This window comes from uncultured Halopseudomonas sp. (assembly GCF_963977355.1).
Taxonomy (GTDB): Bacteria; Pseudomonadota; Gammaproteobacteria; order Pseudomonadales; family Pseudomonadaceae; genus Halopseudomonas.
The window spans coordinates 1-57,287 of sequence record NZ_CAXBOV010000028.1 but is presented as its reverse complement, the minus strand read 5'-3'; the positions used below and the strand labels follow the sequence as shown (position 1 = coordinate 57,287).

Below are 57,287 nucleotides of genomic sequence, written 5' to 3'. Positions count from 1 at the left end.
GCATCCTGATCAACAAAGACACCAAGGTCATCTGCCAGGGCTTTACTGGCGCACAGGGTACTTTCCACTCTGAGCAAGCCATTGAGTACGGCACCAAGATGGTTGGCGGCGTGACACCTGGCAAGGGTGGTACTACACACCTGGGCCTGCCCGTGTTCAACACCGTCCGCGAAGCTGTCGAGCAGACTGGCGCCACCGCCAGCGTTATCTACGTACCGGCTCCTTTCTGCAAGGACTCGATCCTGGAAGCTGCCAACGGCGGCATCAAGCTGATCGTATGTATCACCGAAGGCATCCCGACCCTGGACATGCTCGATTGCAAAGTCGTCTGTGACCAGCTGGGCGTGCGCCTGATCGGCCCCAACTGCCCGGGTGTTATCACTCCTGGCGAATGCAAGATCGGTATCATGCCCGGTCACATTCACCAGCCCGGCAAGGTAGGTATCGTTTCCCGCTCCGGCACCCTGACCTATGAAGCGGTCAAGCAAACTACTGATTCCGGTTTCGGCCAGTCTACCTGTGTAGGTATTGGTGGTGACCCGATCCCGGGTTCGAACTTCATCGATATCCTGCAGATGTTCCAGGATGATCCGAAGACCGAAGCGATCGTCATGATCGGTGAAATTGGTGGTAGCGCCGAGGAAGAAGCGGCCGCTTACATCAAGGCCAATGTGACCAAGCCAGTCGTTTCCTATATTGCTGGTGTTACAGCGCCTGCTGGCAAGCGTATGGGCCACGCTGGTGCGATCATTTCCGGTGGTAAGGGCACTGCTGACGAGAAGTTTGCTGCTCTGGAAGACGCTGGTGTTAAAACTGTGCGTTCCCTGGCAGACATCGGTTCGGCTCTGGCCGAGCTGACCGGTTGGCCGCTGAAGTAACACTTCGCTGGCTTTCAGAAAAACCCTGCTTCGGCAGGGTTTTTTTATGTCTGATGCTGGAAACCCGGATGCTGGCTATACTGATGTACGCGGTCTGCGGCTTGCTGCACCGTCCTCTATTACTGGTTCTACAAGGTGCCCGAATGCTGTCGCAACTTTCCCTGCCTGATGCCGGCTCTACATGGCTCAACCTGCTCGCTTTTGTCTGGTTTTTGCTGTGCTGGGTGGGGTACACCCACTACGCCCGCCACAGAGCTAGAGATACCGCATGTCTTGCCAGTGTGCTGCATTTATACAGACAAGACTGGATGTCGCGTTTGTTAATGCGCGAGCAACGCATTGCCGATGCCAGCGTGATCGGTAATCTCGAACGCAACACTGCTTTTTTTGCCTCCAGCACGCTGTTGATCCTTGCTGGCATTATTACCGTAATGGGTGCTACTGATAGGGCCCAGAATCTGCTGCATGACATACCCTTTGTCGCCAACGTCAGCCGGCAAATGTCGGAAATGAAACTGCTGGTTATGCTGGGGATCTTCGTTTATGCCTTTTTCACCTTTTCCTGGGGGATGCGCCAGTACAACTTCGCCTCGGTCCTGCTCGGTTCTGCGCCCCTGGTCGGTGAGAAACAGGTTTCCGAGATAGAGCGCAAGGCTTACGCGGCGAGGGCGGCCACAGTTCTTTCGATGGCAGGAAACGAGTTCAACCTTGGTCTGCGGGCCTACTATTTTGCCTTGGCCGGACTTACCTGGTTCATTAATCCACTCTTTTTCATGATTACCAGTGCGGGGGTTGTCTGGGTACTCTACAAGCGTGAATTCCACTCACGCATACTCTCGGCGATGATGTACAGCCCAACGGGTGGTCTTCTGCAACAGGATAAGGTGGATTAGATCAAGAGGGCGTTAGGTACCCAACAGGTCGGCTTTCAGAGGGGTCGGCTTTCAGAGGAGCATTGAGCGGGAAGATCGTTAGACAAGCAGCGCCCCCGAGTGGGCGCGCCGCTTACAACGTCAGTAAGATCAGTTCACTGCGTCATCGTAGGCTTCGCCCATTTCTTCGCCAGCATCTTCCATGCCGTCTTCCATTTTCTCGCCCATGGTGCGCTCGTTACCTGTGGCTTCGCGTGCTTTCAGCTCGATGGCTTCACCCGTTTCCTCAGCGGCATCGCTCATTGATTCCATAGCCGATTCCATCTTGTCTTCAGGTTCCTGCTCGCATGCTGCCAGCAAACCCAGACTCGCCAGTAACACTGCTGTTAGGCCAATTTTCTTCATTACATTCTCCTTGGTTTGAGTGCGTAATACTGAGTCACGACTCTTGTGGGTAGCACATTTGATAAAACCGGGTGTTCCTGTCTTCGCTCGGAAAGACTAAGCAGTCCTGTCATTTTCGAGTTGTCACAGTAGTTGCACTGTAACTGTTAACAAATATTCCTGATATTAGTCCTGGTTAAGGAGCAATAGTTCCGCGGCCTGTAAGTACCTTCAGAGTTTTCCTCGTGCTGGAGTCTCCGCTGCGTTATGGGTACTATGCCGCCCATTCCCTCTGCTCTGATTGAGAATCCGGATGAGTGATATCAAGAAACGTTGCGAGAACTTCCTGTCAGTCCTGCGGCACTGCCAGGTGCTGGGCATGAGCGTCGATCATGCTGATGAGAAAGGTCTCGTGCTGAGGCTGCCGTATAGTGATTCAATCATAGGCAACCCTGTCACTGGCGTAGTGCACGGGGGTGCCATCACCACCCTGATGGACACCTGCTGCGGGATTTCAACTGTCTGTTTTTTACCCGACTTCGAGATCTGCCCGACGCTTGATCTGCGTATTGATTACATGCATCCGGCGGAGCCGGGGAAGGATATTTTCGGCTTTGCCGAGTGTTATCGACTCAGCCCGACCGTTATCTTTACACGGGGGATCGCCTATCAGGATGACCGCAACGAACCTATTGCACATGTGGTCGGTACCTTTATGCGTATGGGCAAACCGGCATCAGACGGCACGCTTGCCCGTAGTATCGATGGGAGCAAGGTATGATCGAAGAACCGATCCACATTGAGCAGTTGATGCGTAACGGGCACGACTCCGGCGACTATGCGCCTTTGATCGAGGCCATTCCCTATGCGCGGATGATTGGCCTGGAGTTGAAGCACCTCGGTGAGGAAGTGATTTTCCATCTGCCAATCAGCAAGGATAATATCGGTAATCCGGTATTGCCCGCACTTCACGGTGGTGTGATTGCAGGGTTCATGGAGCAATCTGCCATGTTGCACCTGATGATTGCGATGAACAGCTCCGATTTCCCGAAGATTATTGATTTTTCAATTGATTATCTGCGTGCGGGCCTTTTCAAGGATACTTACGCCACCTGTCAGGTCTGGCGTCAGGGGCGGCGAGTGGGTAATGTGGCCATAACGGCTTGGCAAACCCGCTCAAGTGAGCCAATAGCGACTGCTAGGGCGCACTTCAAACTGGGTTGACCGGGTAGCTGGTTCTCGAATTTTTTGGTCCGGAGCATCACATATTCATGCCAGCCTTGTTGATCATCAGCGGTGTCTTTTTGATAGTGCTTGGCTGGCTTTGGTTGGCGGTCGCCGCCAGAAAGCTGCCTATCAGGCGCTTTTTGCTGGCGATATTGGCAGCCCCACTAACGCTTGTCCTGCGTGGCCTCGGATATGCCCGTTTTCCCAGACTGCTCATGGTCACTGGTCTGTTGCTTGCGCTTGCAGGTGCTGCATTGTTGCAGCGCGAGCAACCTGAGCGCTTTGTTCAGTTGCTGGCAGGTGAATGGGCGGCGCCTTCGAACAGCGGTATAGGTATTGATGGGGAACTGATGGGCCAGCCCTTCAACCCTGAGCGAATTTTCTGGCGTGGTAATGACCTTGTGATCGAGGAGGGCCCGCCGCAACGAGTTCGGCGTGCGCTGACAGTGCGCTTTGATCCCGCGAGCCTGCAGGCCGGAACGCGTACAATCGATCGCCTGCCCGGAGACTCTGGCGCCTGGCCTGAACTGTTGCTGCAGTGGCATACCGGCGCGCTGACCCAGCCCGGACTACTCCGGGTGGCCAAGGACTACACTCTGAGCCTGGATTTTGTACCTTCCTCTGGTACGACAATGTTATTGCGACTACGTCTGCATCTGCCTACCAGTCCGGCCACGCTGCTTTATGGCGAGGCCAGCATTAAGACAACACCCGATTGGCTGGCAGGAATGCCGCAGCCTGCTGTAGCTCCCGCAGCGTCACCTCCTCCTGAGTCATCGATTGCACCAGCGGTCGACAGGGCGCAGAGCCGTCCCCAGTGGCAAAATGTAAGTATCTTGGCGGTGCTGAGTGAGCCAGAGCTATTCATTGGTCAACAGCTGCGGTTTACAAACCAGGCAGGACGTCGCTACGAGGGACGATTGAAAGCGATCAGCGATGACCGCCGGATTGTGCTGGCTCAGAACAATGGCGCCAACCAGGTGGATTATCATTTCCGCCCCACCGACGTAGTTGATTTGCAGGTCAGATACAGATCTTCCCGGTAGCTGTCCCGGCCTTGAAATCCTCATCAATGTCCCCATTAAAGGCTCATCGGCGCGACCGCAATGTCGCGCGTTTTGCCTGAAACCTTGCAATCAAGGTTTCTAACCGAACTATAGGGAGACAACCAGAGATGACCGTGGAAGCCCAGAAGGAAACACTCGGATTTCAGACCGAGGTCAAGCAGCTGCTGCATCTGATGATCCATTCGATGTATTCGAACAAGGAGATCTTTCTCCGAGAGCTGATTTCCAACGCGTCCGATGCGTCGGATAAGCTGCGCTTTGAAGCCATTGCCAAGCCAGAGTTGCTCGAAGAGCAGCCGGACACGGTTATCCGGATCAGCTCCGATGAAACAGCCAACACCCTGACGATCGAGGACAACGGTATCGGCATGTCCCGGGACGAGGTGATTGAGAACCTGGGTACCATTGCCAAGTCGGGCACTGCCGCCTTCATGCAACAACTCACGGGTGACCAGAAGAAAGACGCGAGCTTGATCGGTCAGTTCGGTGTGGGCTTCTACAGCGCATTTATTGTGGCCGACAAGGTTGAGGTATTCACCCGTCGGGCAGGTGCTGACAAGGCTCAGGGCGTGCGTTGGGAATCAGCGGGCGAGGGCGAGTTCACCATTGAAACAGTGGAAAAAGCTGAGCGCGGCACACGTATCGTGCTGCACCTCAAGTCTGCTGAGTCCGAGTTTGCCGACGGTTGGCGCCTGCGCAATGTGGTTAAAAAGTACTCAGACCATATCTCCCTGCCCATTGAGTTGCCCAAGCAGAAGCAGGGTGAGGACGAGAGCCAGCCAGCCGAGTTGGAGTGGGAAACTGTCAACCGTGCGAGCGCCCTTTGGACCCGCCCACGCGCCGAGGTCAAGGACGATGAGTATCAGGAGTTCTACAAGCATGTTGCCCATGACTTCGAGAACCCGCTGAGCTGGAGCCATAACAAGGTTGAAGGCAAGCTGGAATACACGAGTCTTCTGTATGTGCCTGCCCGTGCGCCGTTCGATTTGTACCAGCGTGAAGCGCCCCGCGGTCTGAAGCTGTATGTACAACGTGTATTCATCATGGATGAGGCCGAGCAGTTTCTGCCGCTCTATCTGCGCTTCATCAAGGGCGTGGTCGATTCAAACGATCTGTCTTTGAACGTATCGCGGGAGATTCTGCAAAAGGATCCGGCGATCGACAGCATGAAGTCTGCCCTGACCAAACGTGTCCTGGACATGCTTGAGAAGCTTGCGAAGAAGGAACCCGAGCAGTACGCCACGTTCTGGAAGAACTTCGGCAGCGTGATGAAGGAAGGTCCGGCGGAGGACTATGCCAACCGCGAGAAAGTCGCCGGGCTCCTGCGTTTTGCTTCGACTCAACAGAGCGATGACTCCGAAGTCGTCAGTCTGGACGCCTACATTGAGCGGATGCAGGAAGGTCAGGACAAGATCTATTACCTGACCGGTGAGCGTTACAACCAGGTGAAGAACAGCCCGCACCTGGAGATTTTCCGCAAGAAGGGTATTGAAGTACTGCTGCTGACCGATCGTATTGATGAGTGGCTGATGAGCCATCTCAACGAATACAGCGGCAAGGAATTTGTCGATATCGCCCGTGGCGATCTGGATCTGGGCAAACTGGATGCCGAAGAGGACAAGCAGGCACAGGAAGAGGCTGCAAAGGCCAAGGCCGACCTGGTCCAGCGTATCAAGGATGTACTCAAGGATAGCGTCGATGATGTGAAAGTCTCCCATCGCCTGACCGATTCCCCTGCGGTGCTTGTAGTGACTGAAGACGGCATGGGTCTGCAGATGCGCAAGATTCTCGAGGCGACGGGCCAGAAAGCGCCGGAAAGCAAGCCGATCATGGAGATCAATCCAGCACACCCATTACTGGAGAAGCTGGACCAGGAACAGGATGAGGCGCGCTTCGGTGACCTCAGTCATATCCTGTTTGATCAGGCGGCCCTGGCTGCCGGTGAGAGCTTGCAGGATCCTGGCGCCTACGTACGCCGATTGAATGCACTGCTGGTTGAACTCAGCAAATAGTATTTGGCAGTCATAAAAACCCCGTCTGACATTCTCAGGCGGGGTTTTTTACTGTCTGAAAGACAGATAAATAGTTTTCGACATTATGTGAAAACCCCCACCAGCCCCCTCCCAAGGGCTATCCTCTGTCCATTCAAATGCACGTCCAAGGAACTGAAAGATGAAAAAGACGCTAACGACGCTGATGATCGCCTCTGCCGCAGGTATGGCAAGTCAGGCCAATGCCGATATGGTCTCAACGCCAGTTGCCTATGAAGTTGCTGGGCAGGCCTACGAGGGTGTGCTGGTGTACGACGACTCGGTCACAGACATACGTCCAGGCCTTCTGATGGTACCGAACTGGATGGGCGTGACTGAAGGAGCGGTGCAGAAGGCCCAGAATGTCGGGGGCAGTGAGTACGTAGTCTTCGTTGCTGACATGTACGGCAAGGACATCCGACCGCAGAACGCCGACGAGGCGAGCAAGGCTGCCACCACGGTGCGGGGTGATCGGGCCATGATGCGTGACCGTGTCAATGCAGCTCTTGAAGTATTCAAGGCGCAGGCTGGCGGTATTCCTCTGGATGTGAGCAATATCGGTGCAATTGGTTTCTGCTTTGGCGGCGGGACGGTATTGGAATTGGCGCGCTCCGGCACACCAGTGCAGGGCGTGGTGTCGTTTCACGGTAACCTGGATACCCCGGATCCTGATGATGCCAAGGCTATTCGCACTCCGGTACTGGTGCTGCATGGCGCCGATGATCCCTATGTGCCGGAGGAACAGGTACAGGCGTTCAAGGAAGAAATGCGCACCGCGGGAGTAGACTGGCAATTGAATAGCTACGGGGGTGCTGTGCACTCCTTTACAGATCCCACGGCCAAGATGCCTGGTCAGGCCGAGTACAATCCGGTTGTCGCCGAGCGCGCTTTCGGGGCGATGCATCGTTTTCTCGCTGAGAGCATGAGCAAATAGCTCGGGCGTAAACGAGTAACTTCAGGCAACCATTTCAAGACAGGAAATACAGGATGTTGATTCTCAGACAGGCGGTGCTGGTTCTTCTGACCAGCGTCTGGTCTCTGGTCGGATTTGCCCAGCAGCCGCCGTTACCGGTGATTGCTGTCGCGGCAGAAACCCGGCAGATCGCTAATCCCATTGAAGCACTGGGTACGCTGTACGCGAATGAGACGGCTGTGGTGAGCGCCAATATTACCGCCACCATCTCACGGATTCGTTTTGAAGATGGCCAGCGGGTCAAGGAAGACGACGTACTGGTCGAGCTGACCAACCGCGAACAGCTCGCCCAGTTGCAGGAGGCCGAGGTCAGCCTTGCTGACGCAGAGCGTCAACTGGCACGGGCCAGACAGTTGGTTGAAAGCCGCGTGCTGTCCCGACAGGAGCTGGATGATCGCAGGCGCACCGTGGATATAGCCCGGGCCCAGCTGCAAGCGGTTCAGGCACGTCTGGCGGACAGGTTGATTCGTGCACCCTTTGACAGTGTGGTCGGTTTGCGGCAGGTCAGTGTGGGGACGCTAGTGGCACCTGGCATGGCGGTAGCAACATTGCATGATGACTCTGTCATGAAGCTCGACTTCAGCGTTCCTGAGACCCTGATGGCCCAGATCGCGCCTGGTCAGCAGCTTGTCGCAACCAGTCGCGCCTACGGTGATGAATTATTCAAGGGCGAAGTAGCGAATCTGGATAACGAGGTTGATCCGGTCACCCGGTCTATTCGTGTTAGGGCCTTGATCGACAATCCAGATGGTCGGCTCAAGCCGGGCATGCTGATGACCGTTGACCTGCGCAGCGAGCCGCGCAATGCGGTCATCATTCCCGAGGAAGCTTTGTTGCCCCTGGGCCGTGATCAATTCGTGATGGTTGTCGAAACTCAGGATGATGGTTTCGTGGCGCGTCGCCAGCAAGTACAGACAGGGCTTCGGCAACCGGGTCTGGTGGAAATTACAGAGGGTCTCGATTCTGGAGAGAGGGTGGTCACGCACGGTAATTTTCGGCTGCAGCCTGGACAAGCTATCAGCATAAAAGCCGAGCTCGATCCTGGCGAATCTCCCCGGGCCGTGATTTCGGCCGCCCCCTGATCCTTCCCGGAGTCCTGCAATGATTCTTTCAGATACCTCGGTCAAAAGGCCGGTATTCGCCAGCGTTCTCGCGCTATTGCTGGTGATTTTTGGCCTCGTGGCATTCAGCATGCTGCCACTGCGTGAGTATCCCGATATCGATCCGCCGGTAGTCACCGTAGAAACCAACTACCGGGGCGCCGCAGCCAGCGTAGTGGATTCCCAGATCACCCAGATCGTGGAAGAGCGCATCGCTGGCGTGGAGGGCGTCGAATATATCGAATCCCAGAGCCAGGACGGGCGTTCACAGATCACTATCCGCTTTGCCATCAACAAGGATGTTAACGAAGCAGCGAACGATATACGTGACCGGGTATCGGGCATTCTGGATGATTTGCCCGCCGAGGCAGACCCACCCGAAGTTCAGAAGCTGGACGCCAATCAGGAAGTCATCATCTGGTGGAACCTCACCAGCGAACGCTTGACCCTACCGGAGCTGACCGATTACGCAGAGCGCTATCTGGTGGACCGGTTCTCGACGCTGGAAGGCGTTGCCCGTGTGCGTGTGGGCGGCTCCCAACGCTATGCAATGCGTGTATGGCTGGATCGACAGGCTCTGGCAGCCAGGGACCTGACTGCCTCTGATGTTGAGGCGGCATTACGTGCCGAGAACGTCGAGTTGCCCGCAGGGTCAATCGAGTCGCGCAGCAGGCAGTTCACCGCCAGGGTCGCGCGATCATTCGAGACGGCCGAGGATTTTGGCAGGCTGGTGATTGCCCGTGGGCCAGATAACTATCTGGTGCGCCTGGGAGACGTGGCGCGGGTTGAGCGCGGTACCGAAGAAGATCGCAACCTGTTTAGAGGTAATACCGTGCCGATGGTCGGCATCGGTCTGGAGCGTCAGTCCACCGCTAACACCCTTGAGGTGTCACGTGTGTCGACGGCTCTGGTCGAAGAGCTCAATGGCACTTTGCCTGAAGGCATGCAGATCCTGGCCAGTTTTGACAGTTCTGTCTTCATTGAAGGCGCTGTGAAAGAGGTCTACACAACCCTTGGCATTGCATTGGTGTTGGTGGTTTTGTCTATCTTTCTGTTTCTCGGCAGCCCGAGGGCCATTCTGATACCCGCCGTAACGGTGCCGGTGTCGATGACAGCTACATTCATCGCGCTACTTCTGTTTGGCTTTACGGTCAACCTGCTGACGTTGCTGGCTTTGGTGCTGGCTATCGGGCTGGTGGTCGACGACGCCATCATCGTATTGGAGAACGTTCGACGCCGCATCGATGAAGAGGGCGAGACACCTCTGGTAGCCGCTTACAGGGGCTCGCGGCAGGTGGCTTTTGCGGTGGTATCTACCACCCTGGTGCTGGTCGCGGTATTTGTACCTATTGCGTTCCTGCAGGGTGATATAGGCCGGCTTTTCTCCGAGTTCGCCCTGACCATGGCAGCCGCTGTGGCCTTTTCCAGTTTTGTAGCGCTGACCCTCTCGCCGATGCTCGCATCCAAAGTGCTGAAGTCGCGTGGGGACGAGAACCGGCTGAGCCGCTGGGTGGATAGCACTCTGCTGACCAGCAGGCGTATCTATGCTCGCATGCTGGTGGTGGTGTTGCGCTGGCGCTGGGTTTCGCTGCTGGGTGTGATTGCACTATTCGGCTTCAGTGGCTGGCTGTTCAGTCAGCTGCCGTCCGAATATACGCCGCGGGAGGACCGTGGAGCCTTTTTCATCATCGTCAACGGTCCTGAGGGTGCGACCTACGAATACATGACCGATTACATGGACGAAATCGAATCGCGGATGATGAAGTATGTCGACGCGGGAGAGGTCACACGTTTGCTGGTTCGCGCACCACGTTCGTTTGGAACCGTGACTACCTTCAACACGGGCATCGTCATCGTTGTGCTTGAAGACTGGGCGCAGCGACGGGGCGGCTGGGAGATAATGGGGGACGTGCAGAAGGATCTCTCGGATCTGTCCGGCGTCAGGGCGTTTCCGGTGATGCGTCAGGGCTTTGCCGGCGGCCAGACACAGGCGTTCCAGTTGGTCATAGGCGGCGCTGGAGACTATCAGCAGCTAGCAGAATGGCGCGCCACGCTTCTGGAAAAGATTGAAGAAGACAACCCCGGCCTGGTCAACATCGATTCTGATTACAAGGAAACCCAGCCCCAGCTGGAGATCGCTATCGACTATAACAGCGCCGCCGATATGGGCGTGAATATCAGCAACATCGGTCGCACCCTGGAAACCATGCTTGGTTCGCGGCGAGTAACGACCTATATCGATGATGGTGAAGAGTACGACGTGATACTCGAGGGCGAGCGCTCTGAGCAGCGTAGCGTCAGTTCCTTGAGTAATATCTATGTCCGGTCCGATACTACCGGCGAGCTGATTCCGCTTTCCAACCTGGTGAGCATTGAGGAGTACGCGGGCTCTACCACTCTTAACCGATACAACCGCAATCGGGCGATTACCATCGAAGCGTCCCTGGCCGACGGAGTAGCCTTGGGTGATGCGCTGGATCACGTGGAGGCGTTGGCCCGGGAGCACCTGCCCGAAACCCTGGTTATTGATTACAAGGGCCAGTCGCTCGATTTGCGCAAGGCTGGCGGTTCGCTTTTGTTCGTCTTTCTGCTTGGGCTGCTGGTGGTTTTCCTGGTGCTGGCAGCCCAGTTCGAGAGCTTTGTTCATCCTCTGATCATTATGCTGGGTGTGCCAGTGGCCATTGGTGGCGCGCTCTTTGGCCTTTGGATTACCGATAACAGCCTGAACCTGTATAGCCAGATTGGTCTGGTGATGCTTATCGGGCTGGCAGCCAAGAACGGTATCCTGATTGTCGAGTTTGCCAACCAGCTGCGTGATGCCGGTCGTTCCTTTGACGATGCCCTGGTGGAGGCCAGCACCCTGCGCCTGCGTCCGATCCTTATGACAGGTGCAACCACAGTGGCGGGTGCAATTCCGCTGGTGATCGCCTTTGGCGCTGGCGCGGAGACCCGTTCGGTCATCGGGATAGTGGTAGTGTCGGGGGTCAGTGTTTCCACGATCCTCACCCTGTTCGTGATTCCGCTGCTATACAGTCTGTTGGCCCGCGGGACCAGCTCACCGGATGCGGTACGTCAGCGACTTGAAGAGGAAGAGGCGCAGGCCGATGCAGCTGCCGAAAATAGCCGTTCTTGAGCCTGTCACATGTGGATATTCATACCCGTGATGATGCATGAACAGGCCATTGCAGTCCCTTGTATTATGGCCCAAGCAAATAGTCTCAAGCTGCAGCCACCATTTCGCGGGCCTTCCGCCTGAGGCTGCAGCGGCAGGTAACCGGTACTGTCGTGAAGAGATCGTTCTTAATGTAGTGACTGAAGCTATGCCCATTTTGCAGCAGTGACTGCATAATGGGCGCGATACTGATGCCGTCCAGGGTGGCGGTGAAAACAATAAAATTTCGAGCCATGGAGTCTGCAATGTCAAAACCCGAACAGCCAGGTTGGCACTGGGGTCCGTTTACCTTCCGCTTGCCGTTCTATCACACGCGTTTTTACTGGCAGGAAGCCATGCAGGGGCTCTTCGTTGCTGCTGCTACAGGCCTGGCACTCGTCCCGCTGATGATGGAGTTTTTCGGCCTTGGTTTTGAAGAAGCCGTGGCTGTCTCGATGATCCATTCCGCGATCATTGCTTCGGCAATCATTGTGTTTGGCGAACCCTATGCCCCTGGATGGATCACGCCGGCATTGCCTCTGGTGCTGGCCTATGTACTGGGTGGTTACGACGATCCGGCCTCGCGTTGGCAGGCAATGACTGCACTGTCGCTCAATTTTGCAGCGCTGTTGTTCTTCCTGGGGATAACCGGTCTGGGCAAGAAGTTCGTGTTGTGGCTACCCGATACGCTCAAAGCGGGCATTATCCTTGGCGCGGCTATCGCCGCGCTCAAGAGGGTGTTCATCGACGATGCCGAGCGTTTTCTGCTTCAGCAACCTATTGCCATTACCCTGGCCTGTGCCGTTTGCCTGATCTTCGCATTCTCACTGCCGATGCAGAGACTCAAGGTCAAATATAAGGTATTTGCGATTATAGGTGCGCTGGGTCTGCTTCCCGGCTTCATGATCGCCGCGATAGTCGGACCAATAGTCGGTGAAGTCTCCTACGATATTCAGTGGGGTATCCTGATTCCGCCGGTTGGTGATGCCTGGGCGCAAATGTCGCCTTTCGCAATAGGTTGGCCCAGTCTGGAAATGTTCCTGCAAGGCATCCCGCTGGCGATCATCACCTACGTCATTCTGTTTGGCGATATGGTGACCGGTAACGAAGTGATTCGCGACGGCATGACCGCCCGGCATGACGAGCATATTGATATCAACCCTACCCGTACGCATTTGTCCGTAGCTATCCGTAATGCGGTAATGGGTATTACTGCACCGTTCTTTCCGACTCAGGGGGCCATGTGGACCGGGGTTCAGGTGATCATCGTGCAGCGCTGGAAGCAGGGCAAGGAGAACATGAATAGTCTCCACAGCGGTCTGGCTTCCTACTATCTGATGGGTATTCCACTTCTCTTCTTCCTGTTGCCATTGCTCACGGGTCTGCAGCCATTGCTGGGTATCGCGCTATCGCTGACCCTGGTATTAACCGGCTTCGCCTGTGCCTATGTGGCAATGGCTATTCCGCAGAACAATACGTCGCGGGGCACCGTTGTACTGATTGGCGCCGCTCTGGCGTTCTTCGAGCCTTGGGTAGGACTGCTGTTCGGTGTGCTGGCCACCATTCTTCTGGTTGGCTGGGACGTTAACCGCGATCCCATTCCACACGAAGATTAATCGCTACAGAGCTTGAGGCTGGAAGTCTGAAGCTGGAAGTTTACCGTGAGTCATGATGGTCATGGGTCTAAACTCTTCCAGCTTTAAGCTTCCCACTTCAGGCCCCTAATCCAAGGTTTCCCGTGCGCCCCAATTCAGACAGTCAATATGCCGGAGGGCCGGTCAACTGGCGGATTATCACCAGTCTGGTTCCTTACCTTACCGAGTTCCGAGGCCGAGTAGCATTGGCGATGGGCTTTCTGCTCATGGCCAAACTGGCCGGCGTGGCAGTGCCCTGGGCTCTCAAACTGATTGTCGAACATTTCGAGAATGCTACCGACGCACTGGTACTGGTGCCTGTAGCACTGCTGGCTGGGTACGGGCTGTTGCGATTCGGATCAGTATTCTTCTCCGAGATGCGCGATGCGGTCTTCGCGCGGGTAGCCGAACGAGCCATGCGGCGGGTGTCGCTTCGCGTTTTCGAACACCTGCATCGCCTGGATCTCGGTTTTCACCTTTCTCGCCGTACCGGTGGGCTGGCCCGCGACATTGAGCGGGGCACCAGTGGTATCAGCTTTCTACTGCGTTTCATGGTGTTCAATATTCTGCCAACGCTTTTGGAAATCGGGCTGATTGCGGTCATTCTGTTAATCAATTTCAGCCCAATGTATGCACTGACTGTGCTGGGATCGGTATTGCTCTATGGTGCCTTCTCGATCTGGTGCACCGAATGGCGCAACCGCTTCGTTCGTGAAAGCAACAAGCTCGATAACAGTTCCAATACCCGCGCGGTAGACAGCCTGCTCAATTATGAGACAGTGAAGTATTTCGGTAACGAGCGTTTCGAGGCCCGTGAATACGACCATCATCTTGAAGGTTGGGAGGCGGCTCGAATGAAAAACCGCCTGTCACTGGCAGCGCTCAATTCCGGACAGGCCTTGATCATTGCGGGCTCTGTGACCTTGATGATGGTGTTGGCTGCCAATCAGGTGGCTGCGGGCGACATGACCCTGGGCGAGTTGGTCATGATCAATGCCTACATGCTCCAATTGTTTATTCCCCTTGGATTTCTGGGCTTTATCTACCGTGAGATTCGTGAAGCACTGACCAACATAGAGCGTCTCTTCGGGCTGCTTGAGGCGCCGGTCAAGGTTGCCGATGCCCCCGACGCTCGGGAACTTGAGGTCGCCGGCGGATCGGTGGAATTCGATAATGTTAAGCATGCCTATCACGCTGATCGGCCGATTCTGCAGGGCGTCAGTCTGCATGTGCCTGCGGGACACACCCTGGCCATTGTTGGACCTAGTGGTGCTGGCAAGTCGACCTTGGCCAGGTTGCTGTTCCGTTTCTACGATGTTTCCGAGGGCGCCATTCGTATTGATGGTCAGGATATCCGCGATGTCACTCAGGACAGCCTGCGCAGCGCGATTGGCGTAGTGCCGCAGGATACGGTGCTGTTCAACGATACTATCGGCTACAACATAGCCTATGGGCGTCCGGATGCCAGCGCTGAGGATATTTGGCAGGCACTGCGGATGGCCCAGCTTGAAGACTTTGTACGCAGGCTCCCCGATGGTCTCGATACTCAGGTAGGGGAGCGAGGTCTTAAGCTGTCAGGCGGTGAGAAGCAGCGGATTGCAATAGCTCGTGTTCTGCTCAAGGATCCACCAATACTGATTCTGGACGAGGCAACATCCTCGTTGGATACCCATGCAGAACGGCTGATACTGGATGCACTCAATCTGGTTTCACGCAAACGCACAACGCTGGCGATTGCCCATCGACTTTCTACAATCGTACATGCAGAACGTATCCTGGTTCTGGATCAGGGTTGCGTGGTGGAGCAGGGCAGCCATGCCCAATTGCTGGCAGCGCAGGGCGCCTATGCAAGACTGTGGGCTGACCAGCAACGCGAGTCGATCGGTCATGATGACACTCAAGGCAACTGAGCGCCGGCGGTGCACTTAACAAAAAGGAGAAGAGCATGGGCACAGTGATAGAACAATGGCACGAAATCGTGCGCACTCAGAATGCTGCGGGACTGGATACGCTGCTTGCTGATGATGTGGTGTTTCACTCTCCGGTGGTTCATACCCCACAGACCGGCAAGAAAATCACTCGGTTGTATCTGATGGCCGCGATGAAGGTCCTGAATGAACCAGGGCACTTTACCTACCTGCGAGAGGTGGAACAGGGCAACCATGCAGTATTGGAATTCCAGACCGAAATTGATGGGGTGACAATCAATGGGGTGGATATGATCGAGTGGAATGAGGCTGGTCAGATAATCGATTTCAAGGTCATGGTCCGTCCTCTTAAAGCGGTCAGTGCGATTCATGCCGCCATGGGGAGCATGCTCGAGGCGTTCAAGGCTGGTCGCTGATCGTGGCAGGGGCGCGGAGCAATAGTACCGTCCAGATCAAATTTCGGATGAAGGCTCTAAATCAGTGATGGCGTGATCTGATAGCATTTTGGTACATTGACGGAAACATGGCGTCATAAATAGCGCTCCATCGCGTGTTCTACCGAATACCCTGCTGTGCCAAGGCGGAGTCCAATAATGAGAACATCGTCCGCTTCTGTAATGTTTTCTCTGGGGTGGCAAACAGAGACCGCTCCTGGCTCCCTGGTCGGGAACAAACTGTGATCACCCGCATCATTCTGCTCCAGACCTACCTCTTCATGCTGGGCTGCGGTCTGGTTGTGCTGGGTCTTTTTGCGGGCGTCGACTTTTTATCCCAGTCCGATCCCACCCTGGCCAGCGTCAAGCTGCTGCCGGACAGTGCTCTTCTGGCTATGCTCATCGGTAGCATGTTCCTCGGCCGCCTGGGACGCACTGCCCGACTACATGTGTTGCCAGCGCTGGGCGTAGTCGCATTGTGCGTTTACAGCCTCCTGCATTCCTGGTTGGCCGGAGGCGATGGCGAGGGTACTTCCCTGGTTACCGGTTTTCTGCGGATGCGTGACGGACTGGCCACGGTCATGCTCCTGTCTGCGTTGGCCCTGCTTTTGCGAGGTCGACCAGGTCGCATAGTCTCCCGGTTTGTCGCCGGTATCCTGTTGCTGGTGTGTCTGCTTCAGGTCTTGATGATGCTCGGCGTGACGGCGGGAACGCTGCTGATCGGCTTCAAGTTTTCCACCAACCTGACGGCTGCTCTGATGGCGGCCCTGATTGGCCTGGGCGTTTTGGCCCACAGCTTCCTGCCCAGAGATACGTCCCTGTCCCTGTCACGAATCGGGATGGTCCTGGGTTTGGCTAGCGCGCTCACTGCGGGGGTCACCTGGTACTTGTCCTCCCAGAACAATTTCAGACATCTGCAAGTCAGCAGCGGGCTACTTCTGGATGCGGCTGAACAGCATCTGTATCGCAGTCTTGAGGCACGTACGCGTTTGTTGCAGCGAATTGGCGAGCGATGGGAGATACGTGGGGAGCTGCCTGAAGGGGACGTCTGGCTGAAAGAGTCAGCCAGTTACTTGCGAGACCATCGAGATTTACAGTTCATCGCGGTACTGGATCAGCGACTACGACCGGTTCTGGTCAGCAAGCAGACAGAGTCCAGTGCTCCAACGCTGGGACGTCTGCTTGCCAATGTGAAGCCTGGCAGGCTATGGCATCAGCACAGGGGTTCACTTGAGCACGATAGGGCTTTTCTTGGCGGTAGCGTAGATGAGCATGGACTCTTTGCCATGCCCCTGCGCCTGGCGGGCGGTCCTTTGGTATTGACTGCCGGCGTTGACTTGCGTGGGTTGCTTGATGGTGCCCTGGCAACTCAAGCGAGCCACTTTGCTTTGCGAATAGAGCGCGCCGGTCAGGAAATACTTGATTTGGCGGGGACCGACTCCTACTTGCTGATGGACGAGCGCGCGCTAGCTTTAGCCCATGGTGAGCAATGGCGGTTGCAGACCCTGATCAATCGAACATCAAGCTCCGGGGTCAGTGACGGCCTGGCCACGAGTGAGTTTGTTTTCCTGTTACTGGTCGGTATGTTGTTGATGCTCACCCAACGCATGACCAGCCTGGCCATGCACAGAACGCATCTGCTTCGACGGCTGACTGGTACTCTACGCAGCAATATGCAGCGACAGGCAGAGTTGCATGCGTTCAATGAGCAGATGATGCGTCACTCGCTGGATTTGCTCTGCGTCCTCGATGAGCATGGTCGCTTCATGCGCGTGAGTCAGTCGGCGGCCAGCATTCTGGGTTACCAGTCAGAGGAAATGCAGAGCCGGCCCGTGACGGAGTTTATCGTTTCAGAAGACGATGCCAGAACCGCCAAGATGATCAGCAGGATGGATCAGGTTGGAATACTGCACGACTCACGCAATCGCTTCTGGCATAGGGATGGTCATCAGGTAGATATGATGTGGTCCGCAGCCTGGGATGCAGAATCCAGGAGTCTTTTCTGCGTTGGACGCGACATCAGCGAGTTCGTGGTTAGAGAACGATTCGCCCAGGATCAGAAAGACGTGTTGAGCATGATCTCGGGATTGCAGCCGTTGACGCAGATTCTGGATGCCGTATGCGCGATGGTCGAGCGGCGCTTGCCTGACTGCCGGGCCTCTGTATCCATGGTCTGCCAGGATACAGCCACACTGGCAGTGTTGAGCGCGCCGAGTCTGCCCGAGGAATACAGGATCATTGTCAACGGGATCGCCGTTGCGGAGGGGTCCTGTGCCTGCGCAACTGCTGCCTGTAGAGGGGAAACCACTCGGGTGGACGACGTCGCCAAATCCGAGCTTTGGGCTGATTATCGCGAGGTTGCCCTTGATGCTGGATTGCGCTCTTGTTGGTGCATGCCAATGATGAGTCAGAATGACGCTGTGCTGGGGACACTCTCGCTATACAGCACCCAGGTTGGTCTTCCGGATCTGGATCCACAGGTCATGCTTGTCTGTACCCAGTTGGCGGCATTGGCCCTTGAACGGGAGCAGGACCGATCTCAATTGATGGCTAGCGAGCAGCGTTATCGCTCACTCTTTTCCCAGAATCCGGATACGGTTTTTTCCGTCGATCGTAATGGTGTCTTTACCAGTATGAACGAGGCAGGATTTGCTTTGATGGGTATGAACTCGGAGCAATTACTTGGTAGCCATTTCAGCGCTTTGGTCGAGCCGGGAGAGTTATCTACCGCACTAAAATATCTTGAGCGAAGTCTCGCAGGCGAGCCATTACGTTACGAGACTCGTTTGCGAAGTGATAGCGGAGTATCGCTTGAGCTGGACGTCTCCACGTTGCCCGTTGTGGTTGATGGTGAAGTAGTCGGAGTATTTGGGGTGGCCAAGGATCTGTTTGCAATCAAGGCTGCCAGGCGCGATATGGAGAGGCAGTTAGCCTTTACTCAGGCTGTCACCAATAGCCTGCAGGAAGGTCTGATCGCGATCGACGCAAAGGGAATTGTGGGTTTTATCAATCCCGCGGCCGAAGCTTTGCTAGGCATGCAGGCTGGCGGTAAGCCGGTTCTTCTGTCTGACTGGGTCCCTCTGAATCCTGTTCGCTGGCAGGGCAAACCGGATCAGGGGATAGCTGGCGAATTCGAACGGAAAGAAGAACAGATAATCCGACATATTGCTTACCGGGCGGTACCGCTGCGTGGGAAAGAGGACGGCGGCGGCTGGGTGATTACCCTGCGCGATCGCACCGCTGAACTCAAGGCCGGTCAAGCGTTGGCGGAGCGCAACCAGTTCTTCAGCCTTTCGCTGGACATGTTCTGCATGATCAGTCTCAAGGGCCTTTTCGTACAGCTTAATCCCGCCATGCTCAACGCACTCGGTTATCTGCCGGGTGAACTCGTGAATCAGCCTTACATAGATATCCTGGTTCCCGCTGACCGTTCTAAAGCGGAATCGGCCATGAATGGCCTGGCGCGGGCAGAAAGTGTAGCCAATCTGGATTTGCGGGTGCGCAAGGCTTCTGGTGCGATCATGACCCTGGAGCTGAATGCGGCCCTGGGCGATGATCGGATTGTTTATGTGGTGGCCCGAGACGTGACCGAACAGCGGGCCATGGACAAGTTGTTCGAGCAGCATCGTGCGATGTTCGAGATCGTCGGTAGCATCGCCAGAATCGGTGGTTGGATCATTGATTTGCAGACCAACAAGGCCGCATTGTCAGATGAGGTCTGCGCGATTCATAAGCTACCTGTCGGTAGTACTATCGATATGGACCGAGTAGTTGACCTCTACGCCCCTGAGTACCACAGGGTCCTGCGTGCGAGGCTCAAAAAGTGTATCAAGCAAGGCGTTCCCTACGAGCTTCGTGGTGAAGCATTAGACTCCTCGGGTGAGCGGATCTGGGTGCGTGTTATGGGTAAGGCGCTGCGTGGAAGCGATGGTCAGATTACGCATATCCAGGGTGCGCTCCAGGACATCAGCGATTCGGTTCAAGCCGAGAACGATCTGCAGCGATTGGCAACCCGGCTACGCAATACCCTCGACAGTATCACCGACGCTTTCTATTCAGTGGATGCCGACTGGCGTTTTACCTACATCAACTCACGTGCCGAAGCTGTTCTGGAGCGCAGCGCTGAGGAGCTTATTGGAGGGGAGCTGTGGATGATGTTCCCCGAAGCTCGCAGCTCGGATATCTACGCGCGGTATCACCAGGCGGTAGCCTCCGGACAAAGCCAGCATTTTGAGACTTATTACCACAGTTTGCAGCGCTGGTTTGAAATCAGTGCATACCCCTATGAAAACGGGCTATCGATATTCTTCCGTGACATCAGTGAGCGCAAGCAGGGTGAAGAGCGCCTGCGCGCTACCCTGGATGAGCTGGAACGCAGTAATCGGGAGCTCCAGGATTTCGCTTTCATTGCCTCCCATGACTTGCAGGAGCCACTGCGCAAGGTGCAAGCCTTTGGCGAGCGACTGGAGAAACGCTCTGATCAACTGGATGAAACCGGTCGCGATTATCTGCAGCGCATGCGCCAGGCATCTGGCCGTATGCAACGCCTGATCCAGGACCTGCTGAGCTATTCACGGGTGACCAGTCGGGGTGGTGAATTGAAGCCGGTTTCGCTGGACCGGATTCTGGATGGTGTTCTCTTTGATCTTGAAGCAACAATTGAGATTGCTGGTGGTCTCATCGAACGTCAACCACTGACTGATTTGTTGGGAGACGCGCGGCAGCTGGGACAGCTGCTACAAAATCTGATCAGCAATGCACTGAAGTTTCACCAAGAGGATCAATCGCCAGTTATCAGGATATACGGCGAAAGTGAAGCTGATGGACGCTGGACACTCTGTGTGGCTGATAACGGTATCGGCTTTGACGAGAAGTATCTGGACCGTATCTTCAACCCCTTTCAACGTCTGCACGAACGCCAGCAGTTCAGTGGTACCGGGATTGGATTGGCGATCGTGCGCAAGATTGCCGAGCGCCACCAGGCGGAGGTCACCGCGCGCAGCGAGCCTGGATCGGGCAGTATTTTCAGGGTCAGTTTCATGCCGAATGTCATGCGGGGTGGGAGCGACCCTGGTCCAACGGATACAGAGGTATCATGAGTTTCAATCTTCGATCTCTTCTCCCGGTCATTATCGAACCAGCTCACGATAAGGGCTACACTGAAAGATTAACGAGCTATGGGGTGAGCCAATAGCATGAGCATTGAACGCACGATACAGAAGCCACAGCACATACTTGTCGTTGATGACGATGAGGATGACTGTCTGTTGATGCGCGAGGCTTTTGCCGAAGTGCGGCCCCAGAGCCCTCTGAGCTTTGTGCACGATGGCGAACAGTTGATGGCATATCTTATGCGGAGCGCTCCCTATGAGGATGCCGAGCGCTGTCCAATGCCGGATATGATTCTGCTGGATCTTAATATGCCGCGCATGGATGGCCGTGAGGCCCTACGAGCGATCAAGCAACATGCGACTTTGCGATGCATACCAGTGATAGTGTTGACTACGTCTTCAGCCTGCGAGGACGTCAAAAGCAGTTACGATTGCGGTGCTAACTCCTTTGTTACCAAGCCGACAAGTTTCAGTGACCTCAAAAGGCTGGTCGTGACGCTAGGTGACTACTGGTTGGAGCTGGTCACCCTGCCGCCATCTCCCTGGATCAGGGAGGCTTAATGATCGGTAACGAGACTCTCAGGCTATTGTTGATCGAGGATGACGAGGACGATTTTCTCATCCTGCGAGAGCTTCTGGCCGACGTTCCCGAACAGCATTTTCAGGTGGAGTGGGTGTCGAGTTTCGACAAGGGTTTGGCCCGTGCTCTGTCATGCGATCATGATGTTTTGCTTGTGGATTACCGCCTCGGGGCGGACTCGAGCCTGGCGTTGATCAGTGAGCTGCGCGCCCGGGCGGTTCAGGCCCCGATGATATTGCTTACCGGCCTGGCCGACAGCGAGCTGGACGCCCGGGCAATCGAGCTCGGGGCGTCGGACTATCTGGTCAAGGGAGAGTTCAGCGGCCTGATGTTGGCGCGCAGTATTCGTTATGCACGCGACAGGGCGCAAATCAACAACAGGCTGGTCGACAGTGAAGCGCGCTATCGCCTGCTGTTCGAATCCAACCCTGAGCCCATGTGGGTATTTGGTCGGGATGACACCCGTTTTCTCGCGGTCAACGATGCAACCGTCAAGCTACTCGGGTATAGCCGTGACGAGCTCATCGGTATGTCGACCCTGGATATTCGACCCGAGGATGAAAAGAAGCGTTTTCTTGAGTCATACCCGCAGTTGCGCGATGGTCAGATGTCCGGTCGTATGGGCGTCTGGAGTTATCAGCGCAAGGATGGCTCGGTGCTGCATGCGGATGTCCACGCGCACCCCTTCGAGTACATGGGTCGCCCCGCCTACTTGGCACTGGCGCTGGATATTTCAGGCAAATTTCTGGCCGAAGCCGCACTGGAGCAAAAGCAGCAGGCTTTTCATCAGTTACTGGAAGACTCACGGGATGCACTGCTGGTAGTTGACGACAGTGGGAGCGTGCATTACGCCAATAAGTCAGCCGAGGTACTGTTTCACGGACGTCCCGAGCAATCACCGATTGTTTTGCCCTTTGGAGGCCCGGTCCGATATGAAACCCATCTGATGCTGGCTCCTGGCGAGCGTACGGAACTGGAAGTTCAGCGTTCGCCTACCGAGTGGGATGGACAGGCGATGGAATTGATATCGCTGCGCGATATCAGCCGTCGTAAACGTCAGGATGAGCAATTACGTCTGCTCAAGCGGGGTCTGGAGGTCAGCATAGACGGCGTCGTGATTGTGGATGCGATGCAGGCGGACATGCCCATAATTTATGCCAATGCCGCCTTCTGTGCTCTCACCGGCTACCCGAACCAGGAGGTAATCGGACGCAATTGTCGCTTCCTGCAGGGGGATGATCAGCATCAGCCAGCCCTCAACGATTTGCGAGAGGCTATCGCTGGACTGCGGGATGTGCAGGTGGTGCTGCGCAATTATCGTAAAGATGGGAGCATGTTCTGGAACGAACTCTATGTTGCACCAGTGCCGAACGAAGAGGGTGTGGTAACGCACTTTATTGGTGTGCAGAATGATCTGACCGAGCAAAAGAACTACGAGCAGGAGCTTGCCCATAGCGCGAGTCATGATCGGCTGACCGGCCTGGTCAGCCGACAGATCCTTGAGGATCGCCTGCGTCAGAGTGGCGAAATTGTTCAGCGCTATAAACGCAAGATGGCGGTGCTTTTCGTTGATCTGGACAGCTTTAAACCGATCAATGATTCCCTTGGTCATACCACTGGCGATCAGGTACTGATACAGGTAGCTCGTCGCCTTGAATCCGCCATACGTCCTGGCGATACCGTAGCAAGAATGGGTGGCGACGAATTTATCGTGTTGCTGCCCGACCTTGCCCATGCTGAAGATGTGATCATTGTTGTTGACCGGATCATGGATCAGATCGCCAGGCCTTTTGATGTCGATGGGGTGCCCCTGCAGCTTACCTGCAGCATTGGCATTACGCTTTCTGGTGAGAGTGTCATTGATGACCCCCTGCAGTTGATACAGCAGGCAGATCTGGCCATGTACAAGGCCAAGCAACAGGGCCGCAATGATTACCAGTGGTATACCGACGATCTGACCCAACGGGTGCACGAACGCCTTGTTCTGCGGGGGGATCTGCAGCAGGCGATCGAGCTGGGTCAGTTCGAGCTGCATTACCAACCGCAGGTCGCGGTAAAAGATGGCCACTTGTGCGGTGCGGAGGCGCTGCTGCGCTGGAATCATCCCGAGCGGGGCATGATTGCGCCCAGCATATTCATACCGATGGCCGAGGCGACGGGGCAAATCGTCCCGCTCAGCGAGTGGGTATTCAAACGTGCATGTCAGGACGCCGTGCTGCTGTGCAAGAAATTGGCGCCGGGCGCGGCCGTCGCCATCAACGTGTCGCCGCTGCACTTTCAGCGCAGTAGCTTTGTTGCGTTCGTTCAACGCATGCTTGATGACAGCGGACTTGATCCCCAGTGTCTGGAACTGGAGGTCACAGAGGGGCTGCTGTTGAACAACATTGAGGAGGCGATTGAAACGCTGCAGGAGCTCAAGAACAAGGGCATCATGATAGCGATTGATGATTTTGGTACTGGTTTTTCCAGCCTCAACTACCTCAAGCGCCTGCCAATAGACAAGGTGAAGATCGACAAGGCCTTTATCGATGACGTCAACGATGATGGGCGAGACGCGGCTATCGTACAGTCGATTATCAGTCTTGCGCATAACCTTCAGCTTAGCGTGATTGCCGAGGGTGTTGAGACAGATAAGCAGCTGGACTTCCTTGTCCAGCATGACTGCGATGAGATTCAGGGTTATCTATTTGCCAGGCCGATGCCATTTGCCGACCTGATGGAGTGGATCGATCAGTGGGAAAATCGGCCAGCAGGTCGACTTTAGACTTCGCCCTGCCTCAACATCAATTTGTCTTTATTCATCCGCTGACGGCACCCATGAGCATCGGTTCCAAAGCCATGACAGGTTCAACCGACTGCTGTCCAGCCAGTAGTGAGGATGATGCAACTACCTCGCCAATCACCAGTACTGCCGGGCTCTTCAGACTGAAAGCCTGAGCCTGCACGCAGAGCTTATTCAGGTTACAGACATGCTGGCGCTGGTCAGGCAGACTTGCCTGTTCGATCATCGCGACTGGAGTAGTGGCGGGCATGCCGCCGTCGAGCAAGCCCTGCTGAATCTGATGCAGTCGAGCGACGCCCATGTAGATCACCAATGTGGTCCCCCCCTGGGCGAGCCCCCGCCAGTTGAGGTCAGTGTCGTCAAGTGTATGCGCGGTGACCAGGGTAACGCCGCGACTCATTCCCCTCAGGGTCAAGGGAATACCGCACTGAGTAGCCCCGGCCAGTCCGGCGGTAATTCCGTTAACTGTTTCTGATGCTATTCCGCGGGCTGCCAGCCATTGTGCTTCTTCTCCAGCGCGGCCGAATATGCACGGGTCGCCACCTTTGAGTCGCACCAGTCGCTTGCCCTGCCGGGCATAACGCAGCATCAGTCTGTTTATGAACTCCTGGGGAGTGGAGCGGCAGCCACCACGTTTACCCACACGAATGATCCTGGCCTTACTGCAGTGCTCAAGTATGGCTGGATTGACCAGATCATCGACCATCACTACTTCAGCCTGCGAGAGTACACGCGCCGCCTTCAATGTCAGCAATTCCGGATCGCCGGGGCCGGCACCAACCAGGTGGATGAGAACGGAATCGCTTGGTTGTGGGGCGTTCATGCTGGTATCTCCTCGGAGAACAGGCTGTTTGGATAGCGTTTCCCGGCTCATGCTGGCTCGCCGATACTGATTAATAGTCGCCGGACTTCCGGAAGGCAGGAGCCGCACTGTGTTCCGCAGCCTAGCGCTGCCTTGAGACCGTCCAGGTCCATGCCGCTGTCGATTCCCGCCTGTATCTGGCTCTGACTGACGTTCATGCAATTGCAGAGTATTTTCTCGACCCTGCCAGCAGCACCTCCCGGCGGGGCGCTCAGTGGTGCAAGTAACCAGCGGCGTTGATCTTCCGGTATGTCGCCGGCTTGCCAGAGGTTGCGCAGCCAGTCTCGGGCCTTTGTCTCACCACACAGGCGCACAGCCGTGATCTTGTTACCTTCGATCCTGATACGTTTGCTTACGCCCGTGGCAGTGTCGTCGTAGCGCGACACCGTTTCTTCATCGAGTCCCAACAAATTGTCCAGTTGGTTCAGCCAACTGATGTCACGGGGCTGGTCGTGGGCTGCGCGTATGATCAGCGCTGGCCGTTCGCGGCCGGTCAGGCTGAAGCTGGCGTAGCCAAGGTCCTCGCACAGGATGCGCAGGGCATTGAAGCGGTTCTGCACATCACCTTCGACCAGAATGAACATTTCCCAAGGCAGGCAAACAGGTTCGATTTTGATGGCAGCCTGCTTCAGCTCAGGTTGTCTGGACAGGGGGTCGTAAGCAGGCTGGGTAAGCACGTTTACGCCACCGCCACGCAAAAAGCGATCACCCCAGTGCATCGGGATATAGGCTTGTCCAGGGGATAGCTGGTCGTCAGCAACCACGGGTAGAACCAATTCGCCCCTGCGACTTGTGACCCGCACCAACTGACCATTGATCAACTGGTTACGCTTCAACTCTGCTGGGGCAATACCGATTTGCGCCATTTCTACATGGCCAAACAGTTGAGCCGCGGTGCCCGTGCGGCTCATGCCATGCCATTGGTCGCGCAGACGGCCGGTGTTCAGGGTCAGCGGAAAATCAGCGTCTTGCTGCTCTCTGGTGGGCAGACAGTGCTCGGCAATAAAACGGGCTTGGCCGTCACTGGTAGGGAAGCGCCCATCGGCATACAGCCGCGTCGTGCCCTGTTGTGCATCTTTGGCGAAGGGCCACTGCTGGGGTCCCAGTTTATTGAGCAGGTCATAGCTCAGCCCGCTGTAATCCAGATCGCGACCGCGGGTCAGGCCGCGGAATTCATCGAACAGCCCCTGGGGCTCGGCGAATTCAAACAGGCTTGGCTCTCCTGGCCGTAGCTGCTTTTCCAGTCTTTTGGCCAGGTCGCAGACTATGGCCCAGTCCGCTCGGGCCTCTCCTGGCGCCGGGATGGCAGAATTCACGCGGCTGATGCGACGCTCGGAATTGGTTACGCTACCGGTTTTTTCGCCCCAGCTGGCGGCGGGTAGCAGCAGGTCGGCGAACTGGCAGGTCTCGGTGGTAGCAAAGGCCTCCTGCACGACCACAAACGGGCAGGCCGCCAGTGCCTGGCGAACCAGATTCTGATCCGGCATCGATTGCGCTGGATTTGTGCAGGCAATCCACAGTGCCTTGACCTTGCCCGTACGCACCGCTTCGAACAGCTCGATTGCACTGAGACCAGCCGCCTCCGGCAGTGCATCGACACCCCAGTAGCTTGCAACTTCTTCACGATGTTCAGCGTTTGCCGCATCGCGGTGGCCTGGCAGTAGATTGGAGAGGCTGCCGGTTTCGCGCCCGCCCATTGCATTGGGCTGACCGGTCAGTGAAAACGGGCCGCTCCCAGGCTTGCCTATTTGCCCAGTGGCCAGGTGCAGGTTGATCAGCGCACTATTCTTTGCGCTACCGGCACTGGACTGGTTCATGCCCATGCACCAGAGGGACAGAAAACTGGCCGCGTTGCCAATCATACTGGCGACCCTGTGCAGGTCGGTCTGATCGATACCGCAAACGGCGGAGACGTGTTCCGGTGTGTAATCCGTCACCAGCGTCTGCAGAACCTCAAAGCCGGAGGTATGCGCTTCAATGAAAGCCGCGTCTATACAGTCTTCCCGTAGCAGCAAGTGCAGGATGCCATGCAAGAGCGCGACGTCCGTGCCGGGTTGGAGTGCGAGATGGATATCGGCGATCTCGCAAGTGTCGGTGCGCCGCGGATCAACAACGATAATCTGTTTGTCAGGATTATCGGCCTTCGCCTGTTCCAATCGACGGAACAATACCGGGTGGGCAAAAGCCATATTGCTGCCGATGATCAGCACGCAGTCGCTCTGTTCGATATCCTCATAGGAGCAGGGCGGTGCATCGGCACCCAGACTTCGCTTGTATCCGACTACTGCGCTGGACATGCACAGGCGCGAATTGCTGTCGATGTTGTTGGTGCCAATCAATGCTCTGGCCAGCTTGTTGAAAGCGTAATAGTCCTCGGTTAGCAATTGACCGGAAATGTAGAATGCGACGCTGTCGGGGCCATGTTCGGCGATCGTCTGACCGAATATCTGGGCTGCGTGTTGCATTGCCGTTTCCCAGTCAGTGCGGTTGCGCGCCATGCCCTTGCCCAGGCGTAGTTCCGGATAGAGGGCACGGGCGGCCTGATCACCGGTCCTGTGCAGGGTGGATCCCTTGCTGCAGAGTCGCCCGAAGTTTGCAGGGTGTGCTGGATCGCCGGTGACGCCATGAATGGTCTGGTCGTCATGCTCGATCAGCACGCCGCAGCCGACGCCGCAGTAGCAGCAGGTAGAGGCCGTGGTATGCAGCATCAGGCAGCTTCCCCTACGGAGTCGGTTATCCCATTGCCGGTAGCTGAGAGAGTGGGGCAGACCCCTTGGCCGAACATCAGATAATCGCGGATAGAACTGATGTTCTGTCCATCGGCAACCAGACGGAAATACCAAGGGCCGTCACTGGTGTCGCCATACAGGCAGGCCCCTACCAGTGCGTCATCGCGGATGACCAGTTTCTTGTAGACGCCCGCCAGGGGATCAGAAAGAGTCAGGATTTCGCTGTCCTCATCACCCTTGAAATCCCCTATGGAGAAGAGGTCGATCCCGGTGACCTTGAGCTTGGTAGACGTCACCGACCCCTGGTAACGGCCGTAGCCGAGCATCGCCAGATGGTTGGCGCATACCTTGGCCTGCTCGAACAGTGGAGCGACCAGGCCATAGGCTATGCCCCGATGGTTGGCACATTCTCCAATGGCATAGATCTTTGGATCGTATGTCTGCAGTGTGTCGCTGACCAGAATGCCGCGGTCGCAGGCCAGCCCCGCGCTTTCGGCCAGCTCCGTACGGGGTCGCACACCGGCGGCCATCACCACCAGATCGGCGGGTACCTCGCTACCATCCTTGAATCGCACCGCGACGACACGGCCGTTGCCGTCATCGACCAACTCTCTGGTTTGCTGCTGCAACAGAAACCGGATGTCGCGCTGCTCCAGGCTGTTCTGCAGTAACTTCGCTGCGTGGCAATCAAGCTGGCGATCGAGTAGACCCTTGCCGATATGCACTACGGTCACGTCCATGCCGCGCATCTTCAGGCCGTTGGCTGCCTCAAGCCCGAGCAGGCCCCCACCGATGACGACCGCCTGAGCATGAGTCCTGGCGGTTTCCATCATTAACTCGGTGTCCGCAATATCACGGTAGCCGATCACACCCTCAAGATCGTTACCCGGTACCGGCAGCATGAACGGGTTGGAGCCGGTAGCCAGCAGCAGACGGTCATATTCGGCCTCGGTACCGTCGTCAGCCGTCACTCGGCAATGCCGACGATCGATCTTTACTACGCGCTTGCCGGTATGCAGCGTTACACCGTTGTCCCGGTACCAGTTCAGATCGTTGAGGATGATGTCCTCGAAGCTTTGCTCTCCGGCCAGAACCGGGGAAAGCATGATGCGATTGTAGTTGGGGTGAGGCTCGGCACCGAACACGGTTATATCGTAAAGATCTGGTGCGAGCTTGAGCAGCTCTTCCAGGGTCCTGACCCCGGCCATACCGTTGCCTACCAATACCAGCTTGAGTTTATGCATTACTTGCCCTCTTTCTGGAGCGCAAAACAAAAAAGGCATCCCACCGCTATATGCAGTAGGACGCCTTTGTCCGATCCCCGATTGGTCGGGTTGCCGCCTGCTTCAAATAAGCCGCAGCACTATGTAGTGGGTGCCGGTGCTAAACCGCGCATACAAGTTCTCATGCATGGCTCATGCCAGCTTATTATTTTAATAAAATCAATAGTTTAGTGGTGCAATGAATAAGCAGGAATGCACTTGTTTATAGCAATGCGCACTGTTGCGGTGCATGGCTCGGTCTTCGTTCGTCAGGGTAGCCTCCGCTTTTGCGGAGCGAGACCCTGGCAGAAGCGGGACGCCTTGATATCCGTTGGTAATGATGCTGCGCCTAGCGCACGACCATGACTGAGCGCTTGGACTGTTGTACGACCCGCGTTGCGTTGGTGCCCAGGATATAGTCCTCGGCCCGCTTACGCTTATGCGAGGCCATGACAATCAGATCCACCTTGAGTTGTTTGGCAACCCGTAAAATCGCTTCGTAGGTTTTGCCGTCGGTGACTATGCGCTGTACCTGGACTTCCTCAGGGACTTTTTCCACAACGAACTCTTTCAGACGCTGAGAGACGGCTTCCTCGGCCTTCTCGGTATATTCGCGTGGAAAAAATCCACCCACCAGCGGCAGACCAAAATCCGGAATCACCGTTACGATGTGCAGCGAAGCTCCGTAATCGCGACACAGTTGCAAGGCTGTGGGTAAGGCCTTCGCCCAGGAGCCATCATGATTGAGATCTATGGGTAGCAGAATTTTCTTGTACATGATTGGCCTCCTCAGGCACTGACCGGTTGATCAGGTTGCCGACGTCGCCATTGCAATCCGGCGACCAGCATGAACAGCAGCAGACCCGGGATCCACATCCATTCTTTGGCCATACGGTCGACCGGCGCAAGAATCTCGGTTATTTCCTGGTCGAAATCAAAGCCCAGATCCGCAGCGAGGCTGCCGTAGGTAACCATGTCAACTATTGTGCGGTCGCCATCCTGGATCAGCATCAGGCCCAGTTCATCAAGACGTTCCTGACCTGTCTCACCATCGGGTACTGGTACCAGCAGATAAAATTGCCGTGGACTGCCAATCTCATCCAGACCCTCTATCTGCATTCGCAAATTGCTGCCTTCATCTACCCGGTTGAGCGCCTGAGCTATCTCGGCGGGCGGTATCGACTGATACGGGTCGTGGACGATATCCATCCAGAACCCGGGACGAAAGAGTGTGAAAGCAACCAGAAGCAGAAGGATATTCTCATACCAACGATTGCGCACGATCATGAATCCCTGTGTGCCGGCGGCGAAAATAAGCATGGCCACAGTGGCGACGACAAAGACTAACAACCCTTTCCACAGACCCACGTCTATCAGCAATAGATCGGTGTTGAAAATGAACAGGAAGGGCAGGGCGGCGGTACGCAGGCTGTAATAGAACGCCTGGAACCCGGTACGAATCGGATCACCGTTGGACACGGCAGCGGCGGCAAAGGAGGCCAGACCGACCGGTGGTGTCACGTCGGCCATGATGCCGAAGTAAAACACAAACAGATGAACCGCGATCAGCGGCACTATCAGACCGTTCTGCTGGCCGAGGGTCACAATCACCGGCGCTAATAGGGCGGACACCACAATGTAGTTGGCCGTGGTGGGAAGACCCATGCCCAGAATCAGACTCAATACCGCTGTGAGCATCAACATTAGCATCAGGTTGCCCATCGACATGATCTCGACCAGGTCGGCGAGCACCAGACCCACGCCGGTCTGAGCAACGGCGCCGACAATAATACCCGCTGTCGCCGTTGCGATACCGATACCGATCATGTTGCGGGCACCCGATACCAGGCCCTGCCAGAGGTCATCAAGCCCATGCCGAAGATCATTGGCCAGCTTGCTCTCACCCCGGAACATGGCTATCAGTGGTCTCTGGGTGAGGGTGATCACGATCATCAGCACGGTGGCCCAGAATGCGGACAGGCCCGGCGACAGGCGCTCGACCATCAAGCACCAGACCAGGACGATGACTGGAAGAATAAAATGCAGGCCGGACATGACCGTTGGACGGGTCTGCGGCAGTTTGACCACCGGTGAGTTTGGGTCGTCCAGTTCCAGTTCTGGATACTGGGCGCCGACTTTCAAAAGACCAATGTAAACCGCCAGTAGCGCAGCCCCTATTACCCAGCCAGCGCTTTCACCCAGTAAGGGTTTGAGCCAGCCGAGGCCGTAATACACGGCAAATGAAAGCGCCATGAGCAGAATAAGACCGGTCAGGAACCCGATCATCTTGCGTACCAGTGGCCGTGGCGGGTTGCTGCTTTCCAGGCCCTGCATGCCGGCCTTCATTGCTTCGAGGTGAACAATATAAACCAGTGCGATATAGGAGATCAGCGCTGGCAGAAACGCATGCTTGATGACCTCAACGTAGGAAATGCCGACGTATTCGACCATCAGAAAGGCCGCAGCACCCATTACGGGCGGCATGATCTGACCGTTTACCGACGAAGCTACCTCGACGGCACCGGCTTTCTCCGAAGAAAAACCGACGCGTTTCATCATCGGGATCGTGAAGGTGCCAGTGGTAACGACGTTGGCAATCGATGAGCCGGAAATCAGACCGGTCATGGCCGAGGCGACCACAGCTGCCTTGGCAGGCCCACCCCTGTAGTGACCAAGGAGAGAGAAGGCCACCTTGATGAAATAATTACCTGCTCCAGCCTTGTCGAGCAATGCGCCGAAGAGTACGAAAAGAAATACAAAGCTTGTCGAGACGCCAAGGGCTATGCCGAACACACCCTGGGTGGTCAGCCATTGGTGGTTTGCCAGTGCATCAATACTCACCCCGCGGTGGGCGAGTATGCCGGGCATGTGTGGGCCGCCGACGGAGTAGACAATGAATATCAGGGCCACAATCATGAGTGGTGGGCCCAGGGCGCGGCGGGTTGCTTCTAGCAGAAGAACCAGGCCGACCAATGCGATGACCACGTCAACCGTGGTTGGGTTGCCGGGTCTGGTAGAAAGCTGGGTATAGAAAATATAGATATAGGCCGCACAGAAAGAGGCAGCAAAGGCCAGAATCCAGTCCGGTACAGGTACGCGATCACGGGGTGAGCGTTTTAGCGCGGGAAATGACAAAAAACCGAGGAACACTGCAAACGCCAGGTGGATGGAGCGGGCCTCTGTACTGTTGAATACGCCAAAACCGACCATGAATGGCAACGGTGAGGCAATCCAGAGCTGAAAAAGAGACCAGGCCGCTGCTACAGAAACAATGAGTTTTCCGGGAAAACCCTGGGGTTTACGGGCGCCGGTGTCACTCGTTGCGACCAGTTCTTCGAGCTCGCTGCTGAGATTGTCGCGCTTCGTTGATTGTTCGCTCATGATCGTCCTTGCTGTTCGTTTTACTTCTTCCAAGGGGAACAGGCATGGCCACCGGATTCGTCTCCGGCGGCCATTACATCATTACATCCAGCCGCGTTCCTTGTAGTAACGCACGGCGCCGTCATGCAGGGGAATAGACAGGCCTTCGCTGATCATTTCCTCTTCCTTAAGCGTGGCGAAAGCGGGGTGCAGACGCTTGAAGCGATCAAAGTTCTCGAATACGGCCTTGACTGTCTCATAGACCATTTCGTCGGATACCTGGTTCGAGGTTACCAGGGTGGCGCGCACACCGAAGGTCTGGACGTCCTCTTCGTTGCCGCGGTAGATGCCGCCGGGGATGGTGGCCTTGGCATAGTAGGGACGCTCTTCGATCAGCTCGTCGATTTCGTCACCTGTTACCGACACGATGACCGAGTCGACCGTGGTGGTTGCTTCCTGGATAGAGCCATTGGGGTGACCGGCAACATAGACCATCGCATCGATGTTGTTATCGCCCAGCGCTGCAGCTTGCTCAGCAGCGTCCAGCTCGGAAACCAGAGCGAAATCGTCGCGTGTCCAGTCGAGAGCTTCCATCACGACTTCCATCGTATCGCGCTGTCCGGAGCCGGGGTTACCCAGGTTGACTCGCTTGCCCTTGAGATCCTTGACGTTCTGGATGCTCGCATCTTTTCGAGCTACAACCGTCAGCGGCTCGCCATGCAGCGCGAACATGGCGCGCATGTCTTCGTACGGGCCGGCGTCTGCAAAGTTCTGCACGCCCGCATAGGCCTTGTACTGAACGTCGGACTGGACTACGCCCATTTAAATGTCGTCGTTACGAATAGCATTGACGTTGGCGACTGAACCGCCGCTGGAGGGCGCGTTGCAGCGGATGCCATGTTCATTGGCGTTGCGGTTGATCAGACGACATACGGACTGCCCGACAACGTAGTAAACGCCTGTCTGGCCACCTGTTCCGATGGTCAGGAATTTTTCCTGGGCAATCGCAGGGGTTGAGGTGACTGCAGCGAGGCCCAGGGCCGCTGAGAACAATAAGGTGAGTGATTGACGCTTCATGAGAGGGTGGCTCCTTCTTTTGGTTTTTTGACCGCCGGTCGCCGTATATACGGTACCGATATCACATAACTGCCAGACCCTGTGTCAGTCTGACAGCGTGAATGGAAACGATTATTGAAGTGTAGCGGACTGTTGCGCATCTATCTGAAAATAGCCCTGGCAGAGACCCTGAGCAAGTTATTGGTCCTGCCAGATGTAATCAGTTGTGAATCAGTCGAGCGGCCAGCCGCCCATTTCGCGCCAGCGATTAACGACGCTACAGAACAGTTCGGCAGTTTTTTCAGTGTCATAACGGGCTGAATGGGCTTCACGCCCATCGAACTCGATATCGGCTGCTGAACAGGCCTTTGCCAGTACTGTCTGGCCGAACGCCAGCCCGCCAAGGGTGGCGGTATCGAAGCAGGAGAAGGGGTGGAAGGGGTTGCGTTTGATCTGCGTACGCTCCACCGCAGCGTTGAGAAACCCGAGATCAAAGAACGCATTGTGTCCCACCAGCACCGCACGATTACAACCGGCAGATTTGACCGCCTTGCGTACATGTTTGAATATTTCTACCAGCGCATGCTCCTCGGTTACCGCCATGCGCAGGGGATGGTCCAGTTTGATGCCGGTAAATTCCAGGGCAGCTGCTTCGACGTTAGCTCCGACGAAGGGCTCCACGCGAAAGAAATGCGTGTCGCCAGGGTAAATCATGCCTTCCTCATCCATCTCGATCACTGTCGCCGCAATTTCCAGCAAGGCATCGGTGGCGCTGTTGAAGCCACCGGTTTCCACGTCTACCACTACTGGCAGAAATCCGCGAAAGCGATAGGCCATGGGTGTCTTGTGGCTTTTACTGGCGGGTTGCTGGTCTTCGGTGTCGAACTCAAACTCGCTCACAAGCGATCCTTAATATTGTTGGCAGTCACACGACGCGCCATTGCAGGGTCTCGCCAGCACGCAGCGGAACGATAACCTGGTCACCCAGGGGCAGGGTTTCAGGTGCAGTCCAGGACTCACGCACCAGGGTGATTTGATCGGTATTGCGAGGCATACCGTAGAAATCAGGGCCATGAAAGCTGGCAAAGCCCTCGAGCTTGTCGAGAATGCCCAGTTGATCAAAGGTTTCGGTATACATCTCGATGGCCGCAAAAGCGGTATAGCAGCCCGCGCAGCCACACGCAGCCTCTTTGGCATGTCGGGCATGGGGTGCAGAATCAGTGCCCAGGAAAAACTTGCTCGAGCCAGAGGCCACTGCATCACACAACGCCTGCTGATGGCGTTGGCGCTTGAGAATAGGCAGACAGAAAAAGTGCGGACGAATACCACCGACCAGCATGTGGTTGCGGTTGTACTGCAGGTGATGTGCAGTGATGGTGGCTGCGACGTGACCCGGAGCACTGCGCACAAAGTCGACCGCGTCGGCGGTGGTTATGTGCTCGAAGACCACTTTAAGCGTCGGGAAGCGCTCGACCACGCCCACCAGTTGTTGATCGATGAACACTTTTTCTCGATCAAAAATGTCAACGTCGGCATGGGTTACCTCGCCATGCACCAGCAGGGGCATTCCTACTTCTGCCATAGCCTCAAGGGCGGGATAAATAGTATTCAGGGACGTAACGCCTGACTGGGAATTTGTCGTCGCCCCCGCTGGGTAAAGCTTGGCAGCCACAGCCTGGCCTGCCGTCCAGGCTTCGCGGATAGTCTGCGGGCTGGTCTGGTCAGTGAGATAAAGCACCATGAGCGGTGTGAAGTCAGAGCCCGCGGGGCGGGCAGACAGGATACGTGCCTTGTAGGCGTCGGCCTGCTGACCATCGCGTACCGGCGGTACCAGGTTGGGCATCACTATTGCCCTGGCGAATACGCGTGAAGCGTCGGCTACGGTGTCGGGCAATACGTCGTTATCGCGCAGATGTATGTGCCAGTCGTCCGGCCTGATCAGGGTGATGCGGTCGGTCATCAGCGGGTATTCCACAGAGTTTAATTGGCTCAATGCTACCGGAAGCGCCCTGGATTTTACACACTGACGGGGTAAAGTTTTCCGCCTCCGCGCCGATGTAACCCATTGAGAAGAGTTCATCTTTCGGAGAAACCTGTGGCTCGAGCCTGTATTGCATTGCTGCTCACTGTGGCCCTGCCTGTCCATGCGCTGACATTCCAGACGCGTATGGAGGAGGTGGAATGGTCTGTCGAAGGTGACAAATTCGAATGTCGCCTAACTCAGCCCGTCAGCGGGTATGGTGACGCGGTGTTCGTAAGGCGCGCAGGTGAGCGGCCGACCTTTGAACTCAAGGCCTGGAATAACCTCATGCGTCCCGGTCAGGCACAACTCTATAACGATGCTCCCATGTGGCAACCCCAGGCCCGGGCACGTCTGCTGGGCTACACCGCCGTATCCGATGACCAGATCGCTATACGAGTACCGCAGCAACAGGCTGGGCAGATGCTGGCCGGCCTGGCAGACGGTTTGCACCCGACCATTCAGCGCGCCGCCTGGGCCAACGCCGTCGAGCCTGTGAGGGTGGTTGTATCCAGTATTGGTTATCAGCAGGCCTGGACTGACTTTCAGAAGTGTAGCGCTGGATTGCTACCCATGAACTTCGATCAGATTTCCAACAGTGTCGTCAGCTTCGCCAGTGGTGGAACTCACCTTTCAGCCAGCGCCAAACAGCTACTCGATACAGCCCTGGAATACCTCCAGGCGGACCCGGAAATTAACGGTATCGTGCTTGAAGGTCATTCCGATAACGTAGGCAACCGGCTCGACAATCGCGAGCTCGCCCGGCAGCGTGCCCTGGCTGTGCGCGACTATCTTGTTGAACGGGGTGTAGAAGAAGAGTTGTTCAGCATGCGTTTTCATGGTGACCGCTACCCGGTTGCCAGTAACCGGAGTGCCGAGGGGCGGGCCAAGAACCGGCGTGTGACCTTCAAACTCGAAAAGAGCTGATCTATCTCCCCTGTGATTCCTCCCGGCTGAGCGCTAGAATAGCGTTTTGCCCGTCGCCCCGTGCGTGGCGTTGATCAATTTTCAAGGGAGCGCGTAATGTCTGATGTGAAAAAAGTCGTCCTGGCCTATTCAGGTGGTCTGGATACCTCGGTCATTCTCAAGTGGCTGCAAGATACCCATGACTGTGAAGTTGTGACCTTCACCGCTGATCTGGGGCAGGGCGAAGAGGTCGAGCCAGCACGTGCCAAGGCCAAGGCCATGGGCGTGAAGGAGATCTACATCGACGATTTGCGCGAAGAGTTCGTGCGCGATTTCGTTTTTCCGATGTTCCGCGCCAATACCGTCTATGAGGGCGAGTACCTGCTGGGCACCTCGATTGCACGTCCGCTGATCGCCAAGCGACTGATCGAGATTGCCAATGAGACCGGCGCTGACGCCATCTCCCACGGTGCGACCGGCAAGGGTAACGACCAGGTCCGTTTTGAGCTGGGCGCCTATGCACTCAAGCCCGGTGTCAAGGTGATTGCTCCCTGGCGCGAATGGGATCTGCTGTCACGCGAGAAGCTGATGGACTACGCGGAAAAGCACGGTATTCCGATCGAGCGTCATGGCAAGAAGAAGTCTCCCTACTCCATGGACGCCAACCTGCTGCACATCTCCTATGAGGGCGGCGTACTGGAAGATACCTGGACCGAACACGAAGAAGACATGTGGCGCTGGACCAAGTCTCCAGAGACCGCTCCTGACACTCCGACTTATATCGAGCTGACCTATCGCAATGGCGATATCAGCGCAATTGATGGCAAGGAAATGTCTCCGGCTACGGTGCTAGCCGAGCTGAACCGCATCGGCGGCGAGAACGGTATTGGCCGTCTGGATATCGTCGAAAATCGCTTCGTCGGCATGAAGTCCCGTGGTTGCTACGAAACTCCTGGTGGCACCATCATGCTCAAGGGTCACCGTGCCATCGAGTCCATAACCCTGGACCGTGAGGTCGCGCACCTGAAAGACAGCTTGATGCCCAAGTACGCCGAGCTGATTTATAACGGTTTCTGGTGGAGCCCCGAGCGGGCGATGATGCAGCAGATGATTGATGCATCGCAGGCCAATGTGAACGGAGTTGTGCGTCTGAAGTTGTACAAGGGCAACGTGATTGTGACTGGCCGCAAGTCGGACGACTCACTGTTCGACGCCGCCATCGCGACCTTTGAAGACGACGCCGGTGCCTATGATCAGGCCGACGCCGCAGGCTTCATCAAACTCAATGCATTGCGTATGCGTATTGCGGCGAGCAAAGGGCGCAAGCTGCTTTAAACTAGCTAGAAGCTTGCAGCTAGCAGTTGAAGCCTGGCGGCACTAAAGCCAGTCAGGCTTCAGCTTTATGCTGCAAGTCTCAAGCTTCAAGCGCTTTGCTTTTGGTTGTGACCTCAGGAGGTTTGCATGCGCATTCTCCATACGATGCTTCGCGTCGGCAATCTTGACGCTTCCATCGCCTTCTACACTGAAGTGCTCGGCATGACGCTTCTGCGCCGCAAGGATAACGAGCAGGGGCGATTCACGCTTGCCTTTGTAGGCTACGGCAATGAAGCGGACAATGCCGTGCTAGAGCTTACCTATAACTGGGATACCGACCACTACGATCTGGGCGAGGGCTACGGCCATATCGCTATCGAAGTGCTGGATGTCTACAAGGCCTGTGAGCAAATCAAGGCTGCCGGTGGCAACGTAGTACGCGAAGCCGGTCCCATGAAACATGGCACACGCATACTGGCTTTTGTCGAAGACCCGGATGGTTATCGGATAGAACTGTTATCGGGCCGCTCTGAGGTTTAAGGCCCGGCGGGAGGCGCAATGGTCTGGTCGCTGCTCACAGGAATTGGGGTGTTGGTCGGACTGCTCTTTGCTCGTGCTCGGCACAAGCGGCGAGCCAGAAGATTGCAGCTTGAAGCCCGAATTCGGGCTCTCGGTCAGTTGCGTTTGCTGCGCGAATTACTGGAGCAGACGCAACGTCACCGAGGCCTTTGTTTTGGTGTCATGTCTGGCGCCCACGCCCTTGAAAGTGACCGCTGGACAGTGCATGCCCATGTCACGAGGCTTCTTGAGCGTACCGCGACTCATCGCGCGAACCTTGTCTGGCACGATGCCTGGCGGGAGGTTTTCCCCCTGTGGAACCAGATCGAACGCGAACGCCAAGGCGAAAGCCCCCTCAAGGTTCTGCAACTACACCATGATCTTACAGAACTGATTCTCGCGACTATCGAAGAGTTGGGCGACAGGCATGATCTGATTTGTCTTGGCGGCCTGGCACCACAGCCCGAAGGGCTCTGGCTCGACCTGTTGAAGAATGCCGAACTGCTAGGCAGGGCCAGGGCCGTGGGGACCGGCATCGCAGCGCGCCGTCAGAACAGTGCATCTCAGCAGCTTGAGCTGGAGCGTCTTGGTCAGCTTATCCGCGAGCAACTGTACCTGGCCCCGGCACAGCTGAGTGTGGAACCTATGCTGAGGGAGTCTTTGGCGAAACCGGTCCGTGAGGCGGAAGATCGGGTCGATGCGCTGTTACTTGCGATTGAAGCACTACTGCGTGATTCCGCGAATCCAGCTTTGGGCTCCATGGCATTTTTCAAGCTAGCCACTCAGGCTGTCAGCGCTTACTACATGCTTGCTGATCTGTTGCTTGAGCGTCTGCGCCTGAGCACCGAGTCAGCCCTCAAGCAGGGCTGACCCCCCGAATACGTGCTGCCATATCGGCAGCATACAGATCGGTCATGCCAGCAATAAAATCAATAACACGCAGGTAGCTGCGATACAGATCCCAATCTGGTCCCGGTACATTATTGCCCATCAGGTCCAGGATGCGCTGGTGTTTGAAGCTCAGATGCTGGCCAGCGTGCTGCTCGTTGACTGCCCCGCAAAACGCATCAAGCAGAGTCTCCAGCGTGCTGTAAGCCCCGATCTCATGCAGGGTCTTTCGCTTGTCCTGGAAGATCCGTTCCCGCGCCATGTTCTTGGCTTCCAGTACGCAACGACGGGCATTAGGATGCATATGCTCCACCAGGTCACCTTTCAACGTGCCGGCCAACAGAGCCGCTTGTTGATTGATGAAGGCCTCTGCTGCTGCGTTGACCAGATGTTCTATGGCCTTGCCACGCAGGATGGCCAGGCGCCGCCGGGTCGAGTCCTGAGCGCCAAGTTGGCGATAGGTTTCCGGCAGATCATCACCAACCAGCTGCAACAACAGATGCTCGACTTCGGAATAATCGAGGAGCTCCATTTCCATGCCGTCTTCGAGATCAATCAGCCCGTAACAGATATCGTCTGCGGCCTCGACCAGATATACCAGTGGATGGCGAGCCCAGCATTGGTCAGCCTGCATTGGCAGACCCAGTTTGCCGGCAATCTGTTCAAGCAGCGGGAACTCCGCCTGATAGCAGCCAAACTTGTGTTTCTTGTAACCCTGACTGTCAGCATGGCGGGCCGTCCAGGGGTATTTCAGGTAGGCGCCAAGCGTTGCATAGGTCAAGCGCATGCCGCCTTCGAACTGGTGATATTCCAGCTCGGTCAGTACCCGAAATCCCTGGGAGTTGCCCTCGAAACTGAGAAAATCCAGACGTTGGGCCTCCGTCAGCGGGTCCAGCCAGCCCTTGCGGTGAGCCTGATGAAACCAGTGCCGGATAGCATCCTCACCGGAGTGACCAAAGGGGGGGTTGCCTATGTCATGGGCCAGGCAAGCCGCCTGGACGATCACCCCTATATCGGCCGGTTCACACCAGGCGGGTAGCTCATCTCTGAGCATTTCCGCAACGCGCATGCCCAGTGAGCGGCCGACGCAGCCTACTTCCAGACTGTGGGTCAGGCGAGTATGAATATGATCATTGCTCGATACGGGATGCACCTGGGTCTTTTTACCCAGCCGGCGAAACGCACCGGAAAAAATCACTCTATCGTGATCCTTGTGAAAGGGCGTACGCCCCAGCTCTTCGTTACTTGCAACCGGTTTGCCAAGTCGCTCGCGGCACAGCAGTGTTTCCCAATCCATTCTTGTCTCCCTGCAGGGCCTTGAGTATGTTGCATGGCGCCGGGGCTGCCAAGCGTCGGGTGGACTGTCTGCTTATGTTCTGTAGGGCGCTCCCGGGTTACCATAGCCTCTTCCATAACAGTTCCCGTCCATTCGTTCATCCTGATTTGATCACCCATGAAACCTGTTCCTGATCTGACTCTATACGGCACCACCGCCTGCCATCTGTGCGAGGCAGCAACCATTGAGCTGGCGCCCTTGCAGGGCAATGGCCTGCACCCCCGCGAGCAGGATATTACCGAGAGTGACGCCCTGATGGAGCAATACCAGTTAAGGATTCCGGTGCTGCGCCGTGAGGATACCGGCGCGGAGCTGGATTGGCCCTTTGATCTGGGCACCGCAATGGGGTTTCTTGCCGACGTGCTGGGTGAGGAGAGCTGATTATGGCGCAAAGAGTAGAGCCATTCTGGCAACGCAAAACACTTGAGCAAATGGACCAGACAGAGTGGGAGTCCCTTTGTGATGGCTGTGGTCTGTGCTGTCTGCAAAAGCTGGAAGACGAGGACGATGCGGATGCGATCTACTACACCCGCGTCGCCTGCAAGTTGCTCGATCGCAATACCTGCCAGTGCAGCAATTATGCAGACCGTGTGCGTTACGTTCCCGACTGCATCCAGCTCACCCCGGGAGCTGCCGCCCAGTTCAGCTGGTTACCTCCCACCTGCGGGTATCGGCGCATTGCGGAGGGCAAGGAACTACCACCCTGGCATCACCTGATCTGTGGCGACCCCGACGCAGTGCATGCCGCAGGCATATCCCAGGCCGGACGCATGGTTGCCGAAGAGTCAGTCCCCGAAGATGATTGGGAAGAACACATCATTTTCAGGGTGGGGTAGAAGACTCACTGGCTAATCTGCAGCTCCCGCAACTTGGTATACAAGTACCGTATCTGGTCGTACTCGAAAGGGCTGTGCAGGGCACCATAGCGGAAATCGTTCTGATACCGGAGATCAACAGCCTGCAAGGCCCACAGCGAAGGGTTGTTATTCTTCACCTCGCGATTATTCAGAAATTCCACATAATCCTCGACGGTCCAGTCGACAACCTGGCCGCTGGCGTCGCGCAGTGAAGAGGGCCCCAGAAAAGGGAGCACCAGATACGGCCCTGGCGGAACCTTGTAGAATCCCAGCGTCTGACCAAAGTCTTCGCGCTGCTGTGGAAGTCCCATCTTTTCTGCTACATCAAACAGGCCCAGAACACCCAGAGTGGTATTGAAAAGTAGCCGAGCAGTGGTGCGCATGCTCTTCTGCACCTTACCCTGCAAAAGGCTGTTACCCAGATTGGGAATATCACCCAGGTTGTTGAAAACGTTGGAAACACCTGTTCGGACGAACTTGGGTGTGGCCCATTCATAGGTGTTGACCACGGGCAGATAAACGAGGTCGTCAAAGCGTGCGTTAAACCGGTAGATACGCCGGTTGAATCCTTCGATTGGATCCTGAACATTCAAGGCACGAAGGCTGGAACGCTCAAACTGATAACCCTCACCCTGCTTGATCGCAATACCCTCAAGCGGATCGGTGTACTCGGGGATATCCTGTTGCGCCTGCAGGCTGCTTGCCAGACACATGGAAACAAGGGCGACTGCGATCCGGCTCATGGTTTGGCTCCTTCGAGAAAACTCAGCATGCGTGCGGTAACCTGCTGGTGTTGCAAGTTGCCACCATGGCCGCCCCTAGGAAATAGAAAGGCACGCTCTGCGAAGGTATCGGCGAGATAGCGATAATCATCGCGAGTCAGTATGAAATCATCGGCGTTGGTAATCACGGCCATGCGTGGATTGTTGGCAATATGCTCTTCGATGCTCTGCAGACTTGTTTCGAAGGCCATATCTTCGATGGTTTTCTCTGCATTACGGCTTTGCCAGTCCGGCCAGAGCTGATTACGCAGATAACAACTGAAGTCACAGAACAGAGCCCGACGCAGGTAAGGTGTCAGCGACGTGCTGACGGTTATACGCTGGTCTGTGGGGGCATATCTGCCTTTGTCGTTGATCAGGTCTGACATGAAGTTCAGGTCCGCTGCAGCAAAACGGAATACCGCACCTACCAGCATGGCCATTTCCGCATCTGACAGCGCCTCCTCAGAGGTCTGAATACCCTCGAACACCGTACTTTCAATATCACTGTCACCGCGCAGGGCAAAATATCGTGAAAGCTTGTCGAAAATATGTTCATAGAAGCTTTCGGTGCTATCTACCCCAGGCACTCTGGTATGGGATAGTGCATCCAGACGCCTGATTGAATCGTACAGATTTACCGGCGGATTAAGCATCAGGACCCGAGTAAAATCAAATTGCCCCAGATGTTCGTCCAACGCGCTAACAAAAGCAGCGTTCATTGCTCCCAGGCTGAACCCCACCATCCTGAACTCTGTTGCCTCCAGGCCCGTCTCATTGCGGGCATGCTCCAGGGCTAGAGACATTGCCGTGTGCAGATCGCGTGCGTCCCTTTGACCAAGTCCGGGCAGTCCGCTGGTGGAAGCGGACGCTATAAAGTCATAGTTGGTCGGCGAAGACATGACGATCACATGCATGCCGGCCTGCCAATACAGCGCCTTCAGGTAATCCAGACGTGCACTGTTGTAACCCGACCCGCTACCGGCGATAAGAAAAACCAGGGGCGCAGGCTCGTCATGCCAAGCAACTCGAAAGCCCATTTTGCTGTAAAAATCGAAAGCAGGGGGGAGCTTGCGGTCCGGGAGAACCGTCACTCGCAGATCTTCCTGTTGGATATCTGGTTCGCTGGGCACAGGGGTACGCAGGGGTTCTGGCGTACCTCCGATGGTAGATAGAAAAGCGTTGATGTCCGGGTAATTGAAATCGTCAGCGCTTACCGAGGGTGCATTGAGCACAGCGGTAACGAAAAAGAGGGAGAGAAAGAGTCTGGGCATCGAGCTATTCCGTGGCGAGTTCACAAGTAGTACCCAAAATAGGGTATTTAGTTCCTCAACGCCCTTAAAATTGAATATTTAAGCTTGTTTCAGACGCGGATGAACGAATGGAAGCGTCCGGCGATAGTAACGCCTCCGCGCTGCTCAATACGTTTCCAGATCTTCTCATGAAAATAAAAGGCGACGGTGTTCACCGCCGGCTCCACGAGCGCCACTGCGCCACCTATCAACAGGCTACCGGTCATTGCGTATACGACTGCGAAGGCAATCGAGAAATGCATAATCGCGAAAGTGGTTGTCTTGATCATGGTGCACCCCAAAGTCTGTTAATGGGAATCATTCCCTAATGACTGAAGAATATAGGACCCTGGGTGGATGGCAAAACAGATTTAAGTGATGGGCGTTATTAGTCTGATCTATCGGATTCGGAGGCGTGATAAATTTTCCGTTTAAACACGTCCCCGATGATAGATCCGGTTGACTAGGCAGTCCGCAGGATTATTCCTCGAAATCAAAATCCAGTAACTGCTTTTGCAGGCGACGTTCCTCAAGATAATTATCGATGAGGCGGCGCTTGGTCAGGTTGGTTTTGGAGTTATTCCCCGAATCGGTATCGGGAGTATCGTCCTCCTCAACGAAATCATCGTCGTCCAGCTCTATCTCGGTTTTTGCTTTGGCCATGACTCAACTCCACAGTGATGATGCCATTTGCGCACCTTATAACGGCAGATTGAGTTAAGCGGAAATAGATTTTTTCAATCATGGGAACAAATGCGAGCGAAGGTTCTGTTGTCAGGAGGTTTTGAGCTTGTATTCACACAGGTCTTCTATGCGGCAACTCCCGCACTGTGGCGTGCGGGCCTTGCAAACGTAGCGTCCATGGAGGATCAGCCAATGGTGAGCATCTACCAGAAAATCCTTGGGAACATGCTTCATCAGTCCGTCTTCTACCTCGCGAACATTCTTGCCCTTGGCGATCCCAGTGCGATTACTGACGCGGAAAATGTGCGTATCCACGGCCATGGCAGAATGACCAAAGGCCGTATTGAGGACGACGTTCGCGGTCTTGCGGCCGACACCGGGGAGAGCTTCAAGGGCCTCACGGTTATCGGGTACCTGGCTGTCATGCTTCTCCATCAGCAAGCGACAGGTTTCGATTACATTGCGCGCCTTGCTATTGAACAGCCCGATGGTCTTGATGTATTCAGATAGACCCGCCACACCGAGACTGAAGATCGCCTCGGGAGTATTGGCTACCGGATAGAGCCTGGCGGTAGCCTTATTGACGCCAACGTCGGTGGCCTGCGCAGACAAAATGACTGCAATCAGTAGCTCGAAAGGCGTGCTGTAGGCGAGTTCGGTTGTCGGGGTCGGATTGTCCTCGCGCAGCCTCTGGAAAATTTCCAGGCGTTTTTGCTTGTTCATGTCCTGTTCAATTCACTGTACCCGTGACGCGAACCCGCTTGCCGCCAGCGGCAGGCTTGGCTGCACGTGCGGCGGCGCGTTCCTTCAGGATGCCGTCGATAACGTTCTTCAGCGCGATCAACAGCCCCATGAACAGGAATGCGCCGGGCGGCAGAATTACAAAAAGCACATCCTTGTAATTCGGGAACACGACAATACGCCAGTCCGCGGCGATAGGGCCAAGCAGCAAATCCATGCCCGCAAACAGTGTGCCGTAGCCCACCAGTTCGCGCAGCATGCCCAGCACCACCAGGACCAGGGCAAATCCCAGACCCATCATGAAACCGTCTACCACTGACGGTAGGACAGGGTGCTTGGAGGCATATGCATCAGCGCGTCCGAGGATCGCGCAGTTGGTAACAATTAGCGGGATAAATATACCCAGAATCAGGAACAACTCGTAGGTATACGCCTGCATCAGCAACTCGATACAGGTTGTCAGCGCCGCAATGATCATCACGAAGGCAGGTAGCCGGACCGCGTCAGTGACGGCGCTACGAATGATCGACACTGCCAGATTGGAGCCGACCAGAACAAGAATGGTGGCGATACCCAGCCCAAGACCATTCACGGTAGTGCTGCTCACGCCCAGCAGTGGACACAGCCCGAGGAGCTGCACAAGGCCCGGGTTGTTATGCCAGAGCCCCTGAGCGGTAATCTCGGAGAGTTTGGTGCTAGCCATTGGTGGGCTCCTTTTCAGGTAATTCCAGCAGCATGGCGCGGTTTTCTTCGAAGTATTGCAAGGCTCGATAGACCGCCTGTACTACTGCCCTGGGTGTGATGGTTGCCCCGACGAACTGATCGAATGCACCTCCGTCCTTGCGCACTCCCCAGTTTTCCGGCGCTGGCATGGTCAGACTTTTACCATTGAATTCCAGTATCCAGGTGCTTTTGGCCAGCTCGACCTTATCGCCAAGGCCCGGTGTTTCGCGGTGACTGGTGACACGCACACCAGCTATTTCGCCATTGGCGCGAATACCCACCAGCAGGTCGATACGGCCGCTGTACCCATCAGGGGCAACGACCGGCAGAATCACTGCAGCGACATCGCCGTTCTCACGGCCGCGATAGGCCTCGGCAGGGGCGGGCAGCTTCAGCAGTTCGGTGTTGCCAACCATGAAGGTATCGTCCAGCAGATCGTTCTCATGTTGATCCTCGGGCAGAATCTGCGTTAGCGCATTCATCTGTACGCGGCGTTTTGCGTCGTCGATGCGCTCGGCTGTGCCCTGCTGGGTAATGGCGATCAGGCCTACAGTGAACATCGCGAATACGCCCAGGATGATACTGTTGCGAAATACCGAGCTGCCGGTGGTAAGCGGGTTCTGCATAGTCAGTCCACCTTGCCCATACCGCGCTCGGCCTTGCGGTGGCCATAGGTGCGCGGAGTGGTGTAATAGTCGATGGTGGGCGCGGCCAGATTCATCAGCAGCACGGCAAATGCAACGGCATCGGGGTAGCCGCCCCAGGCCCGGATGGTATAAACCAGTATGCCCACACCCATACCGAATACCAGGCGGCCCAGTTTACTGGTGGCGCCGGAGACCGGATCGGTAACGATGAAAAACGCGCCCAGCATGGCAGCACCGCTGAATAGATGAAACAGGGGCGAGCCATTGGAGCCCGAGCCTGAACCACCCCAGAACAGCAGGCTCATGACGAACAGCGCGCCAAGCATACCCACGGGTGCATGCCAGGTGAAAATCTTCTTGTAGATCAGGAACACGCCACCGGCGAGGAATGCCAGGTTGATCCACTCCCATACGTTGCCGCCAAAGGCGCCAAATACGGGCCGTTGGGCTGCCAGCTCGACCATGGTCAGGCTGTCGTTATTCTTGACGATGTCCAGTGGCGTGGCAGCGGTCCAGCCGTCAACCGCCTGGACGCCGATCACGAACACCCGCTGCAGCGATTCGAGCAGGCCCAATGTGGCCTGTACGTCGGGCAGAGCCTCGCTGACGCCGCGCCAGGCAGGCCAGGTGGTCATCTCGACAGGAAAGGAGATAAGCACCACCGCATAGCCCAGCATGGCCGGGTTGAAGGGGTTCTGCCCGAGGCCGCCGTACAACTGTTTGCCGAACACAATGGCAAAACTGCTGGCGATCAGTACCAGCCACCAGGGCGACAGTGGTGGCAGCGCCAAAGCCAGTAGCCAGGCGGTCACCAGCGCGCTGCCATCGCTGAGGAAGAAATTGATCGGCCGCTTGCGCAGCCAGAGGATCAGCGCCTCGGTGGCCAACGCAAATCCGGTCGCCAGTACAATGTTGATCAACGTGCCCCAACCGAAGAACCAGGTCATCGCCAGCACGCCGGGCAGGGTGGCGGCCAGGACCCAGAGCATGATGGTCTGAGTGCGGTTGTTCCCCTTGGCGTGGGGTGAGGTCATGCGCACCAGAGCCATCAGTCGGTCTCCTTACTGGCCATGTGATCGGCAAAAGCCTTGGCGGCACTATCGAGTGCCTGTTTTGCGTCGGCCAGATCGGTTTCCAGCTGAGTATTGCCGGGATCGTCCTGCAGAGCCCGTTCGGCCTTCTTGAAGGCGGCCTTGGCCATCGCCATGTCCGTCTTGAGTTGGCGCGAGTTCTCATCCACAGGCTTCTTTTCAGCCTGCTTCCTGGGCGCTTCATCCTGGGGCAGGCGTGCTTCTGCAGCCGCAACCTGTTCGCGCAGGGTGTAGATTTCCTTTTCCTGCTCTTCGCTGGGTGCGTCACCCGCGGCGCGCTCCGCTTTCCTGAGTGCTGCGCGGAGCATGGCGGCTTCGATCTTCAGGCGCTTGGTTTCATCGTCGGCCCCGGCGGCTGGGGGCGGAGCAGCCTTGACTGAGGTCTCGCCCAGCGCCGCGTCATATGCCCGCTGAGTATCTTCGCAGGCCTGCTCCAGTTCAGGGATCTGGGCCTTGATCTCTTCGCTATCGGGATTACTGGTCAGCTGCTTGCGGGCTTTTTTCAGGGCCATCTGGGCAGTAGCTGCGGCGATCTTCAGTTGCTTCTGCTCCGCCGTCAGACTGGCCGGTTTATGCGCTTCTACCCGGGCTACATCGGGCTGCTCGTCGCCGGAGACGCTCGCTGCGCTGACCGCCTGTTGTTCCTTGGCAGCTTTCATGCGGGCGGTCTTTTCGGCGCGGGCCTGACGTTCCAGTTCTTTTTGCTCTGCTTCACGTTCCAGCCGCTGAAGGCGATGCTCGAAGCGTTGTTTGGAATGGTCTGCCTTGTGCTGCTGCAGATCCAGCGCGCGGATTTCTGCCTTGGACGCTCGGTAATACTGCACCAGCGGAATACTGCTGGGACAGACATAGGAGCAGGCGCCGCATTCGATGCAATCGAACAGATTGAGCCGCTTGAGCTGATCGTAATCCTTGCCCATTGCAAACCAGTGCAGTTGCTGGGGCAGCAGAACGGCGGGGCAGACTTCCGAACATAGCCCGCAGCGAATGCAGGGCTGTGCCGCGGGTGGGGGCGGCAATTCTTCGTTGGTGCCAGCGAGGAGACAGTTGCTGGTCTTGATGACCGGGGCGTCGAGACTTTGCAGGGTAAACCCCATCATCGGCCCGCCCATGACCAGGCGATAGAGATTGTCTGGTTGCACGCCCGCAAATTCGAGCAGGTCACGAATGGGCGTGCCGATCAGCGCCATCACGTTGGTTGGACGGGTCAGTGCAGCACCAGTCAGGGTAGTTACCCGGCTGATCAGCGGTTGACCCAGAATAACCGCATCGTGGATCGCGATCATGGTGCCGATGTTCTGGCACACCATGCCTATATCAGCCGGCAGGCCCCCGCTCGGAACCTCCTTGCCGGTGAGTATCTGGATCAGCTGCTTCTCACCGCCAGAGGGGTATTTGGTCGGAAACGAGATCACCTGCATGGGTTTGTCGGCTGCTGCGTTGCGCATGGCCTCCAGCGCCTCGGGCTTGTTGTCCTCAATGCCGATCAGGACCTGATCCGGTTTGAGAATGTGCATCAGAATCTCGATACCGGCGACCACTTCAGGTGCCCTGTAACGCATAGCGGTATCGTCTGCGGTGATGTACGGCTCACACTCGGTGCCGTTGATGATCAGTGTATGGATCTTCTGCTCGGGCCGCGCCTTGAGCTTGACCGCGGTTGGAAAGCCCGCACCGCCCAGGCCGCTGATGCCGGCCATGCGGATGATCTCGAGCAGCGGTGTTGCCTCCAGTTGGCGGTAGTCGACAATTGGCTCCAGGGTGGTCCACTGGTCCTGACCGTCGCTCTCAAGGGTAATGGCCCATTCCTCGAGCCCTGAGGCGTGTGGAAAGGGTGCCGGGCCGATGGCGGTTATAGTGCCTGAGGTGGGAGCGTGCAGCGGGCAGCTCATCATTCCACTGGCCTCCGCGATCATCTGACCCTTGAGTACGGTGTCGCCAACGGCCACCAGTGGCTCGGACCGCGCACCAATGTGCTGCAGCAATGGCAGGATCAGACGCTTGGGTAAAGGTGGCGTCTCCAGACCATGCTGTACCGACTGGTGCTTGTTTTCTTCTGGATGAATACCACCGTGAATATCCCAGATGCGAATCGGTGCTTCCATTACAGGGCTCCCCGGTCAGTAGCAATCACGCCTTGCGGCGGCAGGGGGTAGTCCCATTTCCAGTTCTGTGGCGTGGTGGGCAGCGGCACCATGTCGATACAGTCGACCGGGCAGGGCTCCACACACAGATCGCAGCCAGTGCACTCATCAACAATCACCGTATGCATCTGCTTGGCTGCGCCAAGGATCGCATCCACCGGGCAAGCCTGAATGCACTTGGTGCAGCCGATGCATTCGGCCTCGCGAATGTAGGCCACAGTGCGCGGCTTCTCTTCGCCATGTTCGGCGTCCAACGGTAATACTTCTACATCCAGCAGGTCTGCCAGGGCCTGGATTGTGGATTCGCCGCCGGGCGGGCATTTGTTGATCGGCTCGCCGCCATTGGCGATGCCCTCGGCATAGGGCTTGCAGCCAGGATGGCCGCACTGGCCGCACTGGGTCTGGGGTAGCAGAGCGTTGATCTGATCGACGATAGGGTCGCCCTCGACCCTGAAGCGGATCGCGGCATAACCGAGGATGGCGCCGAAGATCAGCGCCAGAATCAGGAGGACAATGATTGCAGTAATGACGACTGACATGCCTACAACCTTATCAAGCCAGTGAAGCCCATGAACGCCAGGGACATCAGCCCGGCCGTGATCATGCCAATGGCCGCACCGCGAAACGGGGCAGGGACGTCGGCGATGGCGATACGCTCACGCAAACCGGCAAACAGTATCAGAATCAAGGAGAAACCCAGTGCAGCGCCCAGACCATAGACCGCCGACTTCATGAAGGTCTGCTCGGCCCGGTTGGTGTTCAGCAGAGCCACACCCAGTACTGCGCAGTTGGTGGTGATCAGTGGCAGGAAGATACCCAGCACGCGGTACAGCAGCGGGCTGGTCTTGTGCACGACCATTTCGGTGAACTGCACCACCACCGCGATTACCAGAATAAACGAGATGGTGCGTAGAAACTCCAGCTCGAATGGCACCAGGATGTACTGAAAGGTCAGGTAGCTGAGAATCGATGCCAGCGTCAGAACAAAGGTCGTTGCCATCGACATGCCGATGGCCGTCTCGAGCTTGCTCGACACGCCCATGAAAGGGCACAACCCGAGAAACTGCACGAGTACGAAATTGTTGACCAGTATGGTACTGACCAGGATGAGGGCAAATTCCGTCATTTTACCTAACCATAATGTGATCGCTGGAAAACGCTGGTTTTACTTTACCCGCTGACCGGGCTTGGCGCCTGCGTCGGGGCTTAGCAGGTAGATCTCTTCGCCACCGGGTCCGGCGGCCAGCACCATGCCTTCGGAAACGCCGAACTTCATCTTGCGCGCAGCCAGATTGGCCACGTACAGCGTTAGCTTGCCTTCAAGCTTGCTCGGGTCAGGATAAGCGCTCTTGATGCCGGAGAACACATTACGCTTGGCATCACCAATATCCAGGGTCAAGCGCAGCAGCTTGTCCGCACCCTCGACGAACTCGGCTTTCTCGATCAGCGCTACCCGTAAATCCACGGCGGCAAAGGAATTGAAATCGATCTCGTCGGCGATCGGGTCCTTTGTCAGCTCACCATTGCCAGTGGCTGCAGCAGGGTCGCTTTCGGTCGCAGCAGCTTCCAGATCTTCCTTGGAGGCTTCGACCATGGCCTGGATCTTCGCTGGCTCGATACGGGTCAGCAGGGGCGTGAATGCGTTGAGTTGATGATTGGCCAGGAGAGTCTCATGGCTGTTCCAGGTCAGCTCGGGCACGTTCAGGAATGCCTCGGCATCGGCGGCCAGTTTCGGCAGCACCGGCTTGAGGAAAATCACCAGTTGGCGGAACAGGTTGATGCCCAGCGAGCAGATGGCCTGTACCTCGTCCTGCTTGCCTTCCACCTTGTTCAGGGACCAGGGCGCCTTGTCGGCGATCCAGGCGTTGGCACGGTCGGCCAGACCCATGATTTCGCGCATTGCCCGGGAGAAGTCGCGCTTTTCGTAGGCGTCGGCAATGCCGGGTGCGGCGGCGGCGAATGCCTGCGTCAGCTCTGGTGCCGGATTGGCCGCGACCATGACGCCGTCGTTACCTTTGTGAATGAAGCCGGCACAACGGCTGGCAATATTGACTACCTTGCCGACCAGGTCCGAGTTCACCTTCTGCACAAAGTCGTCCAGGCTCAGATCCATGTCTTCCACGCCGCGGCTCAGCTTGGCCGCGTAGTAGTAGCGCAGGTACTCAGGCGACAGGTGGTCGAGATAGGTGCGCGCCTTGATGAAGGTACCGCGGGACTTGGACATCTTCTGCCCGTTCACGGTCAGGTAACCATGCACATTCACTGCTGTCGGCTTGCGGAAACCCGCACCTTCAAGCATGGCCGGCCAGAACAGGGTGTGGAAGTTGATAATGTCCTTGCCGATGAAGTGATACAGCTCAGCCTCTGAATCGGCGGCCCAGAACGCATCAAAGCTCAGCTCAGGGTGCCGCTCGCACAGGTTCTTGAAGCTGGCCATGTAACCAATTGGCGCATCCAGCCACACATAGAAATACTTGCCCGGCTCACCGGGAATTTCAAAGCCGAAGTAAGGCGCATCGCGGCTGATGTCCCACTCGTGCAGGCCGGAGTCCAACCATTCGGCAATCTTGTTTGCCACTGCGTCCTGAAGCGTTCCGCTGCGGGTCCACTCCTTGAGCATGTCGCTGAAGTCCTGCAGGCGGAAGAAGAAGTGCTTGGAATCCTTCAATACCGGCGTAGCGCCAGAGATTGCCGAACGTGGATTCTTGAGTTCGGTAGGCTCGTAAGTTGCCCCGCATTTCTCGCAGTTATCGCCGTACTGATCCTCTGCCGCACACTTGGGGCAGGTGCCCTTGATAAAGCGGTCAGCAAGAAACATTTCCTTCTCGGGATCAAAATACTGCGTCACCGACCGCGTGCTGATGTGCCCAGCTTCTTTCAGCCGCGCATAGATCAGCTCGGAGAAATATTTGTTCTCCTCCGAATGCGTCGAGTGATAGTTGTCAAAGTTGACCAGAAAATCGGCGAAATCCGCGGTATGTTCGGTTTTGACGTTGTCGATCAACTGCTCAGAAGTGATGCCTTCCTTCTCCGCCCGCAACATGATGGCCGAGCCATGGGCATCGTCTGCACACACATAGATGCACCGGTTACCGCGCAGCTTCTGAAAGCGCACCCAAATGTCAGTCTGTATGTACTCGAGCATGTGCCCCAGATGGATCGAGCCATTGGCATAGGGCAGGGCACTGGTGACGAGGATCTGGCGTGGTGTCGTGGGGCTTGGCATGGACAGTCGGCTTCTGTTGATGACGGGTGAAAAGGGGAGGAATGATAGCAGAGTAGGGCGGGAGGGGGTATGGCGGGGGCGTGTGATAGGCCCCTGTATACTTTGGCTACTCGGTCTCCGCGGTAGGAAGCTGCTTCGGCGCCTTGACTAGTGCTGTTTGCAGGCGTAAATTTCGGTAAAATCCGAAATGTACGGTAAAGATACGCTAATGACGCTGCCCCCCGAGATCAATCGCTTTCTGCAAGCACTGTCAAACCAGAATCGCCAACGTATCGTGATGCTGTTTGCAAGCAATAACACCATGACTGTCGGGGATGTCAGCAGGCAGACCGGACTGGGGATGTCGACTGTGTCCGAGCACCTGAAACAATTGCGTGAAGCCGGATTACTGTGTTGTGAAAAACAAGGCAAGGAAGTCGAGTATCGCGTCAACGTTGCGCAGATACAGACAACGCTGGACCAGCTAGGGCAGTATCTGAAGCAATGTTGCTGATGTTTTTTTGTCAATAATTCGTTTTTTCCCGAAACAAGGAATTGTTATGTTTGACGTTATTGTCATAGGTGCGGGGCAGGCCGGTCTGGCCGCCGCTCATGCCTTGCAGCAAACCAGACTGAAGTTTCATGTGCTCGAAGCCTCGGATCGGGCCGCCGGTTCCTGGCCGTACTATTACGATAGTCTCAGACTGTTTTCTCCAGCTCGCTACAGTGGTCTGCCTGGGCTTGCCTTTCCAGGCAATCCCGGGCGCTATCCAGTGCGCGACGAGGTCATCCATTATCTGGAAAGCTACGCCAGGCACTTCGCCTTTCCGATTGCCTTTCGGACGCGGGTAGCTCGGGTCCAGCGTGAAGCCGAGCATTTTTCCGTGACCACAGATAACGGCGACAGTTGGTTAGCGCGTACCGTCATTTCCGCAAGCGGACCCTTCAACCAGCCATATATTCCATCCTTTCCCGGCCTTGAGCATTTTACCGGTCAAATCCTTCATTCAGCGGACTACCGCAAGCCGGCGGATATTGTCGGCTCCCGGGTCGCCGTGGTTGGTGGAGGCAACTCTGCGATCCAGATTGCATGGGAGCTGGCATCCTCACACGAGGTAACCATTTCCTCCCGGCATCCTCTTCGCTTCCTGGCTCAGCGCCCTTTGGGGAGGGATCTGCACCACTGGCTCACATTGAGCGGGCTGGACACTCTGCCGCTTGGGCGCTGGTGCGGCTGGTCACCGGCAACTCCGGTACTCGATCCCGGTGTCTACCGGCGAGCCCTTGCAGAAGGTGTAATCAACCAAAGTCGACTCTTCGACCAGATCACGCCCAACGGTTTGCTCTGGGGCAAGGAGGAGCAGACAGTCGACACCCTGTTGATGGCAACGGGCTTTCGTCCGTGTCCAGATTATCTTGAAGGGCTTGATGGCTGTAGTGCGGCAAATGCCGCACAGCAACGGGGTGGGGTCTCGAGTACTGTGCCGGGGCTGTTTTTCGTCGGCATGGCCTGGCAGCAATCCAATGCCTCGGCAACCTTGCGAGGCGTCGGTCATGACGCTCGACGGGTAGTGAAACGCATCACCCGGTTGCTGGAAAAACCAGTGTCCTGGCGCAGCCGGCTTACTCTCCTTGAGACGGGGTGCTGCTGTCGATGAATCATCTGTTCGATTACTGGGCTGCACTCAATACCGTGCTGATCATGCTGGGACTTGGGCTCGCTTTTGATGGCCGGCGCCTGGATCTTCACTATGCAGTCCTGGCGAGGGCTATTCTGGCGTACAACGTCATCATTCCGCTATCGGGCTGGCTTGTCATCGGCTTCGCCACCACTTGGTTCAGTGATGATGTCTTATTGGCAATGTTGCTCTGTATTCTGTGCGCTGGAGGAACCTCGGCAGGGGCGTTTGTAAGCCGTGTCAGTGGCTCAGCCCCCCTCGCAGGGACCCTGATCGTGGTTCTGGTTGCATTGAGCCTGCTGTCATTGACGGCGCTTTCCGTCGCAGGGCTGCAGTTTTTGGGGCTGTCTGCATTTGACAGGCTACCAGTGACGCAACTGGCCGGGTATTTGCTCCTGATCACCCTTGTTCCTTTTCTCTTGGGTATCGCGGTGACGCACAGGTATTCAGGCTGGAGTCATCGCTGGCTTCCCCGCGTGGACCGCGCGGGCAGCGTGTTGACTCTGTTGTTGGTGATCGCGTTGACCCTTCGCTATACCGCTGAGATCCTCAGCGGCCCGGCCGAACCTCTATACGCGGCAGCATTGCTGGTCATGTTGTTCATGCTCGCTCCGCTCGCGATGGAGCGTGACAGGATCCAGCGGCGCACGGTGATATTGATTACCCTGATACGAAATCTGACGCTGGTCCTGTCGTTGATGGCCATTCTACCTGACGCGGAGACACTGTTGCCCACTGTCCTGGCGTTCGGCCTGGGTATGTATCTGGTAGCGGGAGGACTTGTGCTCGCCTGGCGAAAATAAGCGCAGCATCAATAATGCAGTTTCGTGGAAAAATAGAGCAGTATTGGTCTTCGCACAGTGTCCGCTGGAAGCTGCCCCAGGCTGTCCACTCGCCATACGGTGTCGGAGCAGGTCCGAGCCATTCAACTGGAAGATGTTGCAGGTAGTGCGCTCGCACGCTTTCACTGTCATGGCGATGTGAGGTCCAGGCAGTCTTGCGCGTTTATTGGTAGTTCTTAAGCAGATCAATCCGAGAGGTTCAACGCTCTTATCTCCTGGAGCCCCGTCGCGTTATCCACTTCCATGAACGTGCTTGAGCTCAGCGGTATCAGCCCCCCCGCGCCGCTTGGAATAAAACTCGCTGAAGCGGTGTAACGCACAAAGTAAGTCTGATTCGCGACGGCCTCAAACTCAACCAGAGGCTCAGGCGCCCCCCAGCTCTGGAACCCCCTGGCGAGAACTTGCACTCGCTGCGCTCCGGGTGACGTGCGTAAGCGCACAAACCCGCAATTCTTCAACGAGCGTAATTCGTCGCTGTTGAATTGGATCAACAGGGTGGCAGCACTCCCGACCCAGTTGCAGGGTCGGTACACGAATATCAACGGGTGACCATCATCAGGCAAGGATGACTCTGAGAAGGCAGGCCCTTTTGCGGCGCAGCCCGACACGAAAACGATGAGGAAAACTAATAAAAGCTTCATAGTTTCTATTCTGAGTGAGGGAAGTCCACGGCCTGCTGCTCATATTAGTTAGGCAGATTTTGACTCAACCATAGCCTTGAGATTATTGAGCCCCGCACGTGCTTGAGCAATGATGCTTTTCCTCAATAATATAGGCTCGACTATCGTTAGCCATGACTTCGTTACATACCTGAATTCTCGTTTGAATGATGTGCCATTCGCTAATGGCGTAAGCGTATAACTAGTTGTTGAGTCAACGAGATCCGAAGTGGCATTAATTTCCCAGGATCTGGCATGTTCCGATTTGGAAACCGTGTAAGTCAGCGTCTTTTTGATCGTAAAGGGAATTAACTTGATTGGTTTTTGCACAGTGACTATTTCGAATTTTTGTCCGACTTCGCTAGCCCTCTGCTCTTTATCGGAGGGCTGTGACGATGGATACCATTCATGCCATCTATCAGGATTGGTGACGTACTCGAATACTGATTCTGGATCACAATTTATCTGTACCTCGTTTACGAAATGTTGGGTAGACATCGGTTTAGTCCTCCTATGTTTAAGGTTGAAATAAGCAGCGGCTCGCAGTAACGTCTGGCGGACGGCGCCCGGACCATAACCGGTTACGAAAGCCTGCATAGGTCAATTTCACGCCTAAATCCTGAGACCGTTCAGCATATCCTGCACCATCTCGTCCAAGTCTTGATAAGTCTGATCAATGTTCGGCAGACTACTTAGATTCATTGCAGCATTGACCAGCAAGCCATAAATCATATTGACCACCAACTCCCGCGAGTAAAGCTTCATACGTCCACTGTCCTGTAAACGCGCCACTATCCGTTCGATATGCCCCAGGGTGTAATGAGAGTCGATTGCGCGCCAAGCTTCCCACCCAAGTACGGTAATCGCCTGCTGCAGGGAAATGGTGTACTTGCCGTGGGCGACTATAAAATCCAGAAAGGCTCGACACTGAGCAAATGCATAAGCCCAAACGTCATCCTGTTGAGGGACAGCGGCCATAACCCCGGACACTTGTTTCGCCTGACGCTCCAAACAAGCGCTGAAAACAGCTCGCTTGTCTTTGAAATGGTGGTACACAGCGCCCTTGGTTACTCTCGACTGCTCCGCTATTGCCTCAAGGGTGGTGCCACTGAAGAGCAGTCGGCTAAAAAGTCGATGACTCGTTTCCAGAATAGCCTCCCGGGTTTCTTCTGCGTACGCCTGGCGCCTGCTTTGTTTTTCCATGGTTGATCTTCCACAAATTATGCGTCTAATATTACTTCACATACCAAGGGTATGCCAAGTACCATTGGTATGTCATATTTGAAACGCCGTTGCAAAACTAAAGATCTCTTCAGGTAAAGACCGTAGCGATCGTCTGCATATTATTGGTTCGGAAAAATAGAGGCACCTATGGACAAGCAAATCGCGGATGAACCTGTTAGGCAACAACTACTGTGCGAGGATGGATATCCAATCGCGGCGACTCTCTATCGAGCGCGTGTGCCTGTCAATGGCCATTAATTTTGACCCACTTTTGGCCAATAAAATTGACCCACTTG

Annotated in this window: 46 protein-coding genes and 2 pseudogenes; 24 read left to right on the top strand and 24 right to left on the bottom strand. The window is 56.1% G+C overall.

Annotation, left to right across the window (positions count from 1 at the left end; translation table 11 throughout):
- The first annotated feature begins 2 nt into the window (after positions 1–2).
- Positions 3–878, top strand: a complete 876-nt coding sequence (sucD, locus tag AAC076_RS14785) for a succinate--CoA ligase subunit alpha (protein WP_339847085.1) — start codon at positions 3–5, stop codon at positions 876–878.
- Between the two features lie 143 nt (positions 879–1,021).
- The gene (locus tag AAC076_RS14780) at positions 1,022–1,771 is read left to right on the top strand and encodes a DUF599 family protein (RefSeq protein WP_339847088.1); all 750 of its coding nucleotides are present in this window, start codon (positions 1,022–1,024) and stop codon (positions 1,769–1,771) included.
- 129 nt (positions 1,772–1,900) lie between these two features.
- On the opposite strand, the gene AAC076_RS14775 is transcribed toward AAC076_RS14780, so the two are convergent.
- Positions 1,901–2,155, bottom strand: coding sequence for a hypothetical protein (locus tag AAC076_RS14775; protein WP_339847083.1), 255 nt, complete (start codon positions 2,153–2,155; stop codon positions 1,901–1,903).
- Positions 2,156–2,447: 292 nt separating this feature from the next.
- On the opposite strand from AAC076_RS14775, the gene AAC076_RS14770 reads away from it, so the two are divergent.
- The 13 genes from AAC076_RS14770 to AAC076_RS14710 all read left to right on the top strand — a co-directional run bounded on the left by AAC076_RS14770 (position 2,448) and on the right by AAC076_RS14710 (position 24,133).
- Entirely contained in the window at positions 2,448–2,915 is a 468-nt protein-coding gene (locus AAC076_RS14770) for a PaaI family thioesterase (protein WP_339847080.1), read from the top strand.
- Entirely contained in the window at positions 2,912–3,358 is a 447-nt protein-coding gene (locus tag AAC076_RS14765; protein WP_339847077.1) for a PaaI family thioesterase, read from the top strand. Before AAC076_RS14770 ends, AAC076_RS14765 begins: the two co-directional genes overlap by 4 nt.
- 47 nt (positions 3,359–3,405) lie before the next feature.
- Entirely contained in the window at positions 3,406–4,407 is a 1,002-nt protein-coding gene (locus AAC076_RS14760) for a hypothetical protein (RefSeq protein ID WP_339847074.1), read from the top strand.
- A 128-nt stretch (positions 4,408–4,535) separates the two neighbouring features.
- Complete coding sequence (gene htpG, locus AAC076_RS14755; RefSeq protein ID WP_339847072.1) at positions 4,536–6,440, top strand: molecular chaperone HtpG; 1,905 nt, start codon at positions 4,536–4,538, stop codon at positions 6,438–6,440.
- A 160-nt stretch (positions 6,441–6,600) separates the two neighbouring features.
- Positions 6,601–7,392 carry a dienelactone hydrolase family protein gene (locus AAC076_RS14750; RefSeq protein ID WP_339847070.1) on the top strand — a complete coding sequence of 264 codons (792 nt, stop codon included), beginning with the start codon at positions 6,601–6,603 and terminating at the stop codon, positions 7,390–7,392.
- 53 nt (positions 7,393–7,445) lie between these two features.
- Positions 7,446–8,513 (top strand): efflux RND transporter periplasmic adaptor subunit, encoded by a 1,068-nt coding sequence (locus tag AAC076_RS14745; RefSeq protein WP_339847068.1) that lies wholly within the window; start codon positions 7,446–7,448, stop codon positions 8,511–8,513.
- 19 nt (positions 8,514–8,532) lie between these two features.
- The gene (locus AAC076_RS14740) at positions 8,533–11,664 is read left to right on the top strand and encodes an efflux RND transporter permease subunit (RefSeq protein ID WP_339847066.1); all 3,132 of its coding nucleotides are present in this window, start codon (positions 8,533–8,535) and stop codon (positions 11,662–11,664) included.
- Positions 11,665–11,948: 284 nt separating this feature from the next.
- Complete coding sequence (locus AAC076_RS14735; RefSeq protein WP_339847064.1) at positions 11,949–13,298, top strand: hypothetical protein; 1,350 nt, start codon at positions 11,949–11,951, stop codon at positions 13,296–13,298.
- 122 nt (positions 13,299–13,420) lie between these two features.
- Entirely contained in the window at positions 13,421–15,226 is a 1,806-nt protein-coding gene (locus AAC076_RS14730) for an ABC transporter ATP-binding protein/permease (RefSeq protein WP_339847063.1), read from the top strand.
- 35 nt (positions 15,227–15,261) lie between these two features.
- Entirely contained in the window at positions 15,262–15,660 is a 399-nt protein-coding gene (locus AAC076_RS14725) for a nuclear transport factor 2 family protein (RefSeq protein ID WP_339847062.1), read from the top strand.
- A 260-nt stretch (positions 15,661–15,920) separates the two neighbouring features.
- Positions 15,921–20,777, top strand: a complete 4,857-nt coding sequence (locus AAC076_RS14720; RefSeq protein WP_339847061.1) for a PAS domain S-box protein — start codon at positions 15,921–15,923, stop codon at positions 20,775–20,777.
- A gap of 96 nt (positions 20,778–20,873) precedes the next feature.
- The gene (locus tag AAC076_RS14715) at positions 20,874–21,350 is read left to right on the top strand and encodes a response regulator (RefSeq protein ID WP_339847059.1); all 477 of its coding nucleotides are present in this window, start codon (positions 20,874–20,876) and stop codon (positions 21,348–21,350) included.
- Positions 21,350–24,133, top strand: coding sequence for an EAL domain-containing protein (locus AAC076_RS14710; RefSeq protein ID WP_339847056.1), 2,784 nt, complete (start codon positions 21,350–21,352; stop codon positions 24,131–24,133). Before AAC076_RS14715 ends, AAC076_RS14710 begins: the two co-directional genes overlap by 1 nt.
- Before the next feature lie 34 nt (positions 24,134–24,167).
- Here the strand turns inward: AAC076_RS14710 and cobA are convergent, their stop codons facing one another.
- The 8 genes and pseudogenes from cobA to pyrC form a co-directional block, all read right to left on the bottom strand.
- Positions 24,168–24,974 (bottom strand): uroporphyrinogen-III C-methyltransferase, encoded by an 807-nt coding sequence (gene cobA / locus AAC076_RS14705; protein ID WP_339847053.1) that lies wholly within the window; start codon positions 24,972–24,974, stop codon positions 24,168–24,170.
- Positions 24,975–25,021: 47 nt separating this feature from the next.
- The gene (locus AAC076_RS14700) at positions 25,022–27,721 is read right to left on the bottom strand and encodes a molybdopterin-dependent oxidoreductase (protein WP_339847050.1); all 2,700 of its coding nucleotides are present in this window, start codon (positions 27,719–27,721) and stop codon (positions 25,022–25,024) included.
- A 65-nt stretch (positions 27,722–27,786) separates the two neighbouring features.
- Positions 27,787–28,986: pseudogene (locus tag AAC076_RS14695) on the bottom strand (FAD-dependent oxidoreductase); the annotation flags it as partial.
- 367 nt (positions 28,987–29,353) lie between these two features.
- Complete coding sequence (locus tag AAC076_RS14690) at positions 29,354–29,782, bottom strand: universal stress protein (RefSeq protein ID WP_339847048.1); 429 nt, start codon at positions 29,780–29,782, stop codon at positions 29,354–29,356.
- A gap of 11 nt (positions 29,783–29,793) precedes the next feature.
- Positions 29,794–32,385, bottom strand: a complete 2,592-nt coding sequence (locus AAC076_RS14685; protein WP_339847047.1) for a TRAP transporter permease — start codon at positions 32,383–32,385, stop codon at positions 29,794–29,796.
- Between the two features lie 81 nt (positions 32,386–32,466).
- A pseudogene (locus AAC076_RS14680) lies at positions 32,467–33,441 on the bottom strand (TAXI family TRAP transporter solute-binding subunit).
- A gap of 210 nt (positions 33,442–33,651) precedes the next feature.
- The gene (gene rnt / locus AAC076_RS14675; protein WP_339847045.1) at positions 33,652–34,320 is read right to left on the bottom strand and encodes a ribonuclease T; all 669 of its coding nucleotides are present in this window, start codon (positions 34,318–34,320) and stop codon (positions 33,652–33,654) included.
- 25 nt (positions 34,321–34,345) lie between these two features.
- On the bottom strand, positions 34,346–35,380 hold the full coding sequence (gene pyrC / locus AAC076_RS14670) for a dihydroorotase (RefSeq protein WP_339847043.1): 1,035 nt from the start codon (positions 35,378–35,380) through the stop codon (positions 34,346–34,348).
- 135 nt (positions 35,381–35,515) lie between these two features.
- On the opposite strand from pyrC, the gene AAC076_RS14665 reads away from it, so the two are divergent.
- The 4 genes from AAC076_RS14665 to AAC076_RS14650 all read left to right on the top strand — a co-directional run bounded on the left by AAC076_RS14665 (position 35,516) and on the right by AAC076_RS14650 (position 39,088).
- Positions 35,516–36,367, top strand: coding sequence for an OmpA family protein (locus tag AAC076_RS14665; RefSeq protein WP_339847042.1), 852 nt, complete (start codon positions 35,516–35,518; stop codon positions 36,365–36,367).
- Between the two features lie 96 nt (positions 36,368–36,463).
- Positions 36,464–37,681 (top strand): argininosuccinate synthase, encoded by a 1,218-nt coding sequence (locus tag AAC076_RS14660; RefSeq protein WP_339847041.1) that lies wholly within the window; start codon positions 36,464–36,466, stop codon positions 37,679–37,681.
- A 126-nt stretch (positions 37,682–37,807) separates the two neighbouring features.
- Positions 37,808–38,200, top strand: coding sequence for a lactoylglutathione lyase (gene gloA / locus AAC076_RS14655; protein WP_339847040.1), 393 nt, complete (start codon positions 37,808–37,810; stop codon positions 38,198–38,200).
- Positions 38,201–38,218: 18 nt separating this feature from the next.
- Positions 38,219–39,088 (top strand): hypothetical protein, encoded by an 870-nt coding sequence (locus tag AAC076_RS14650; protein WP_339847039.1) that lies wholly within the window; start codon positions 38,219–38,221, stop codon positions 39,086–39,088.
- Here AAC076_RS14650 and AAC076_RS14645 read toward each other — a convergent pair.
- Positions 39,075–40,403 (bottom strand): deoxyguanosinetriphosphate triphosphohydrolase, encoded by a 1,329-nt coding sequence (locus AAC076_RS14645; RefSeq protein ID WP_339847037.1) that lies wholly within the window; start codon positions 40,401–40,403, stop codon positions 39,075–39,077. The genes AAC076_RS14650 and AAC076_RS14645 overlap by 14 nt on opposite strands.
- Positions 40,404–40,559: 156 nt before the next feature.
- Between AAC076_RS14645 and AAC076_RS14640 the strand changes: the two genes are divergently transcribed.
- Together AAC076_RS14640 and AAC076_RS14635 are read left to right on the top strand one after the other, a co-directional pair.
- Positions 40,560–40,823, top strand: coding sequence for a glutaredoxin family protein (locus AAC076_RS14640; protein ID WP_339847036.1), 264 nt, complete (start codon positions 40,560–40,562; stop codon positions 40,821–40,823).
- 2 nt (positions 40,824–40,825) lie between these two features.
- On the top strand, positions 40,826–41,278 hold the full coding sequence (locus tag AAC076_RS14635) for a YcgN family cysteine cluster protein (protein ID WP_339847035.1): 453 nt from the start codon (positions 40,826–40,828) through the stop codon (positions 41,276–41,278).
- A gap of 5 nt (positions 41,279–41,283) precedes the next feature.
- Here the strand turns inward: AAC076_RS14635 and AAC076_RS14630 are convergent, their stop codons facing one another.
- From AAC076_RS14630 to metG, 12 genes are all read right to left on the bottom strand, one after another.
- On the bottom strand, positions 41,284–42,042 hold the full coding sequence (locus AAC076_RS14630) for a VacJ family lipoprotein (RefSeq protein WP_339847033.1): 759 nt from the start codon (positions 42,040–42,042) through the stop codon (positions 41,284–41,286).
- Positions 42,039–43,334, bottom strand: a complete 1,296-nt coding sequence (locus AAC076_RS14625) for a serine/threonine protein kinase (RefSeq protein WP_339847030.1) — start codon at positions 43,332–43,334, stop codon at positions 42,039–42,041. Before AAC076_RS14625 ends, AAC076_RS14630 begins: the two co-directional genes overlap by 4 nt.
- A gap of 89 nt (positions 43,335–43,423) precedes the next feature.
- Entirely contained in the window at positions 43,424–43,642 is a 219-nt protein-coding gene (locus tag AAC076_RS14620) for a DUF2061 domain-containing protein (RefSeq protein ID WP_339847029.1), read from the bottom strand.
- Positions 43,643–43,832: 190 nt separating this feature from the next.
- Positions 43,833–44,015 (bottom strand): hypothetical protein, encoded by a 183-nt coding sequence (locus tag AAC076_RS14615; RefSeq protein WP_339847026.1) that lies wholly within the window; start codon positions 44,013–44,015, stop codon positions 43,833–43,835.
- Positions 44,016–44,126: 111 nt separating this feature from the next.
- Complete coding sequence (gene nth / locus AAC076_RS14610; RefSeq protein WP_339847024.1) at positions 44,127–44,759, bottom strand: endonuclease III; 633 nt, start codon at positions 44,757–44,759, stop codon at positions 44,127–44,129.
- Between the two features lie 7 nt (positions 44,760–44,766).
- Positions 44,767–45,480, bottom strand: a complete 714-nt coding sequence (locus AAC076_RS14605) for an electron transport complex subunit E (protein WP_339847022.1) — start codon at positions 45,478–45,480, stop codon at positions 44,767–44,769.
- Positions 45,473–46,126: an electron transport complex subunit RsxG gene (rsxG, locus tag AAC076_RS14600; RefSeq protein ID WP_339847020.1), complete on the bottom strand. Its 654-nt coding sequence runs from the start codon at positions 46,124–46,126 to the stop codon at positions 45,473–45,475. The genes AAC076_RS14605 and rsxG overlap by 8 nt, the downstream gene beginning before the upstream one ends.
- A gap of 2 nt (positions 46,127–46,128) precedes the next feature.
- The gene (gene rsxD, locus AAC076_RS14595; protein ID WP_339847018.1) at positions 46,129–47,196 is read right to left on the bottom strand and encodes an electron transport complex subunit RsxD; all 1,068 of its coding nucleotides are present in this window, start codon (positions 47,194–47,196) and stop codon (positions 46,129–46,131) included.
- A complete protein-coding gene (gene rsxC, locus AAC076_RS14590) occupies positions 47,196–49,343 on the bottom strand; it encodes an electron transport complex subunit RsxC (RefSeq protein WP_339847017.1) in 2,148 nt (715 codons plus the stop codon). Before rsxC ends, rsxD begins: the two co-directional genes overlap by 1 nt.
- The gene (gene rsxB / locus AAC076_RS14585; protein ID WP_339847016.1) at positions 49,343–49,921 is read right to left on the bottom strand and encodes an electron transport complex subunit RsxB; all 579 of its coding nucleotides are present in this window, start codon (positions 49,919–49,921) and stop codon (positions 49,343–49,345) included. Before rsxB ends, rsxC begins: the two co-directional genes overlap by 1 nt.
- Before the next feature lie 2 nt (positions 49,922–49,923).
- A complete protein-coding gene (gene rsxA / locus AAC076_RS14580) occupies positions 49,924–50,508 on the bottom strand; it encodes an electron transport complex subunit RsxA (RefSeq protein WP_150277142.1) in 585 nt (194 codons plus the stop codon).
- Between the two features lie 39 nt (positions 50,509–50,547).
- Entirely contained in the window at positions 50,548–52,608 is a 2,061-nt protein-coding gene (metG, locus tag AAC076_RS14575; RefSeq protein WP_339847014.1) for a methionine--tRNA ligase, read from the bottom strand.
- Positions 52,609–52,816: 208 nt separating this feature from the next.
- Here metG and AAC076_RS14570 point away from each other — a divergent pair, with 208 nt between their 5' ends.
- From AAC076_RS14570 to AAC076_RS14560, 3 genes are read left to right on the top strand one after another with little or no spacing between them, the layout of a single operon-like run.
- Positions 52,817–53,101, top strand: coding sequence for a helix-turn-helix transcriptional regulator (locus AAC076_RS14570; RefSeq protein ID WP_339847013.1), 285 nt, complete (start codon positions 52,817–52,819; stop codon positions 53,099–53,101).
- A 46-nt stretch (positions 53,102–53,147) separates the two neighbouring features.
- The gene (locus AAC076_RS14565) at positions 53,148–54,245 is read left to right on the top strand and encodes an NAD(P)/FAD-dependent oxidoreductase (RefSeq protein WP_339847012.1); all 1,098 of its coding nucleotides are present in this window, start codon (positions 53,148–53,150) and stop codon (positions 54,243–54,245) included.
- Entirely contained in the window at positions 54,242–55,069 is an 828-nt protein-coding gene (locus tag AAC076_RS14560; protein WP_339847010.1) for a hypothetical protein, read from the top strand. The genes AAC076_RS14565 and AAC076_RS14560 overlap by 4 nt, the downstream gene beginning before the upstream one ends.
- Before the next feature lie 224 nt (positions 55,070–55,293).
- Here the strand turns inward: AAC076_RS14560 and AAC076_RS14555 are convergent, their stop codons facing one another.
- Positions 55,294–55,515, bottom strand: a complete 222-nt coding sequence (locus tag AAC076_RS14555) for a hypothetical protein (protein ID WP_339847008.1) — start codon at positions 55,513–55,515, stop codon at positions 55,294–55,296.
- 864 nt (positions 55,516–56,379) lie between these two features.
- Positions 56,380–56,970, bottom strand: a complete 591-nt coding sequence (locus AAC076_RS14550) for a TetR/AcrR family transcriptional regulator (RefSeq protein ID WP_339847006.1) — start codon at positions 56,968–56,970, stop codon at positions 56,380–56,382.
- Between the last annotated feature and the right edge of the window lie 317 nt (positions 56,971–57,287).

Excerpts from the sequence above, each read along its gene's own strand:
- AAC076_RS14780 (WP_339847088.1), top strand. The coding sequence starts at position 1,022 with ATGCTGTCGCAACTTTCCCTGCCTGATGCCGGCTCTACATGGCTCAAC.
- AAC076_RS14775 (WP_339847083.1), bottom strand. The coding sequence starts at position 2,155 with ATGAAGAAAATTGGCCTAACAGCAGTGTTACTGGCGAGTCTGGGTTTG.
- AAC076_RS14770 (WP_339847080.1), top strand. The coding sequence starts at position 2,448 with ATGAGTGATATCAAGAAACGTTGCGAGAACTTCCTGTCAGTCCTGCGG.
- AAC076_RS14765 (WP_339847077.1), top strand. The coding sequence starts at position 2,912 with ATGATCGAAGAACCGATCCACATTGAGCAGTTGATGCGTAACGGGCAC.
- AAC076_RS14760 (WP_339847074.1), top strand. The coding sequence starts at position 3,406 with ATGCCAGCCTTGTTGATCATCAGCGGTGTCTTTTTGATAGTGCTTGGC.
- htpG (WP_339847072.1), top strand. The coding sequence starts at position 4,536 with ATGACCGTGGAAGCCCAGAAGGAAACACTCGGATTTCAGACCGAGGTC.
- AAC076_RS14750 (WP_339847070.1), top strand. The coding sequence starts at position 6,601 with ATGAAAAAGACGCTAACGACGCTGATGATCGCCTCTGCCGCAGGTATG.
- AAC076_RS14745 (WP_339847068.1), top strand. The coding sequence starts at position 7,446 with ATGTTGATTCTCAGACAGGCGGTGCTGGTTCTTCTGACCAGCGTCTGG.
- AAC076_RS14740 (WP_339847066.1), top strand. The coding sequence starts at position 8,533 with ATGATTCTTTCAGATACCTCGGTCAAAAGGCCGGTATTCGCCAGCGTT.
- AAC076_RS14735 (WP_339847064.1), top strand. The coding sequence starts at position 11,949 with ATGTCAAAACCCGAACAGCCAGGTTGGCACTGGGGTCCGTTTACCTTC.
- AAC076_RS14725 (WP_339847062.1), top strand. The coding sequence starts at position 15,262 with ATGGGCACAGTGATAGAACAATGGCACGAAATCGTGCGCACTCAGAAT.
- AAC076_RS14715 (WP_339847059.1), top strand. The coding sequence starts at position 20,874 with ATGAGCATTGAACGCACGATACAGAAGCCACAGCACATACTTGTCGTT.
- AAC076_RS14710 (WP_339847056.1), top strand. The coding sequence starts at position 21,350 with ATGATCGGTAACGAGACTCTCAGGCTATTGTTGATCGAGGATGACGAG.
- cobA (WP_339847053.1), bottom strand. The coding sequence starts at position 24,974 with ATGAACGCCCCACAACCAAGCGATTCCGTTCTCATCCACCTGGTTGGT.
- AAC076_RS14700 (WP_339847050.1), bottom strand. The coding sequence starts at position 27,721 with ATGCTGCATACCACGGCCTCTACCTGCTGCTACTGCGGCGTCGGCTGC.
- AAC076_RS14690 (WP_339847048.1), bottom strand. The coding sequence starts at position 29,782 with ATGTACAAGAAAATTCTGCTACCCATAGATCTCAATCATGATGGCTCC.
- AAC076_RS14685 (WP_339847047.1), bottom strand. The coding sequence starts at position 32,385 with ATGAGCGAACAATCAACGAAGCGCGACAATCTCAGCAGCGAGCTCGAA.
- pyrC (WP_339847043.1), bottom strand. The coding sequence starts at position 35,380 with ATGACCGACCGCATCACCCTGATCAGGCCGGACGACTGGCACATACAT.
- AAC076_RS14660 (WP_339847041.1), top strand. The coding sequence starts at position 36,464 with ATGTCTGATGTGAAAAAAGTCGTCCTGGCCTATTCAGGTGGTCTGGAT.
- gloA (WP_339847040.1), top strand. The coding sequence starts at position 37,808 with ATGCGCATTCTCCATACGATGCTTCGCGTCGGCAATCTTGACGCTTCC.
- AAC076_RS14650 (WP_339847039.1), top strand. The coding sequence starts at position 38,219 with ATGGTCTGGTCGCTGCTCACAGGAATTGGGGTGTTGGTCGGACTGCTC.
- AAC076_RS14645 (WP_339847037.1), bottom strand. The coding sequence starts at position 40,403 with ATGGATTGGGAAACACTGCTGTGCCGCGAGCGACTTGGCAAACCGGTT.
- AAC076_RS14640 (WP_339847036.1), top strand. The coding sequence starts at position 40,560 with ATGAAACCTGTTCCTGATCTGACTCTATACGGCACCACCGCCTGCCAT.
- AAC076_RS14635 (WP_339847035.1), top strand. The coding sequence starts at position 40,826 with ATGGCGCAAAGAGTAGAGCCATTCTGGCAACGCAAAACACTTGAGCAA.
- AAC076_RS14630 (WP_339847033.1), bottom strand. The coding sequence starts at position 42,042 with ATGAGCCGGATCGCAGTCGCCCTTGTTTCCATGTGTCTGGCAAGCAGC.
- AAC076_RS14625 (WP_339847030.1), bottom strand. The coding sequence starts at position 43,334 with ATGCCCAGACTCTTTCTCTCCCTCTTTTTCGTTACCGCTGTGCTCAAT.
- AAC076_RS14620 (WP_339847029.1), bottom strand. The coding sequence starts at position 43,642 with ATGATCAAGACAACCACTTTCGCGATTATGCATTTCTCGATTGCCTTC.
- AAC076_RS14615 (WP_339847026.1), bottom strand. The coding sequence starts at position 44,015 with ATGGCCAAAGCAAAAACCGAGATAGAGCTGGACGACGATGATTTCGTT.
- nth (WP_339847024.1), bottom strand. The coding sequence starts at position 44,759 with ATGAACAAGCAAAAACGCCTGGAAATTTTCCAGAGGCTGCGCGAGGAC.
- AAC076_RS14605 (WP_339847022.1), bottom strand. The coding sequence starts at position 45,480 with ATGGCTAGCACCAAACTCTCCGAGATTACCGCTCAGGGGCTCTGGCAT.
- rsxG (WP_339847020.1), bottom strand. The coding sequence starts at position 46,126 with ATGCAGAACCCGCTTACCACCGGCAGCTCGGTATTTCGCAACAGTATC.
- rsxD (WP_339847018.1), bottom strand. The coding sequence starts at position 47,196 with ATGGCTCTGGTGCGCATGACCTCACCCCACGCCAAGGGGAACAACCGC.
- rsxC (WP_339847017.1), bottom strand. The coding sequence starts at position 49,343 with ATGGAAGCACCGATTCGCATCTGGGATATTCACGGTGGTATTCATCCA.
- rsxB (WP_339847016.1), bottom strand. The coding sequence starts at position 49,921 with ATGTCAGTCGTCATTACTGCAATCATTGTCCTCCTGATTCTGGCGCTG.
- rsxA (WP_150277142.1), bottom strand. The coding sequence starts at position 50,508 with ATGACGGAATTTGCCCTCATCCTGGTCAGTACCATACTGGTCAACAAT.
- metG (WP_339847014.1), bottom strand. The coding sequence starts at position 52,608 with ATGCCAAGCCCCACGACACCACGCCAGATCCTCGTCACCAGTGCCCTG.
- AAC076_RS14570 (WP_339847013.1), top strand. The coding sequence starts at position 52,817 with ATGACGCTGCCCCCCGAGATCAATCGCTTTCTGCAAGCACTGTCAAAC.
- AAC076_RS14565 (WP_339847012.1), top strand. The coding sequence starts at position 53,148 with ATGTTTGACGTTATTGTCATAGGTGCGGGGCAGGCCGGTCTGGCCGCC.
- AAC076_RS14560 (WP_339847010.1), top strand. The coding sequence starts at position 54,242 with ATGAATCATCTGTTCGATTACTGGGCTGCACTCAATACCGTGCTGATC.
- AAC076_RS14550 (WP_339847006.1), bottom strand. The coding sequence starts at position 56,970 with ATGGAAAAACAAAGCAGGCGCCAGGCGTACGCAGAAGAAACCCGGGAG.